The sequence below is a fragment of the Streptomyces sp. NBC_01506 genome (genome assembly GCF_045040295.1).
GTDB lineage: Bacteria > Actinomycetota > Actinomycetes > Streptomycetales > Streptomycetaceae > Streptomyces.
Genome location: NZ_CP109422.1, coordinates 7273287 through 7330957, shown reverse-complemented (window position 1 = coordinate 7330957; position 57671 = coordinate 7273287). Strand labels below are relative to the sequence as shown.

General features: G+C 71.0%; 48 protein-coding genes, 1 tRNA gene and 2 pseudogenes (2 of these 51 cut by a window edge). 18 read left to right on the top strand and 33 right to left on the bottom strand.

Annotation, left to right across the window (positions count from 1 at the left end; all coding sequences use genetic code 11):
• The 4 genes in view from OG329_RS32900 to OG329_RS32885 are tightly spaced (at most 5 nt apart) and all read left to right on the top strand, a layout consistent with a single transcriptional unit that may run on beyond the window.
• Window positions 1-142, top strand: partial view of a branched-chain amino acid ABC transporter permease gene (locus tag OG329_RS32900; protein ID WP_405800051.1) — the end only. 788 nt of this gene lie to the left of the window's left edge; only the last 142 of its 930 coding nucleotides appear in the window; the start codon falls outside the window, past its left edge; it ends in the stop codon at window positions 140-142.
• A 5-nt stretch (window positions 143-147) separates the two neighbouring features.
• On the top strand, window positions 148-1944 hold the full coding sequence (locus tag OG329_RS32895) for a branched-chain amino acid ABC transporter permease (protein ID WP_405800050.1): 1797 nt from the start codon (window positions 148-150) through the stop codon (window positions 1942-1944).
• Window positions 1945-1949: 5 nt separating this feature from the next.
• Window positions 1950-2852, top strand: coding sequence for an ABC transporter ATP-binding protein (locus tag OG329_RS32890; RefSeq protein ID WP_405800048.1), 903 nt, complete (start codon window positions 1950-1952; stop codon window positions 2850-2852).
• A complete protein-coding gene (locus OG329_RS32885) occupies window positions 2849-3565 on the top strand; it encodes an ABC transporter ATP-binding protein (protein WP_405800047.1) in 717 nt (238 codons plus the stop codon). Before OG329_RS32890 ends, OG329_RS32885 begins: the two co-directional genes overlap by 4 nt.
• 83 nt (window positions 3566-3648) lie before the next feature.
• On the opposite strand, the gene OG329_RS32880 is transcribed toward OG329_RS32885, so the two are convergent.
• The gene (locus OG329_RS32880) at window positions 3649-4302 is read right to left on the bottom strand and encodes an ANTAR domain-containing response regulator (protein ID WP_405800045.1); all 654 of its coding nucleotides are present in this window, start codon (window positions 4300-4302) and stop codon (window positions 3649-3651) included.
• A 94-nt stretch (window positions 4303-4396) separates the two neighbouring features.
• Here OG329_RS32880 and OG329_RS32875 point away from each other — a divergent pair.
• A tRNA-Leu gene (locus tag OG329_RS32875) sits at window positions 4397-4479 on the top strand.
• Between the two features lie 85 nt (window positions 4480-4564).
• Entirely contained in the window at window positions 4565-5353 is a 789-nt protein-coding gene (locus tag OG329_RS32870) for a helix-turn-helix domain-containing protein (protein WP_405800044.1), read from the top strand.
• 18 nt (window positions 5354-5371) lie between these two features.
• Here the strand turns inward: OG329_RS32870 and pyk are convergent, their stop codons facing one another.
• Window positions 5372-6805 (bottom strand): pyruvate kinase, encoded by a 1434-nt coding sequence (gene pyk, locus OG329_RS32865; RefSeq protein WP_405800043.1) that lies wholly within the window; start codon window positions 6803-6805, stop codon window positions 5372-5374.
• A gap of 158 nt (window positions 6806-6963) precedes the next feature.
• Window positions 6964-7677, bottom strand: coding sequence for an SIMPL domain-containing protein (locus tag OG329_RS32860; protein WP_405800041.1), 714 nt, complete (start codon window positions 7675-7677; stop codon window positions 6964-6966).
• Window positions 7678-7907: 230 nt separating this feature from the next.
• On the opposite strand from OG329_RS32860, the gene OG329_RS32855 reads away from it, so the two are divergent.
• Window positions 7908-9725, top strand: coding sequence for a bifunctional metallophosphatase/5'-nucleotidase (locus OG329_RS32855; RefSeq protein WP_405800039.1), 1818 nt, complete (start codon window positions 7908-7910; stop codon window positions 9723-9725).
• Between the two features lie 77 nt (window positions 9726-9802).
• Here the strand turns inward: OG329_RS32855 and OG329_RS32850 are convergent, their stop codons facing one another.
• From OG329_RS32850 to OG329_RS32835, 4 genes are all read right to left on the bottom strand, one after another.
• Complete coding sequence (locus tag OG329_RS32850; protein ID WP_405800037.1) at window positions 9803-11215, bottom strand: lysine N(6)-hydroxylase/L-ornithine N(5)-oxygenase family protein; 1413 nt, start codon at window positions 11213-11215, stop codon at window positions 9803-9805.
• Window positions 11216-11477: 262 nt separating this feature from the next.
• Window positions 11478-13973, bottom strand: a complete 2496-nt coding sequence (gene pepN / locus OG329_RS32845) for an aminopeptidase N (RefSeq protein WP_405800036.1) — start codon at window positions 13971-13973, stop codon at window positions 11478-11480.
• A gap of 132 nt (window positions 13974-14105) precedes the next feature.
• Window positions 14106-14468 (bottom strand): chorismate mutase, encoded by a 363-nt coding sequence (locus OG329_RS32840; protein WP_405800035.1) that lies wholly within the window; start codon window positions 14466-14468, stop codon window positions 14106-14108.
• Between the two features lie 44 nt (window positions 14469-14512).
• Window positions 14513-15400, bottom strand: coding sequence for a helix-turn-helix domain-containing protein (locus tag OG329_RS32835; protein ID WP_405802150.1), 888 nt, complete (start codon window positions 15398-15400; stop codon window positions 14513-14515).
• Between the two features lie 123 nt (window positions 15401-15523).
• Between OG329_RS32835 and OG329_RS32830 the strand changes: the two genes are divergently transcribed.
• Window positions 15524-17275: a glycoside hydrolase family 35 protein gene (locus OG329_RS32830; RefSeq protein WP_405800033.1), complete on the top strand. Its 1752-nt coding sequence runs from the start codon at window positions 15524-15526 to the stop codon at window positions 17273-17275.
• Between the two features lie 101 nt (window positions 17276-17376).
• Here OG329_RS32830 and OG329_RS32825 read toward each other — a convergent pair whose 3' ends face one another.
• From OG329_RS32825 to OG329_RS32815, 3 genes are all read right to left on the bottom strand, one after another.
• Window positions 17377-20484, bottom strand: coding sequence for an endo-alpha-N-acetylgalactosaminidase family protein (locus OG329_RS32825; protein ID WP_405800032.1), 3108 nt, complete (start codon window positions 20482-20484; stop codon window positions 17377-17379).
• A gap of 149 nt (window positions 20485-20633) precedes the next feature.
• On the bottom strand, window positions 20634-21401 hold the full coding sequence (locus OG329_RS32820) for a S1 family peptidase (protein ID WP_405802149.1): 768 nt from the start codon (window positions 21399-21401) through the stop codon (window positions 20634-20636).
• A gap of 458 nt (window positions 21402-21859) precedes the next feature.
• Window positions 21860-22642, bottom strand: coding sequence for a S1 family peptidase (locus OG329_RS32815; protein ID WP_405800031.1), 783 nt, complete (start codon window positions 22640-22642; stop codon window positions 21860-21862).
• Window positions 22643-22960: 318 nt separating this feature from the next.
• Here OG329_RS32815 and OG329_RS32810 point away from each other — a divergent pair, with 318 nt between their 5' ends.
• Window positions 22961-23914, top strand: a complete 954-nt coding sequence (locus OG329_RS32810; protein WP_405800029.1) for a hypothetical protein — start codon at window positions 22961-22963, stop codon at window positions 23912-23914.
• A gap of 95 nt (window positions 23915-24009) precedes the next feature.
• Window positions 24010-25569, top strand: coding sequence for an ankyrin repeat domain-containing protein (locus OG329_RS32805; protein WP_405800028.1), 1560 nt, complete (start codon window positions 24010-24012; stop codon window positions 25567-25569).
• An 18-nt stretch (window positions 25570-25587) separates the two neighbouring features.
• On the opposite strand, the gene OG329_RS32800 is transcribed toward OG329_RS32805, so the two are convergent.
• From OG329_RS32800 to OG329_RS32765, 8 genes are all read right to left on the bottom strand, one after another.
• Complete coding sequence (locus OG329_RS32800) at window positions 25588-25974, bottom strand: barstar family protein (protein ID WP_405800027.1); 387 nt, start codon at window positions 25972-25974, stop codon at window positions 25588-25590.
• Window positions 25975-26003: 29 nt separating this feature from the next.
• Window positions 26004-26402, bottom strand: coding sequence for a ribonuclease domain-containing protein (locus OG329_RS32795; RefSeq protein WP_405800026.1), 399 nt, complete (start codon window positions 26400-26402; stop codon window positions 26004-26006).
• 258 nt (window positions 26403-26660) lie between these two features.
• Window positions 26661-28217, bottom strand: a complete 1557-nt coding sequence (locus OG329_RS32790; protein ID WP_405800025.1) for a DEAD/DEAH box helicase — start codon at window positions 28215-28217, stop codon at window positions 26661-26663.
• A 94-nt stretch (window positions 28218-28311) separates the two neighbouring features.
• Window positions 28312-28515, bottom strand: a complete 204-nt coding sequence (locus tag OG329_RS32785; RefSeq protein WP_015607926.1) for a cold-shock protein — start codon at window positions 28513-28515, stop codon at window positions 28312-28314.
• A 213-nt stretch (window positions 28516-28728) separates the two neighbouring features.
• Complete coding sequence (locus OG329_RS32780; protein WP_405800024.1) at window positions 28729-29475, bottom strand: VWA domain-containing protein; 747 nt, start codon at window positions 29473-29475, stop codon at window positions 28729-28731.
• A gap of 188 nt (window positions 29476-29663) precedes the next feature.
• The gene (locus tag OG329_RS32775; protein WP_405800022.1) at window positions 29664-31124 is read right to left on the bottom strand and encodes a glutamate synthase subunit beta; all 1461 of its coding nucleotides are present in this window, start codon (window positions 31122-31124) and stop codon (window positions 29664-29666) included.
• Window positions 31117-35685 carry a glutamate synthase large subunit gene (gltB, locus tag OG329_RS32770; RefSeq protein WP_405800021.1) on the bottom strand — a complete coding sequence of 1523 codons (4569 nt, stop codon included), beginning with the start codon at window positions 35683-35685 and terminating at the stop codon, window positions 31117-31119. Before gltB ends, OG329_RS32775 begins: the two co-directional genes overlap by 8 nt.
• A gap of 663 nt (window positions 35686-36348) precedes the next feature.
• Entirely contained in the window at window positions 36349-37068 is a 720-nt protein-coding gene (locus OG329_RS32765; protein WP_405800019.1) for a VIT1/CCC1 transporter family protein, read from the bottom strand.
• A 235-nt stretch (window positions 37069-37303) separates the two neighbouring features.
• On the opposite strand from OG329_RS32765, the gene OG329_RS32760 reads away from it, so the two are divergent.
• The 7 genes and pseudogenes from OG329_RS32760 to OG329_RS32730 all read left to right on the top strand — a co-directional run bounded on the left by OG329_RS32760 (window position 37304) and on the right by OG329_RS32730 (window position 44829).
• On the top strand, window positions 37304-38467 hold the full coding sequence (locus OG329_RS32760; RefSeq protein WP_405800018.1) for an ADP-ribosylglycohydrolase family protein: 1164 nt from the start codon (window positions 37304-37306) through the stop codon (window positions 38465-38467).
• An 8-nt stretch (window positions 38468-38475) separates the two neighbouring features.
• Complete coding sequence (locus tag OG329_RS32755; RefSeq protein WP_405802148.1) at window positions 38476-39819, top strand: ADP-ribosylglycohydrolase family protein; 1344 nt, start codon at window positions 38476-38478, stop codon at window positions 39817-39819.
• Between the two features lie 56 nt (window positions 39820-39875).
• Window positions 39876-41048: an ADP-ribosylglycohydrolase family protein gene (locus OG329_RS32750; RefSeq protein ID WP_405800017.1), complete on the top strand. Its 1173-nt coding sequence runs from the start codon at window positions 39876-39878 to the stop codon at window positions 41046-41048.
• Between the two features lie 520 nt (window positions 41049-41568).
• Window positions 41569-41901, top strand: a pseudogene (locus OG329_RS32745) (ADP-ribosylglycohydrolase family protein); the annotation flags it as partial.
• Entirely contained in the window at window positions 41898-42788 is an 891-nt protein-coding gene (rbsK, locus tag OG329_RS32740) for a ribokinase (RefSeq protein ID WP_405800016.1), read from the top strand. The pseudogene OG329_RS32745 and the gene rbsK, both read left to right, overlap by 4 nt.
• The gene (locus tag OG329_RS32735; RefSeq protein ID WP_405800015.1) at window positions 42785-43987 is read left to right on the top strand and encodes a CaiB/BaiF CoA transferase family protein; all 1203 of its coding nucleotides are present in this window, start codon (window positions 42785-42787) and stop codon (window positions 43985-43987) included. Before rbsK ends, OG329_RS32735 begins: the two co-directional genes overlap by 4 nt.
• The gene (locus OG329_RS32730; protein ID WP_405800013.1) at window positions 43984-44829 is read left to right on the top strand and encodes an HpcH/HpaI aldolase/citrate lyase family protein; all 846 of its coding nucleotides are present in this window, start codon (window positions 43984-43986) and stop codon (window positions 44827-44829) included. The genes OG329_RS32735 and OG329_RS32730 overlap by 4 nt, the downstream gene beginning before the upstream one ends.
• Window positions 44830-44977: 148 nt before the next feature.
• On the opposite strand, the gene lgt is transcribed toward OG329_RS32730, so the two are convergent.
• The 11 genes and pseudogenes from lgt to hisI all read right to left on the bottom strand — a co-directional run bounded on the left by lgt (window position 44978) and on the right by hisI (window position 54103).
• Window positions 44978-45937, bottom strand: coding sequence for a prolipoprotein diacylglyceryl transferase (lgt, locus tag OG329_RS32725; RefSeq protein ID WP_405800012.1), 960 nt, complete (start codon window positions 45935-45937; stop codon window positions 44978-44980).
• Window positions 45938-46039: 102 nt separating this feature from the next.
• Window positions 46040-46885, bottom strand: coding sequence for a DsbA family protein (locus tag OG329_RS32720; RefSeq protein WP_405800010.1), 846 nt, complete (start codon window positions 46883-46885; stop codon window positions 46040-46042).
• Window positions 46886-46981: 96 nt separating this feature from the next.
• Complete coding sequence (trpA, locus tag OG329_RS32715; protein WP_405800009.1) at window positions 46982-47794, bottom strand: tryptophan synthase subunit alpha; 813 nt, start codon at window positions 47792-47794, stop codon at window positions 46982-46984.
• Window positions 47791-49065: a tryptophan synthase subunit beta gene (gene trpB / locus OG329_RS32710; RefSeq protein WP_405800007.1), complete on the bottom strand. Its 1275-nt coding sequence runs from the start codon at window positions 49063-49065 to the stop codon at window positions 47791-47793. Before trpB ends, trpA begins: the two co-directional genes overlap by 4 nt.
• A gap of 149 nt (window positions 49066-49214) precedes the next feature.
• Window positions 49215-49448 carry a tryptophan biosynthesis modulator TrpM gene (gene trpM, locus OG329_RS32705; protein ID WP_405800005.1) on the bottom strand — a complete coding sequence of 78 codons (234 nt, stop codon included), beginning with the start codon at window positions 49446-49448 and terminating at the stop codon, window positions 49215-49217.
• A 6-nt stretch (window positions 49449-49454) separates the two neighbouring features.
• Window positions 49455-50264, bottom strand: coding sequence for an indole-3-glycerol phosphate synthase TrpC (gene trpC, locus OG329_RS32700; RefSeq protein WP_405800004.1), 810 nt, complete (start codon window positions 50262-50264; stop codon window positions 49455-49457).
• A gap of 125 nt (window positions 50265-50389) precedes the next feature.
• Window positions 50390-50827, bottom strand: coding sequence for a DUF2752 domain-containing protein (locus OG329_RS32695; RefSeq protein ID WP_405802146.1), 438 nt, complete (start codon window positions 50825-50827; stop codon window positions 50390-50392).
• Between the two features lie 257 nt (window positions 50828-51084).
• Window positions 51085-51324 (bottom strand): annotated as a pseudogene (locus OG329_RS32690) (HGxxPAAW family protein); the annotation flags it as partial.
• Between the two features lie 135 nt (window positions 51325-51459).
• A complete protein-coding gene (locus OG329_RS32685) occupies window positions 51460-52152 on the bottom strand; it encodes a TIGR02234 family membrane protein (protein WP_405800002.1) in 693 nt (230 codons plus the stop codon).
• The gene (locus OG329_RS32680) at window positions 52152-53678 is read right to left on the bottom strand and encodes an anthranilate synthase component I (protein WP_405800001.1); all 1527 of its coding nucleotides are present in this window, start codon (window positions 53676-53678) and stop codon (window positions 52152-52154) included. The genes OG329_RS32685 and OG329_RS32680 overlap by 1 nt, the downstream gene beginning before the upstream one ends.
• An 11-nt stretch (window positions 53679-53689) precedes the next feature.
• Entirely contained in the window at window positions 53690-54103 is a 414-nt protein-coding gene (hisI, locus tag OG329_RS32675) for a phosphoribosyl-AMP cyclohydrolase (RefSeq protein ID WP_405799999.1), read from the bottom strand.
• A gap of 84 nt (window positions 54104-54187) precedes the next feature.
• Here hisI and OG329_RS32670 point away from each other — a divergent pair, with 84 nt between their 5' ends.
• Entirely contained in the window at window positions 54188-54820 is a 633-nt protein-coding gene (locus tag OG329_RS32670; protein WP_405799998.1) for a TIGR03085 family metal-binding protein, read from the top strand.
• A 45-nt stretch (window positions 54821-54865) separates the two neighbouring features.
• Here OG329_RS32670 and OG329_RS32665 read toward each other — a convergent pair whose 3' ends face one another.
• From OG329_RS32665 to hisF, 4 genes are all read right to left on the bottom strand, one after another.
• Window positions 54866-56137 carry an MFS transporter gene (locus tag OG329_RS32665; protein WP_405799997.1) on the bottom strand — a complete coding sequence of 424 codons (1272 nt, stop codon included), beginning with the start codon at window positions 56135-56137 and terminating at the stop codon, window positions 54866-54868.
• A 19-nt stretch (window positions 56138-56156) separates the two neighbouring features.
• Complete coding sequence (locus tag OG329_RS32660) at window positions 56157-56348, bottom strand: hypothetical protein (protein ID WP_405799996.1); 192 nt, start codon at window positions 56346-56348, stop codon at window positions 56157-56159.
• A gap of 48 nt (window positions 56349-56396) precedes the next feature.
• A complete protein-coding gene (locus OG329_RS32655) occupies window positions 56397-56984 on the bottom strand; it encodes an ArsR/SmtB family transcription factor (protein ID WP_405799995.1) in 588 nt (195 codons plus the stop codon).
• A gap of 142 nt (window positions 56985-57126) precedes the next feature.
• A protein-coding gene (hisF, locus tag OG329_RS32650; RefSeq protein WP_405799994.1) for an imidazole glycerol phosphate synthase subunit HisF crosses the window boundary here: on the bottom strand, window positions 57127-57671 show its 3' portion. Its footprint extends 211 nt past the window's final position; only the last 545 of its 756 coding nucleotides appear in the window; the start codon falls outside the window, past its right edge; its stop codon occupies window positions 57127-57129.

Sequence of the window (57671 nt, the reverse complement as noted above, 5' to 3'; positions counted from 1 at the left end):
CGCCTACATCGAAAACATCCCCGGCATGTCCCAGCTCGGCGGCGGCGCCTGGAAGGACGTGTGGGCGTTCGTCCTCCTCATCCTCGTACTGCTGCTGAGGCCACAAGGTCTACTCGGCGCACGCGTCTCGGATCGGGCGTGATACCGATGACCACCACCACTTCGAAACAGACCCCCGTGACACCCGACCCTCAGCAGACCCCCGCGGTGCTCGGCCTGCCCCCCGCGGCAGCCCGCCTCGGCGTCGTCATCGGCGCCGTCGCCACCTTCGCCAGCACCTTCCTCGCCTGGACCTGGACCTCCGAATTCCCCGGCGACCTCACCGTCACCGGCTACCCCGGCGGCCTCCAACTGCTCACCCTCACCGGTGCGCTGCTCACCTTCGCCTTCGTCATCGCGAGCTACGGAGTACGCGGCCTCAACTGGCTGACCCCCGGCGGCAAGAACGGCCCCGTCCTCCTCCTCACCCTCGGCACCTTCGCCACCACCTGGTACACGGTCATCGCGATCACCGTGAACCTCGGCGGACTCGCCAACCTCGAACCAGGCGCCTACGTCGCCGCCGGCGCCTCGCTCATCACCCTCGTCGCCGCCCTCGGGCTCCCCGGCGACGTCCCCGGCGACCATGACAGCCCCCACATCTGGCAGCGGCTCGTCCAGTCCTTCAAGGCCCCCACGCCCAAGGAAGCGGCACCGCTCCCGGGCTGGGCCGAAATCCTCATCATCGCCGCCGCCTTCGGACTCGGCCTGTTCATCTTCACCTACGGCATCGACACCGAGGACGCCGAACTCTTCATCGGCTACATCCTCCTCATCGGCTTCGGCGCCACCGCCGTCTCCCGCGCCGGCCTCAACCGCCGACTCGCGAACCTCACCGCCAAGCACAAGAACGTGACCGTGACCGCGGCGTTCGTCTCCGCGTTCGCCTTCCCGTTCACCCAGAGCAACGACACGTACGCCTCCATCGGTACGAACATCCTGATCTTCGCCACCGTCGCACTCGGCCTCAACGTCGTCGTCGGCCTCGCCGGCCTCCTCGACCTCGGATACGTCGCCTTCCTCGGCGTCGGCGCGTACACCGCCGCCCTCGTCTCGGGATCGCCGTCCTCCACCATCGGCCTCCAACTCCCCTTCTGGGCCGCCGTCCTGTGCGGCGCCGGAGCCTCGCTGATCTTCGGCGTCGTCATCGGCGCACCCACCCTGCGACTGCACGGCGACTACCTGGCCATCGTGACCCTCGGCTTCGGCGAGATCTTCCGCATCACCATGCAGAACCTCGACGGATCCTCGGGCCCCGACGTCACCAACGGCTCCAACGGCATCCCCAACATCCCCGACCTCGACCTCTTCGGATTCAACCTCGGGGAACCACACACGATCCTCGGCGTCGAACTCGGCAGATTCTCCAACTACTACCTGCTGATGCTGCTGTTCACCATCATCGTGGTGACCGTCTTCCGCCGCTCCGACCAGTCACGCATCGGCCGCGCCTGGGTCGCCATCCGCGAGGACGAGACCGCCGCCAGGGCCATGGGCATCAACGCCTTCCGGCTCAAGCTGCTCGCCTTCGCACTCGGCGCCACCCTCGCCGGCATGGCCGGCACCGTACAGGCCCACGTCACCTTCACGGTCACCCCCGGCCAGTACAAATTCGTCGAAGCCGTCCCGCCGAACTCGGCGTTCCTGCTCGCCGCCGTCATCCTCGGCGGCATGGGAACGGTCAGCGGACCTCTCATCGGCGCCTCGCTGCTCTACCTCATCCCGGCGAAGCTCCAGTTCATGGCCGACTACCAGTTGCTGCTGTTCGGCATCGCGCTGGTCCTGCTCATGCGATTCCGCCCCGAGGGCCTCATCGCCGACCGCAGGAAGCAGCTCGAATTCCACGAAACCGGTCAACTGGACGCCCCCAAGGGCGATATCGGCCTCAGCAAGGCGGGGGTGTGACCCGAATGACCACCGACATCGAACCCACCGACGCCGGATCCCCCAAGGCCGCCACCCAGGCCGGCACACCCGTGCTCCAAGCCACCGGCGTCACCAAGAAATTCGGCGGACTCACCGCCGTACAGAACGTCGACCTCCACGTCAACTCCGGCGAGATCGTCGGCCTCATCGGCCCCAACGGCGCGGGCAAGACCACCTTCTTCAACTGCCTCACCGGTCTGTACGTCCCCACCGACGGCACCGTCAGCTACAAAGGCACCGTCCTGCCGCACCAGTCCCATCTGGTCACCAAGGCCGGCATCGCGCGTACGTTCCAGAACATCCGCCTCTTCGCCAACATGACCGTCCTGGAGAACGTCCTCGTCGGACGCCACACCAGGACCAAGGAAGGACTCTGGTCCGCGCTGCTGCGCGGCCCCGGGTTCAAGAAGGCGGAGAAGGAGTCCGAGGCACGCGCCATGGAACTCCTGGAGTTCACCGGCCTCGCCGCCAAGCGCGACCACCTCGCCCGCAACCTCCCCTACGGAGAACAGCGGAAACTCGAGATCGCCCGCGCCCTCGCCAGCGACCCGGGCCTGCTCCTGCTGGACGAGCCCACCGCCGGCATGAACCCGCAGGAGACCCGCACCACCCAGGACCTGGTCTTCGCCATCCGCGACCAGGGCATCGCCGTACTCGTCATCGAGCACGACATGCGCTTCATCTTCAACCTGTGCGACCGCGTCGCCGTCCTCGTCCAGGGCGAGAAACTGGTCGAAGGCACCGCCGAGGTCGTCCAGGCCGACGAGCGCGTCGTCGCCGCCTATCTCGGCACCCCCTACGAGGGTGCCCCCGGCGCCGAGGAAGTCTCCGAGGTGGAGGCCGCGGAGGCACACAGCACGGCAGGCACAGAAGGAGACACCAAGTGACCGCACTACTGGAGGTGGAGGACCTCAAGGTCGCCTACGGCAAGATCGAAGCCGTCAAAGGCATCTCCTTCAGCGTCGAAGCCGGTCAGATCGTCACACTCATCGGCACCAACGGCGCCGGCAAGACGACCACCCTGCGCACCCTGTCCGGACTGCTCAAACCCTCCGGCGGCCGGATCATCTTCGACGGCAAACCGCTGCAAGGCGTCGGCGCGCACAAGATCGTCGCCATGGGCCTGGCGCACTCCCCCGAAGGCCGCAGGATCTTCCCGCGGCTGACGATCGCGGAGAACCTGAAGCTCGGCGCCTTCCTCCGCAAGGACACGGCAGGTATCGAGAAGGACATCAGGCGCGCCTACGAACTGTTCCCGATCCTCGGCGAACGCAGCAAGCAGGCGGCAGGCACCCTGTCCGGCGGCGAGCAGCAGATGCTCGCCATGGGCCGGGCCCTGATGTCACAGCCCAAACTCCTCATGCTGGACGAGCCGTCCATGGGACTCTCGCCCATCATGATGCAGAAGATCATGGCGACAATCGCCGAGCTCAAGTCACAGGGCACGACAATCCTGCTGGTCGAACAGAACGCCCAGGCGGCACTGTCACTGGCGGACCAGGGCCATGTGATGGAGGTCGGCAAGGTCGTGCTCTCCGGCACCGGGCAGGACCTGCTGGTGGACGAGTCGGTACGCAAGGCGTACCTCGGCGAGGACTGAGTCCCCGCGTACGTAGGTGAGTACGTGAGAAGGCCCGCGCCCCTCGGGGGGTGCGGGCCTTCTCACGTACGTACCGCCGCTCCCTACTGCCCCTTCGCGGCCTTCTTCTCCTCGTCGTCCTCGATGACGGCCTCGGCGACCTGCTGCATCGACATCCGCCGGTCCATCGACGTCTTCTGGATCCACCGGAAGGCGGCGGGCTCCGTGAGGCCGTACTGCGTCTGAAGGACGGACTTCGCGCGGTCCACGAGCTTGCGCGTCTCCAGCCGGATCGTCAGATCGGCGACCTCCTGCTCAAGCGCCTTGAGCTCGGTGAAGCGCGAGACGGCCATCTCGATGGCCGGTACGACGTCGCTCTTGCTGAACGGCTTCACGAGATACGCCATCGCACCGGCGTCCCGGGCGCGCTCCACGAGATCGCGCTGCGAGAAGGCGGTGAGCATCAGGACGGGCGCGATGGACTCCTGCGCGATCTTCTCGGCGGCGGAGATGCCGTCGAGGACGGGCATCTTCACATCGAGGATGACAAGATCGGGCCGATGCTCGCGGGCCAGCTCGACGGCACGCTGACCGTCACCGGCCTCGCCCACGACGGAGTAGCCCTCTTCTTCAAGCATCTCCTTGAGGTCGAGACGGATGAGCGCCTCGTCCTCGGCGATGACGACTCGCGTCGTCAGGGGCGGGACATGCGACTTGTCGTCGTCGGCGACGGGCTGGGGCGACTCGGGGGCGGTCACTGAGGCTCCTCGTAACTGGCAGATACTGCTGGGCAAGAGCCTACCTAGCTGCGACGCCCCGCGGTGAACCGGTAGACTTCTCGCGCAGCGGTGGGCCGGGTTGGTGGAACGGTATACACGGAGGTCTCAAACACCTCTGCCCGAGAGGGCTTGCGGGTTCGAGTCCCGCACCCGGTACATGTATGGAAAGTGGATGTTCACGTTCTCGTGAACATCCACTTTTCGTTGCACAGAGCCATGTGGTGTCACTCAAAGTAGTCTCATGAACTTCCACGGCACTGAAGTGCGGCAGAAGGCCCTGACACTGCTGCGTGATGGCATGAGCAACCGAGAAGTGGCCCGCCGGATGAAGATCCCGCCCGGCACCGTCAGCTACTGGCTGCACATGGACCGCGCCAAGCGCGGCGAATGCCCGGGGACCGGCTTCCGCCCGTGCCCGCGTTGCGACGGACGAGAACTCGACGAGGCGGCGTACGCGTATCTTCTGGGCCTCTACCTGGGTGACGGACACATCAGCCAGCACGCCGGCGTCCGGGTGCCGAGTCTCGCGATCACCTGCACCGAGAGCTGGCCTGGGCTGATGGACGAGTGCGAGGCGGCGATACGCGCGGTCTTCCCCGACAACTCCGTCTGCCGGGTTCGGAGAACTGGATGCAGCGACGTCAAGGTCTACTCGAAGCACCTTTACTGTCTGTTCCCGCAGCACGGCCCCGGCAGGAAGCACGAGCGGCCCATCGTGCTCGCCTCCTGGCAGCAGGAAATCGTGGCGGAACACCCCTGGGGGCTCATCCGGGGACTGATCCATTCCGACGGCTGCCGCAACATGAACTGGACCACCCGCGTCGTCAACGGCGAGCGGAAGCGGTACGAGTACCCCCGCTACTGGTTCACCAACGTCTCCGACGACATCCGGCAGCTCTACACCGACACGCTCGACCGTCTCGGCATCGAATGGAGGCACTGCACCCGGCACGGCGAGCCGTACAACATCTCCGTCGCCAAGAAGGCATCCGTCGCTCTCATGGACGCCCACGTCGGGCCGAAGTACTGAACTCCGGCCCGACACCCGCTACTTCGGGCTGTCGTCCTCGCCGATGTGGTGGACCCGGACCAGGTTCGTGGAGCCCGCGACTCCCGGCGGGGAGCCCGCCGTGATGACCACGACGTCGCCCTTCGCGCAGCGGCCGATCCGCAGTAGTTGTTCGTCCACCTGGTCGACCATCGCGTCCGTCGACTCCACGTGCGGGCCGAGGAACGCCTCCACGCCCCAGGTGAGGTTGAGCTGCGCCCGGGTCGCCGGGTCGGGGGTGAAGGCGAGCAGCGGGATCGGGGAGCGGTAGCGGGAGAGGCGTTTGACCGTGTCGCCGGACTGGGTGAACGCGACCAGGAACTTCGCGCCGAGGAAGTCGCCCATCTCGGCCGCCGCGCGGGCGACCGCGCCGCCCTGGGTGCGGGGTTTGTTGCGTTCGGTGAGCGGGGGGAGGCCCTTGGCCAGGACGTCTTCCTCTGCCGCCTCCACGATGCGGCTCATCGTCCGGACGGTTTCGACGGGGTATTTGCCGACGCTTGTCTCGCCGGAGAGCATGACCGCGTCGGTGCCGTCGATGACGGCGTTGGCGACGTCGGACGCTTCGGCGCGGGTGGGCCGGGAGTTGTCGATCATCGAGTCGAGCATCTGCGTGGCGACGATGACCGGCTTCGCGTTGCGCTTCGCGAGCTTGATCGCGCGTTTCTGCACGATCGGGACCTGCTCGAGCGGCATCTCGACGCCGAGGTCGCCGCGGGCGACCATGATGCCGTCGAACGCGGCGACGATATCGTCTATGTTCTCCACGGCCTGCGGCTTCTCGACCTTGGCGATGACGGGGACGCGCCGGCCTTCTTCGTCCATGATGCGGTGGACGTCCTCGATGTCGCGTCCGCTGCGTACGAAGGACAGGGCGACGACGTCGGCGCCGACGCGCAGTGCCCAGCGCAGGTCGTCGATGTCCTTCTCGGACAGTGCGGGGACGGATACGGCGACGCCGGGGAGGTTGAGTCCCTTGTTGTCGGAGACCATGCCGCCTTCGATCACCGTGGTGCGTACGCGGGGTCCGTCGACCCCGGTGACCTCAAGGGTCACCTTGCCGTCGTCGACGAGGATGAGTTCGCCGGTGGTCACGTCGTCGGCGAGTCCTTCGTAGGTGGTGCCGCAGGTGTGGCGGTCGCCTTCGAGGTGTTCGACGGTGATGGTGAATTCGTCGCCGCGTTCGAGGAGTACGGGGCCTTCGCGGAAGCGTCCGAGACGGATCTTCGGGCCTTGAAGGTCGGCGAGGATTCCCACGCTGCGGCCGGTTTCCTCGGCGGCCTTGCGTACGCGCTGGTAGCGCTCCTCGTGCTCGACGTAGGTGCCGTGGCTGAGGTTGAAGCGGGCGACGTCCATTCCGGCCTCGACCAGTGCTTTGATCTGGTCGTACGAGTCGGTGGCGGGCCCCAAAGTACAGACGATTTTTGCTCGGCGCATGATTCGAGACTAAACCTTACCGTCGGGTAGGTAATTGGTCTCACATGACTACTCAACAACCTTTGCGTGAAGGGTTGTTGACAAGTGTTGAAGTGCGCGCACGGGCGCTCTGATGAGCGATATTCGGAGGTTGTCGACGTCCGGGGTGGGACGGGTGGTCACAGGACCGGCGGGGTCATGGTGAAGCGGGCGTTCACCTGCGCGTAGACGGTCTGGCGCTGCGGTTCGAGATCGAGCGCGGGGGCCGCGGCGGCGGCCTCGGGGGCTCCGCCGTAACTCATCGCGTAGCGGGGGGTACGCGCCGCGTACGGTGTGGCGTTCTCGGCTCCGATGTCGGCCAGCTCGACGAGCGCCGCGAGGCTCGCGCCGAGGGCTCCGGCGTACTCGCGGGCGCGCTGGACCGCTTCGCGGACGGCTTGCCGGCGGGCTTCGCCGTGTGCGGGCGAGTCGGGGCGCAGGGCCCACCAGGGGCCGTCGACGGTGGTGAGTTCGAGGTCGGCGAAGCGGGTGGTGAGTTCGCCGAGTGCGGTGAAGTCGGCGAGTTCGGCGTTGATGTTGACCCGGCCGTGGTAGGCGCGGATGCGTTCGCCGCGGCCGTGCCGGGTGAGTTCGGGGTTGATGGAGAAGGAGCCGGTTTCCAGTTTTTCGACAGCGTCGCCGTACGACTTGATGAGGGTCAGGACTTCGTTGTTGCGGCGGGTGAGGTCTTCGAGCGCGGTGCGCCGGTCCGTGCCGCGCGCGCTGATCGAGACGCCGATCCTGGCGATCTCGGGGTCGAACTCCAGGCGTGCTTCGCCGCGGACGGCGACCCTGGGGGTTTCGGGGGTGCCGTAGGGCGCGGAGGGGGCGGGGACGGAGGCGTCGGTGGTCACGGGTGGTTCTCCTTCGTACGGTGGCGAGTTGGGCGGGTGGGGAGGGGGGAAGGGGGGGGCGTGGCGGCGTACGGGGCCACTCTCCCACCGGGCTGCCTCGGGGGCACGACACTCGGTGGTCATCGGATCGAAACCCTGCGGGGGTGTTCGATCCGGCGTTCCTGCGTCAGAATCTAGCCGCCCTATCTACGCGCGTTGTGCGTGTGGGTGACGAGATCGAGGGAGTAGCGATGCCGCTGAACAGAAGGACGTTCCTGGAACGGTCGGCCGCCGCCGGAGCCGGTGTGGCGATCGCCGGGGGCGTCGCCGTCCCGGCGGGCGCGCGGGAGTCGGGCGCCGTCGCCGGGCAGGGCCAGGGGCGTCCGCCGAAGCGGTATTCGTTCACCGTGATGGGCACGACCGACCTGCACGGGAATGTCTTCAACTGGGACTACTTCACGGACAAGGAGTTCGACGACAAGGCCCGTAACGATGTCGGTCTGGCGAAGATCTCCACGTTGGTGAATCGCATCCGTAAGGAGAAGGGCCGCGGCAACACGCTGCTCATCGACGCGGGTGACACCATCCAGGGCACTCAGCTCTCGTACTACTACGCCAAGATCGACCCGATCACGGCGAAGCACGGCCCGGTGCACCCGATGGCGCAGGCGATGAACGCGATCGGTTACGACGCGGCGGCGCTCGGCAATCACGAGTTCAATTACGGCATCCCGGTGCTGCGGAAGTTCGAGGAGCAGTGCCGTTTCCCGCTGCTGGGTGCCAACGCGCTGGACGCGAAGACGCTGCGGCCCGCGTTCCCGCCGTATGTGATCAAGAGGCTGCGTACGCCGCACGGGCGTGATGTGCGGGTGGCGGTGCTGGGGCTGACGAATCCGGGTATCGCGATCTGGGACAAGGCGAACGTGCAGGGGAAGATGACGTTCCCGGGCCTGGAGGAGCAGGCGGCGAAGTGGGTGCCGAAGCTGCGGTCGATGGGCGCCGATGTGGTGATCGTGTCCGCGCACTCGGGGTCGAGCGGTACGTCCTCCTACGGAGATCAGCTTCCGCATGTCGAGAACGCGGCGGGTCTGGTGGCCGAGCAGGTGGCGGGTATCGACGCGATTCTGGTCGGGCACGCGCACAGTGAGATTGCCGAGTACCGGGTGGCCAACAAGGAGACCGGCAAGGACGTGGTGTTGTCGGAGCCGTTGAAGTGGGGGCAGCGGCTGACGCTGTTCGACTTCGATCTGGTGTGGGAGCGGGGCCGCTGGTCGGTGGAGAAGGTGGGGGCCCAGGTCCTCAACTCGAACACGGTGGACGAGGATCCGAAGATCACGGGGCTGCTGGTGGACGAGCACCGCAAGGTGGTGAGTTATGTCAACCAGGTCATCGGGACGTCGACGGCGGCGATGACGACGGCCGACGCGCCGTGGCGGGACGAGCCGTTGATCGATCTGATCAACCATGTGCAGACGCGGACGGTGAAGGCGGGTCTGGCGGGCGGTGAGTGGGCGGCGCTGCCGTTGCTGTCGCAGGCGTCGTGCTTCTCGCGTACGGCGGGGATTCCGGCGGGTGAGGTGACCATCAAGGACGCGGCGGGGCTGTATCCGTTCGAGAACACCTTGGAGGCGCGGTTGCTGACGGGTGCTCAGCTCAAGGATTATCTGGAGTTCTCGGCCAAGTACTACGTACAGACGGCGGCGGGCGCGCCGGTGGACACGTCGAAGCTGACGAACGCGGACAACATCCCGGATTACAACTACGACGTGGTGTCGGGGCTGACGTACGAGATCGACATCGCGAAGCCGGCCGGTTCGCGGATCGTGAATCTGTCGTTCGAGGGCAAGGCGCTGGATCCGGCGGCGCAGTTCGTGCTGGCGGTGAACAACTATCGGGCGAGCGGTGGCGGGAACTTCCCGCATGTCGCGGGTGCCCGGCAGTTGTGGGCCGATCCGGACGAGATCCGCAACACGATCATCACGTGGGTGCAGGCGGAGAAGACCGTCGACCCGGCGTCGTTCGCCTCGGTGGACTGGAAACTCACGCGCGACGGCACCCCGGTCTTCTGACTCGTCGCGCGATGACGCGCCGGTGTGGTGCCGTCCCCTCGGCACCGCACCGGCGCAAACCTCGCGGAGGAAGTGGGTCAGCGCACTTCGGAGAGCGGCACGAGGCCCCTGGGCACCGGCACCTGCCGGTGCCTTTCCTGTCCGTCGAGGCCGAAGCTGGTGAACGCGGTGCGGTGGGGCAGTGGGTAGGGCTCGGTGCCGGTGTGCGAGTTGAGGATGGTGGCGCTGCGCCAGGCGGCGAGTCCGAGGTCGGGGGCGCCGACGCCGTGTGTGTGGCGTTCGGCGTTCTGTACGTAGACCGAGCCGGTGACCGAGGGGTCGAGGGCCAGTCGGTAGCGGTCGTCGACGCGCGGGCGCTGGGATTTGTCGAGCCGCATGTACGGGTCGAGTCCGGCCAGGAGCCGGCCGAGGGGGCGTTCGCGGTAGCCGGTGGCGAGGACGACGGCGTCGGTGGTGAGGCGGGAGCGGCCGGACTGCTGGGCGTGTTCCAGGTGGAGTTCGATCCTGGTGGCGCCGACGCGTCCCGCGGTGCGGACGAGGACGCCGGGGGTGAGGACGGCGTCGGGCCAGCCGCCGTGCGTGGTGCGGCGGTACAGCTCGTCGTGGATGGCGGCGATGGTGTCGGTGTCGATGCCTTTGTGGAGTTGCCACTGGCGCGGGACGAGTTCGTCGCGTGCCTGTTCGGGCAGTGCGTGGAAGTAGGCGGTGTAGTCGGGGGTGAAGTGTTCGAGGCCGAGCTTGGAGTACTCCATGGGGGAGAACGCGTCGGTGCGGGCGAGCCAGTGGAGCTTCTCGGCGCCGGCGGGGCGGGCGCGCAGCAGGTCGAGGAAGACCTCGGCGCCGGACTGTCCGGAGCCGACGACGGTGATGTGTTCGGCTTCGAGGATGCGCTCGCGGTGGTCGAGGTAGTCGGCCGAGTGGATCACGGGGACGGCGGGGGCCTCGGCGAGGAGTTTGAGCGGGTCGGGGATGTAGGGCTCGGTGCCGATGCCGAGGACGACGTCGCGAGTGTAGGCGCGGCCCAGTGCCTCGACTTCGCCGTCGCTGTCGAGTTGGGTGAAGTCGACTTCGAACAGGCCGCGTTCGCCGTTCCAGCGGACTGCGTCGACCTGGTGGCCGAAGTGGAGTCCGGGGAGTTGTTCGCTGACCCAGCGGCAGTAGGCGTCGTATTCGGCGCGCTGGATGTGGAAGCGCTCGGCGAAGTAGAAGGGGTAGAGCCGTTCGCGCGCCCTGAGGTAGCTGAGGAAGGACCAGGGGCTCGCCGGGTCGACGAGGGTCACGAGGTCCGCCAGGAAGGGCACCTGGAGCCTGGCGCCGTCGAGGAGCAGGCCGGGGTGCCAGTGGAAGGCGGGGCGCTGTTCGTAGAAGACCGCGTCGAGTCCTCCGTGGACGCCGTCGGCGAGCGCGGCGAGGGAGAGGTTGAACGGGCCGATGCCGATGCCGACCAGATCGTGCGGCCGGTCGTGGTCATCTGCTGACAGGTCGGTCATGGAGGGTCCTTCAGGGCGCGTGGGGCGGCTGCACCGGGGTGCCCGGGGTCGTTCGGGCGGTGCCCACGGTGCACAACGATCCGGACCCCGAAGGGGTATCGGCGTGCGCTGAAGGAGAGTGTGTGCGTATGCCTTCTTACGGAGGCGTGCTTACGGAGGCGGTCTTACGGAGGCGGTCTTACGGAGGCGGTGTCTTCCTTGTGAGGACGGGCCGGGTTCCCGCGCGGGTGCCGGGCCCGTCCTCGTGAAGAGGGCGGCGGGGTCAGCCTGTTCGGACCCGCAGCGCGCGGCGCAGGTCGTCCAGTTGGTCGACCAGCTTGCGGCGCAGGGCGGGCAGGAGGTCCGCTCCGGTCAGGCATTCCTCGCCCAGGCGCAGTGATTGCGGGTCCACGGCGTGGATGGGGAAGGCGTAGCGGCCGGCGAAGTCGGCGATGGCGGGGCCGCGGCGGTTGGCGAGTTCGACGGCGTCGGTGTAGAAGCGCGGGACGTATTCACGTACGAGGTCGGTCTGTTCGGGCTGCCAGAAGCCTTGGGCGGTGGCGGTGAAGAGGTGGTTGGACAGGTTGTCGGTGCGGAACAGCCGGTCCCAGGCGGCGGCTTTGGCGGCGGCGTCGGGGAGGGCGGCGCGGCAGCGGGCGGCGCCTTCCTGGCCGGTGGCGCTGGGGTCGCGGTCGAGTTCGGCGGTGATGGCGGTGTCGTCGACGGCGCCGAGGACGGCGAGGCGGTAGAGGATGCGCCAGCGCAGTTCGGGGTCGAGTTCGGGGCCGTCGGGGATGGAGCCGGAGCCGAGCCAGTCCTGGATGCCTTCGGGCTGGGTGGCGGCGGAGATGAAGTGGCGTACGGCGGTGAGGCGCAGGCCGGGCGCGTGGCCGTCCTCGGTGCGGCGGATGAGGGCGCGGCAGATGGCGGTGACGCCGGCGAGGGCGGTGGTCCGGTCGGCGGGGTCGAGGTAGCGGTCGGCGATGTGGGTGGTGGCGAAGGCGAGTACGCCTTGGACGATGGCCAGGTCGGACTCGTGCGGGAGGTGGGTGCGGGCGGCGTCCAGGTAGGCGGTGGGGGCGAGTTCGCCGTCGCGGACCATGTCGCGGGCCGCGATCCACAGGACGGTGCGGGTGAGCGGGTCGGGGATGCCGGCGAGGGAGTCGAGCGCGGTGGCCCAGGAGCGGTCGTCCAGGCGGATCTTGGCGTAGCTGCGGTCGCCGTCGTTGAGGACGACGAGGTCGGGGCGGCGGCCGGGGCGGACGGTGGGGCCGTCCTGCTGCGGGATGTCGATCTCGAAGCGGTCGCGTGGGGTGAGGTGGCCGGGGTCGACGAGGTCGCGGTCGTAGGTTCCGACGGAGATACGGTGCGGGCGGTCGCCCTGCTGGGCGACGTCGAGTGTCCAGTTGGCCTCGGAGCCGTTGCCGACGGTGGGGGTGAGGGTGTCGACGCCGGTGGTGCGCAGCCACTGCTCGGCCCACCGGTGCACGTCGCGGTCGGTGGAGGCGGCGAGGGAGTCGATGAAGTCGGCGAGGGTGGCGTTGGCGAACTTGTGCCGGGCGAAGTGGGTGTTGATGCCGGCGAGGAAGTCCTTCTCGCCGATCCAGGCGACGAGTTGGCGCAGCGCGGAGGCGCCCTTGGCGTAGGAGATGCCGTCGAAGTTGAGCATCGCGGAGGCGGTGTCGGGCACGGCGTCGGGGTCGGGCGCGACGGGGTGGGTGGAGGGGCGCTGGTCGGCGTCGTAGCCCCAGGACTTGCGGTCGATGCCGAAGGCGACCCAGGTGTCGGTGTAGTCGGTGGCCTCGGTGAGGGTCTGGTAGCCCATGTACTCGGCGAAGGACTCGTTCAGCCAGATGTCGTCCCACCAGGTGAGGGTGACGAGGTCGCCGAACCACATGTGGGCCATCTCGTGGGCGATGACCATGGCGCGGGTCTGCCGCTCGGTGTCGGTGACGGCGGAGCGGTAGACGAATTCGTCGCGGAAGGTGACGAGGCCCGGGTTCTCCATGGCGCCCGCGTTGAATTCGGGGACGAATGCCTGGTCGTAGGAGTCGAAGGGGTACGGCTCCTCGAACTTCTCGTGGTAGCGGTCGTAGCAGGCGCGGGTGATGGCGAAGATCTCGTCGGCGTCGATGTCGAGGTGGGGTGCCAGGGAGCGGCGGCAGTGGATGCCGAAGGGCAGGCCGGCGTGTTCGGTGCGTACGGAGTGCCAGGGGCCGGCGGCGACGGCGACCAGGTAGGTGGAGATGGGCGGGGTCGGGGCGAGGCTCCAGCGGCCGTCGCCCTCGTCGGTGGCGATGCTGTTGCCGAGGACGGTCCAGCCTTCGGGTGCGGTGACGGTGAGTTGGAAGACGGCCTTGAGGTCGGGCTGGTCGAAGACGGCGAAGACCCGCTGGACGTCTTCGAGGAACATCTGGGTGTAGGCGTAGGTCTCGCCGTCGGTGGGGTCGGTGAAGCGGTGCATGCCCTCGCCGGTGCGCGAGTAGCGCATGGTGGCGTCGACGAGCAGTTCGTGTTCGCCGGCGGCGAGTGAGGGGAGCGCGAGGCGGTTGCCGTTGAGCGCGCCGGGGTCCAGGGGCTGTCCGTCGAGGGTGACGGAGCGCAGCAGGTCGGGCTTCAGCTCGACAAAGGTGTCGCCGGCCGCGAGGGCGGTGAAGTGGATGGCGGCACGGGACTCGAAGGTCTCGTCGCCGGTGGTCAGGTCGAGGGCGACCGTGTACCGGTGGACGTCGATGAGCTGGGCACGGGTCTGCGCTTCGTCGCGCGTCAGTACGGACATGGAGTCATGCTGCCCGATGGGTCGGGGCCGCGCAGCAGGTGGGGGTTGCGCTGTCAGCGCACGGGAGGGGGTTGCGCGGGCGCGGTCGGGGGGTGTGGGGGTGGCTGGGTGACCGGCTCAGGAGCCCTCGGCTCAGGCGCGGTCCGCTCCGGGGAGGCGCCCCGAGCCGTCCGCGATCGTCTCGTGGTGGCGGATCACCTCGGCGATGATGAAGTTGAGCAGTTTCTCGGCGAAGGCGGGGTCGAGCCGCGCGCTCTCGGCGAGCTGCCGCAGCCGGATGATCTGGCGGGACTCGCGGGCCGGGTCGGCGGGCGGCAGATGGTGTGCGGCCTTGAGGAGGCCGACCTGTTGGGTGCATTTGAACCGTTCGGCCAGCATATGGACGACGGCCGCGTCGATGTTGTCGATGCTTCCGCGGAGCCGGTCCAGCTCGGCTTGGACGGACTGGTCGATGCCGCCGTTGTCGCCGTTGTCGCCGTTGTCACTCGTGGTCATGGTGGGGAAGCTTAGGGGTTGTCGCGCGCGGCGGCCGGGGCGTCTCAAGGAGAGGGCGTCGCGATCGTCGGTGGGTGGTCCGGGTCGGGGACGCGGTCGCTCCAGCCGCCGGGGACGGTGCGGCCCTGGCGCTCGCGGAAGCGGATCGGTGCGGTGCCCACGCGGCGGGTGAACAGCCGGGAGAAGTACGCCGGATCGTCGTAGCCGACGCGGCGCGCGACGGCGGCGACGGGCAGTTCGGTGGCGGCGAGGAGTTCTTTGGCGCGGCCGAGTCTGATGCCCAGCAGATAGTCCTTGGGGCTGCATCCGGCGCCCCTGCGTACGGCGTTGCGCAGTTCGGCGGCGCTCATGCCGTGCCGTGCGGCGTGTTCGGCGACGGACAGCGGAAGGAAGGCGTCGCGGGCGAGGGCCTGAAGGACCAGGTCGCCTTCGGCGTTGGTGTCGGCGCGGTCGCGGCGCAGCGCGACGAGGAGTTCGTGGACGGCGGCGCCGGTCTCGACGTCCAGGAGCGGGTTGCCGCGCCGCGCGGCGCGCACGATGCGGCCGACGGCGGCGCGCGCGCCGGCCGCGTCGGCGAGGGGGACGACGGGGCGGCCGGTCTCGATGTAGCCGAGTTCGGTGTATGTGGCGGTGGCGGGCCCGGTGAAGTCGACGAAGCTCTCGTCCCAGCCGGTCTCGGGGTCGGCGCCGTAGTGGTGCGCTACGCCGGGGACGAGCCAGAGGAGCGCGGGCGCGGTGACGGTGGTGCGGTGCCCTTCGGCGTCGCGGTACCAGCCGCCGCCCGCGCCGATGACGACGGCGACGTGGTGGTCGAGGACGCGGGGTCCGACGGTGGGCAGTTGGCCGTGCTGGAGGCCGACGCCGAGGCAGACGAGGCCGAGGCGGTGGTGGACGGGGCTGGGGGTGAAGTACCGCATCCACGTGTGGTACATCCGCTTCCGCGCCTCCCTGCCGGTTTCGTCTGCGTCCATGCACCGCCGATCTTTGTCCATGGACCGGCCCCTGACCAGGGGGCCAGGCTGGGCCCGGCACATGATCGATCGAAGGGCGGCGGCGTGGCCGAGTTCACTGTAGGTGACAAGGATTTCCTGGTGGACGGCCGCCCGGTACGGCTGCTTTCGGGGGCGCTGCACTACTTCCGGGTCCATGAGGAGCAGTGGCCGCACCGGCTGCGGATGCTGCGGGCGATGGGCCTGAACTGTGTGGAGACGTATGTCCCGTGGGATCTGCACGAGCCCGCGCCGGGCCGTTACGCGGACGTGGCGGCGCTGGGCCGGTTCCTGGACGCGGCCGAGGACGCGGGGTTGTGGGCGATCGTGCGGCCGGGCCCGTACATCTGCGCGGAGTGGGACAACGGCGGGCTGCCGTACTGGCTGACGGCGGCGGTGGGTGCGCGTGTACGGACCGGTGATCCGGCGTTTGTGGGCCCGGTGGAGCGGTGGTTCCGCCGTCTGATGCCGCAGGTCGTCTCGCGCCAGATCAGCCGCGGCGGCCCGGTGATCATGGTGCAGGTCGAGAACGAGTACGGGAGTTACGGCTCCGACCTGCCGTACCTCTCTTCTCTGGCCGCGCTGCTGCGTACCTGCGGCATCGATGTGCCGCTGTTCACCTCCGACGGCCCGGAGGACCACATGCTGACCGGCGGTTCGGTGCGCGGTGTGCTGGCGACGGTGAACTTCGGTTCGGGGGCCCGCGCGGCGTTCGCGACGCTGCGCGAGCACCGGGCCCGGGGTCCGTTGATGTGCATGGAGTTCTGGTGCGGCTGGTTCGACCACTGGGGCGCCGCGCATGTGGTGCGTGATCCGGCGGACGCGGCGGACGCGCTGCGGGAGATCCTTGAGTGCGGGGCGTCGGTGAACATCTATATGGCGCACGGCGGTACGAACTTCGCGGGCCGGGCGGGCGCCAATCGCGCGGGCGCGCTGCACGGGGGCGTGCTGGAGCCGGACGTGACGTCGTACGACTACGACGCGCCGGTGGACGAGGCGGGGCGGCCCACGGCGAAGTTCTGGCTGTTCCGGGAGGTCCTGGCGCGCTACCAGCAGGGGCCGCTGCCCGACGTACCGCCGGCGCCGCCCGTGCTGGGTGAGGGGCCGGTGCGCGTGGCGCTGGACGCGTGGGTGCCGCTGGACGAGGTGATCGATGCGCTGGGCGGGCCGGAGACGCGGACGCCGATGCCGCCGTCCTTCGAGGAGCTGGGCGTGGACCGGGGGCTGGTGCGCTACCGGGTGGCGGTGCCGGGGCCCCGGCGGCCGTATCCGCTCACGCTGGCCGGGCTGCGCGATCTGGCGGTCGTCCAGGTCGACGGGGTCCGGGCCGGGGTGCTGAGCGAACAGGACCCGGTACTGGCGGAGCCGGTGGCCGGGCCCGCGGTGGTCGAGGCGTGGGTGGAGTCCCTGGGGCGGGTCAACTACGGGCCGCGTACGGGCGAGCCGAAGGGGATCACGGGCGGTTTCCTGCACGAGCGGCAGTATCTGCACGGGGTACGGGCGCGGGGGCTGCGGCTGGACGCCTTGGACGACGCGGAGGCGGTCGCCGCGCTGGCATTCCGCGCCCCGGTGCGGCCGGGGGCGCGGGGCCTGTACCGGGGGTCGGTCGATATCGCGTCCCCCGGTGACGCCCGGCTCTGGCTGCCCGGCTGGACGCGGGGCTTCGTGTGGGTCAACGGCTGCTGTCTGGGGCGCTATTGGGCGGTGGGGCCGCAGGAGTCGCTGTATGTGCCGGGGCCGGTGCTGCGCGCGGGGCGCAACGAGGTGTGGGTGCTGGAGCTGGAGAGCGCGGGCGAGGGGCACGTACAACTGGCGTGAGGCTACGGGGGGTTGGCCGGGCGGGTCGCGTGCGCGCGGCCCGCCCGGCCTTCCTGCGTCTGCCTGTCTGTCTGTCTGTCTGCCGGCCGGCCGGCCCGCGTCTACGCCTCGCGGACCTCGAACGCGTCCAGCACGAACTCCGCCGTCCCGTCGTCCCCGACCTTGCGCAGCCCGACCCACGCCTGCCCGTCGTGCGGCGCGGTGAACTCGTAGCTCAGGACGGCCGGTTCGGTGGCCACGGGCAGTTGTGTACGGGACAGCTCCCGCTCCCCGGGCTCGTCCACCGCCGTGACCCAGGCGTACTGGCCGGCCTTCTCGTTCTCGTAACGGAAGGTGACGCGGTAGCGCGTGCCCGGCTCGAAGCGGACGGTGTGTTCCACCGTGCGGTACACCAGCCCGTCGTTCTCGCCGCGTGACTTGAGCGATTCGGTGCCGTCGATGACATCGTCGATCACCTTGCCGTTCCAGCCGCGCTGCGTGAACGGCGCGTGCCGCTGCGCGATATGGGTGCGGGGGTCGGTGGCGCCGCCCGCGTCGCCCTTCACGAAGGGGCCCCAGCCCTGTGGGACGTGCTGGAAGTCCTCGTACGCGAGCGCGTCGCGCTTCGTGGAGCGCACCGCGCGGACGACGCGGACGTTGTCGAAGCGCACCTGTGCCTCGCCCGCCGCCGCCTTCAGTAGGAGGTCGACGGGGCCGCCGCGCTCCGGGACGGTGAAGTAGGTGAACATCCTCTGGAAGCGGCTGCCGTGCTTGCGGTCGGCGGCGACGTAGTTGCCCGCCGTGGAGCTTTCGGTGAAGTTGACCGCCGTGACGCCGTCGGAGGTACGGACCTCCAGGGCCGCCCGGCGCCGCTCCCCCGCCGTCTTTCCGACCTCGACCTGTACCGACGCGGCGTAGGTGCCGGGTGCGAGCCGTTCGAGGCGCTGTCCTACAGAGGCGGCGCCGCCGGCGCCGATCACCAGGTCGTAGTCACCGAGCGCGCTCAGCTCGACGCGGGCCGGGCCGCTCACCCGCCACCCGGCCGTGGAGCCCGAGTTGAAGCCGGGGTCGGTCAGCGGTGTGGCCTGCCCCCAGTGCGGGTCGGGGGTGCCGGGGACCCTGGCGGGGTAGAGCACGTACGGCTGCCCGGCCTCGGCGTCGACGGTGACGTTGCCGCCCCGTACGGGCAGGTCGGCGACGTGTTCGCGGCCCTGGTCGGTGAGGCGGTACAGGGCCGTGCGGGGGCGCTCGCCCCAGCCGCGCGGCACCTGCCAGCGGGTGCTGCCGCCCTTGGGGTTGTAGTGGTAGAGCTTGGCCGGGTTCCTGGCCTCGCGCGGCTCCCAGGGCAGCAGGTAGGTACCGCCGTCGTAGACGAGCCGCCCGTCGGTGGTGATGCGCCGGATGCCGCCCTCGTCGCTCACGACGGTCCTGGTGGGTCCTTCGAAGCTGATCTCGTGCTCGGTCCAGCGCCGGATCGGGTACGCCTGGAGGTATTTGGCGGGCAGTGACTCGGTCCAGATCAGCTCGTAGAACACGTTCCAGTCGGTCTTGCCGACCCAGCCCTCGAAGTTGCCGGTGCGCGGGATGCCGAGCAGTGTGGGCCACTTGTCGGCGAAGACGTCCTTGTGGTGGTTGCGGATGAAGCGGATGAGCTGGGAGTTGATGCCGCGTGAGGTGTTGGGGCCGTAGTCGGTCTCGGTCGCCCAGTGCGCCCACAGCGCCGAGCGTTCCAGGCCGTGGCCCCATTCGGTGGTGATGTGCCAGCCCTGGTCGCGCAGCGCGCGCTGGAGCCGGTCGGAGTTCCAGCCGGATTCGCGGAAGACGTCGATGTAGAGGGTGTTGAGCGCGGGGTGGGTCTCGTCGCGCAGGTCTTTGAAGCGGGTGACGATGTCGCCGGAGACGAGGTCGCGGCGGGCGTCGATGCGGTAGCTCTGGTCGAGCCAGTCCCACTGTTCGTTTGTTTTGTCGACAAGTGTCTCGGAGAAGGCGTTCGCGACGGGGTAGGACTCGGTGGCGTTGACGTGGACGCCGAAGTCGCTGTGCCACTTCGCGCCCTCTTCAAGGAGGGTGTTGAGGTCGGCGAGGCCGCCGGCGCGCGTGTTGTGGTTCCCTGCGTAGTCGGGGTGAGCCGAGTCGTGGCCCTCGGACTGGTAGCCCTTGAGGAGGGTGTACTGGCGCAGCCCGTCGGTGGCCAGCGAGATCCGCTTGACCTGGTCGAGTGTGGCCAGGAACGGGTTGGTGGCCTGGCTGGCGAAGTTGAAGGGGATGTGCGGGACGACCCGCAGATGCTGCTCGTCGGCGCCGAGCGGGGTGACCATGATGTCGCGGAAGGCGATGGCGGCATCCTGCCAGTCGACGGTGCCGTCGCCGCCCCGGTCGCGGGTGATGATCACGGTGGCGTACGGCAGCGGTTCGGTGGCGTCGACGGGTGAGGTGTCGGCGCGGTGTGTCCACTGGCCGCAGCGCAGTTGGGCCTCGACGGCGCCGTCGCGCCGTTCGATACGGTGCCACAGCCGTCCGTTGTCCCAGGTGGTGCCGGCGGCGGGCCGGTCGTACACGGTGTTGGTCTCGATGGCGCCGCCCAGCCGGTCGTGCGCGACGACGGCGTACGCGCAGCCTGCCGCCGCTCTGGCGGGGGTGTCGGGTGTGAGCCGGACGAGGGTGTCGCCGCTCTTGGCCTTGTCGAGTTCGACGCGGGCGGCCAGCAGTGTCGCGCCGCTCTGGTCGCCGCGTACGCAGAGCAGGGCGAGCGCGGGCACCTCCAGTGTGCCGACGCGCAGGGTCTCGGTGTCCGCGACGCGGGTGATGCGCCAGTCGACGCGCCATCCTTCGACGGTGATCTCGGCGTCGATCTCGGTGCCGCCGTCGAAGGCGAGGGTGTACGAGATCCGGCCACGGGCGGCGGGCCGGGTGGTGACCTTCGGGGTGTGCGGCGCGCCGTTGATCAGGATGTCGGTGACCGGGGTGCTCTGCCCGTACAGGACGGCGCGGGTGGAACGGTCGGTGTACGACACGACGCGCGGAAAGCCGCTGTCGACGCGGACCTCCAGTTGGCGCGAGCGCAGGACGCTCTCGCGGGTGCCGGGGGCGGGCGCGGGTACGGGGCCCGGCCCCGTACCGGCCGCGAAGGCGCCGCCCGGAGCGGCGAGGGCGGCGCCGGCCCCGGCGAGTGCGGTGGCGGCCACGACGGTTCTGCGGCGGGGGCCTCGGTCACTTGCGTTGGCGTTCACGTCGCTCCTCTTCGTCCACGGTGTTCCGTGCACGTCAATTTGCGTCGTGGGGAGCGGGCGCGCCCATGGACAAAGGCGGGACAGGTCTTGGACTAACGCGCCGACGGCGTGTCCGCGACCTGTCCCGCCCCGCGGGTCACACGCTCGGGTCAGAGGGTGGCGGCGGCCGACGCGATCGCGGAGGCGAAGGTGGAGACCTCGGTGTAGACACCGGGGTAGTTGGGCCGGGCGCAGCCGTTGCCCCAGCTCACGATGCCGACCTGGATGAACGCGCCGGCGTTGTCCTTGCGGAACATCGGGCCGCCGGAGTCACCCTGGCAGGTGTCCGTGCCGCCGGCGGCGAATCCGGCGCAGATCTCCTCGCTCGCGATGATCTGGCCGCCGTAGTTCGAGTTGCAGGTGGCGTCGGAGACGAACGGGACGGTGGCCTTGAGGAGGTAGCGCTGCTGGGCGCCGCCCTCGGTGGCCGCGCCCCAGCCGGCGACGGTGAAGTTGCCGTTGTTGTACGCCGTGGTGGTGGCGATCTTCAGGGTCGGCAGGTTGATGGGCGTGGCGAGCTTGATGAGCGCCCAGTCCTTGCCCGCGCCGTTGTAGCCGGGGGCCTGGAGGACCTTGGTGGAGCGGACCTTGATGGCGCTGGTGCTCTGGAGGTCCACGACACCGGCGGTGGCGGTGATGCTGGTGTTGTTGCCCGATCCGCTCACACAGTGCGCGGCGGTGAGCACGACGGTGGGCGAGTACAGCGAGCCGCCACAGCCCATGGAGAGGCGGACCATGAAGGGGAACTCGCCCTGGGCGGCACGGGTGCCGCCGACGACGGGCGGGGCGAGGGGGGCCGCGGCCTGCGTCGTCCGGGGCGCGTCCGGCACGGGCGCGGCGGAGGAGGACGCGGTCTGGAGGCTGATGGCGGCGAGCATGACTGCGCCGACGGTGACGCATCTCTTGAGAACACCCTGAATGCTCAACGGTCTGCCTTTCGTGGGGGCTTGAGGGATATGTCCCTGCAGGGCACACGGGTCGACGCGCGTCGCACGTCATTGGCATGAGCCCGACAGGAACGCGATCCGGATTATCCGGAGGGCGGGAGCGGCCCCACAAGATACGAATCTCGGCCAACCGAACGGTCGGCCTCCGGTCGCCGTCCGGCCACCGAACACCGGAACACGCCCACTCCCCCGGCCGCCGCGCGAGCGAGGCCGGACACAGCGCCCACACGGACGAAAAAGAGGGAGGGGTGGCACCCGGACCACCCGGTCCGGGTGCCACCCCTCCGCCGTCATTTCAGGCCGTGATTCAGGCCGTCATTCAGGCCGTCATTCGGGCCGTCATTCGGGCGGTCATTCAGGCCGTCGTTCCAGACCGTCGTTCCAGACCGTCAAAGACCCGCCGCCGCCGACCGGATGTCCGCGGCGAAGGTGGACACCTCGGTGTAGACGCCCGGGTAGCCGGGCTGCGCGCAGCCCTGGCCCCAGCTCACGATGCCGACCTGGATCCAGCCGCCCGCGCCGTTGTCACGGAACATCGGGCCGCCGGAGTCGCCCTGGCAGGTGTCGACCCCGCCCTCGTCGATGAACCCGGCGCAGATCTCCTCGGACGGGACGAGACTGCTGCCGTACGCGCCCTCGCAGTCCGCGTCGGAGACGAACGGCACGTTGGCCTTGAGCATGTACCGCTCCTGCGGACCGCCCTCGGTCGCCGCGCCCCAGCCGGCGACGGTGAACTCGCCGTTGTTGAGCGCGTCGTCCGTGGCTATGTCCAGCGTGGGCAGGTCGATCGGCTCGGCGAGCTTGATCAGCGCCCAGTCCTTGCCGGTGCCGTTGTAGCCCGGAGCCTGAAGGATCTCGGTCGAGTTGACCTCGATGGCGTCCGGGCTCTGGAGGTCCACGACGCCCGCCGTGGCGGTGATGCTCGTGTCGGGGCCGGAGCCGTCCACGCAGTGGGCGGCGGTCAGGACGATGTCCTGCTCGTAGAGCGCGCCGCCGCAGCCCATGGAGAGGCGGACCATGAAGGGGAACTCACCCTGCTCGGCGGGGGTACCGCCGACGACCGGCGGGGCCGGGGTGGGGGCGGCCGACGCGGTGGTGGGCTGGAGACTGACACCGGCGAGGACGACCGCGCCGACGACGGCACATCTTTTGAGGACACGCAGAAAGCTCAACTGACTGCCTTTCGTGGGGGGAAACAGTGCGTTTGATCGTCTTGCGTGGGGCTGTCGTGCGTAAAGCTGTGTACGGATGTACGGATGACGCTCAGCACGTGGGGGTGCCGTACGCATGGCGAGGCCGACCGACGAACGGGTGAAACGTGGAACGCCGGTATGCGCCCGCCACAGCGTGATCCGGATTATGGGGAGGAAATCAGCCGTGGCACAAGAAGCGGGTTTCGGCCAACCGAACGGTCGGGCTCCGTCCGCCGCACGTCGGGCGGCCCCCCGTACAGTTGACAGCGGTCGACCGTCCTACGAAGGGGTAGTGGCGTGACGGACAGAGGCGCGACGAACGGCGGCAGCCCCGTCGTACACGGCTATCCGCATCTCGACACCGCGCGGGCCGCCATCACGGCGCTCTACCGGCGTATGTCCGGTGACGGCATCCGCCAGTACGACACGAGTGTCGCGCCCGCCGACGTCGCCTTCGCCGATCACGACGATCTCCACCTCGGGGTGCAGCGGGTGGCCCGCGCGCTGGTCCAGCAGTTGCATCTGCCGGACGCCCGGATGATCGTCAGCTTCCGCGAGATGGAGCACGCGGCGAGCGTCGAGCTGACGGCGGGGCCGGAGTACTTCATCGAGCTGAACGACCGTTTCCGCACGCACCGCAGGGACATCGGCGCCGCCCTCGCGCACGAGATCACCCATGTCCTGCTGCACCGGCTCGGGCTGAGCTTCCCCGGCACGCGCGACAACGAGATCCTGACCGACACCGTGACGACCTATCTGGGCGCGGGCTGGCTGCTGCTCGACGCGTTCCGGGAGGACCGGGACTCCAGCCAGAAGCTCGGCTATCTGACGCCGGAGGAGTTCGGCTATGTGCTGGCCAAGCGCGCCATCGTCTTCAACGAGGACCCCGGCATCTGGTTCACCAGCCCGCAGGGCTACACCGCGTACACGAAGGGCAAGGCGCAGGCCGTACGGGACGAGCAGCAGCCGCCGCTGACCACGGCGGGCTGGTCGGGCCGCCACCGGTACGCCAAGGACCGGCGTTACGCGCTCGACCACCCCGGCGAGTCCGCGCCCCCGTCCGGCTTCGGGTCCGGCCTCGGATCCGGGTCCGGGGACGCGGGACGCCCGTACGCCTTCGAGACGCTTGCCGACGGACTGCGGGTGTCGTTCCCCTGCCCCACCTGCCATCAGCGCGTCCGGGTGCCGGTCAGGGGCCGGGTGCGGGCGCGCTGCCAGCTCTGTCACACCGTGCTCGACTGCGACACCTGAACTACCCCTGGCCGCAGGGGACTTCGCCACAGGTGACGGATGGTCATCGATTTATCGATTTGGCCTGAATGACCTTCCCGAGCGAAGGTCGAAGTATGACGAATGAGCGGACAGCGGGCTCCGACCGGGCGCGGGACGAGCTGTTCTCGGCCGTGTACGACGGCCGGGACGACGCCGTCGTCGCCCTGCTGCGCTCCGGCGTCCCCGCCGAGGCCACCGACCAGGACGGCCAGAGCGCGCTCTACGCCGCCGCGGTCAGCGACGAACCCGGCGCGGTCCGGGTGCTGCTGGCGGCGGGCGCCGACCCCGAGCGCGCGAGCGGGGCGGACGGCGGCGACCTGCCGCTGTGCGGGGCCGCGTGCGGCGGTCATACGGAGGTGGTGCTGGCCCTGCTCGCGGCGGGCGCGCGCACCGACCGGCGCGAGGCGTACGGCTTCACGGCGCTGGCCTGGGCCGTCGGACAGGGGCACGCGGACACGGTCGAGGCCCTGCTGGCGCACGGCGCCGACCCCGACCTGCCAGGGCCGGGCGGCGGCGCCCCGGACGGTGAGCCGCCCCTGGTGACGGCCGCCCGGCGCGGCTCACCGTCGACCGTACGGGCCCTGCTGCGGCACGGCGCGGGCGCGCGACAGGAGGCGCTGGCCGAGGCCCGGCGGTGGACCGCGCCCGAGGCGGTGGAGCACGAACTGCACGCCGAACTGCTGCCGTTGGCCGGCGAGGGCGACGAGACGGTGGTGCGCCGGATCGAGGAGGACGGCGGGGTGACGGTCGTCGTCGAGACGCTGAAGGACGGCGCGCCGGTGGCGAGCCTGGAGCGGCAGACCGGGCACGCGGCGATCACCACGCTGCTTGAGGAGTCCCTGGGCGTCCGGACGCCGTTCGAGGAACTGGCGGGGCGGGCACTGCGGTGCGGGGTGCCGGGCCGGGACGACTGGCTGGAGCCGGTGGCCACGCTGTGGCGGCGCGGCGACGAGGAGTCGTGCCAGGCGGCGCTCGCCTGGTGCGCGAGCGACGATCCCCTGCGTCGCGCGTTCGCGGCGGACGTGCTCGGCGGGCTGGGCCCGCTGTTCGCGGGCCAGGCGCTGCCGCCGCTACGGGAGTTGTGCGCGGGCGCCCAGACCCCGGAGCTGATCGGCGCGAGCGTGACGGCGCTCGGAAAGCTGGGCAAGCTCGGAAAGCTCGGAAAACTGGAAAAGCCGGGAAGGCGCGGCGAGTTGGACGGCCTGCCGCAGGTCCTGCGGCACAGCGGTCATCCGGACGCAGCGATACGCCGCCGGGTCGCCCTCGCGCTGGCCGGGCTCGTGCCGGGCGACCACGAGGACGGCCTGGCGGCGCTGACGGCGCTGAGCGCGGACGCCGACGACTCGGTACGGCGGCGGGCGACGACGGCCCTGGCGGGGGCCGACGCCGACACGACCGCGATCCGCACGGCGCTGGCGGCGCGCCTGGCGGACCCGGTCGCGGTCACGGCGGCCGAGGCGGCGCGGGGGCTGGCGGTGCGCCAGGATCCGCGCGCGGTGGACGCCCTGGCCAGGATGCTCGCCGACGGGTCGGTGACCGGTCACGCGCGCGAGACGGCGGCCGACGCGGTGCGCCGACTGCCGGACGCGGCGGTACGGCGCAGACTGGCGGGCCTGCTGCCGCGCCGCCGGTGAGGCGCGGGCGTCATCGGGTCACAGCAGCCGCAGCGCGCCGGGCGCCCGCTCGTCGATGATGTCGGTGAGCCAGTCGAAGACCGTGCTGCCACGGCCGGCTTCCGCCTCGTCCAACTGCCCTTGCACATATGCCCTGTTGACCTCGGGCACCCGCGCCAGCCGGAGCCGGAGCCGGCGCGCCGTCTCCTGGTGGCCGAGGGCGCGGCGGGAGAGTTCGTGGTCGCGCCATTCGATGACGAAGTCCCGGTCGTCCGGGGTCCCGTAGCCGCCGCCGAGGCAGTCGGCGAAGGCGTCGAGGTTACGGCCGAAGTAGCCGTCCGGTCCGTTCACGGCCTCGCCCATCACCTGCCAGAAACGCTCCAGGTCGGTGACCTCCGCCCCGGGAATCACATACGTCACAGTCATGAGGCGGAGGCTACCTGCGCTGTCGGGGATCAGCAGCCGTGGTCGACCAGGTCGAAGGACGCGTAGTGGTCGGCGGTGTAGTAGTCCTGCTGCGAGTTACCGGTCACGATGCGGCGCGCGCCGCGGTCGGGAGAGCCCGGCGTCTTGACGGTGTACTCGTGGTAGTAGCCGGTGGACTGCTGCGGCAGGATGCCTTCGCGGTTCTGGAAGACCCCGCCGTCCTGCGGGTACGGGTAGGGCCCGCCCGCGTCGATCAGGTCGAGGGTGTCGTGGGCCTGGGACGGGAGGTCGGAGTAGCAGATCTCGCCGACCGCGAGCGGGGCGGCGGTGGCGGCGGTGGCCGTGGTCGCGACCGTACCGCCGACGAGAAGGGTGGACAGGAGGGCGGCTGCGCCGCCTATGAGGGCGATTCGTGGGGGGATTCGCATGTCCACCATGATGACGCGCGTAGACGTGAGCACGTCAATGCCAAGTCCGTGGAGTTTTCGGGAAGTTAACCGACCGGCACGGGCACGACACCCGCCGGACGGGCTTTCAAAGCCCGTCCGGCGATCGAGGACACAACACGCGGCCCGTCCGGCGATCGAGGACACAACACGCGGCCCGTCCGGCGATCGAGGACAAGCGCGGCTACGAGCCGCGCGCCCAGCCGCCCCGGGCCGATCCACGAAGACCCGCCGGAGGCGCTACGCGGCGGTGCGCCGACCGCCCTCGGTACCGCGCTCCGGCGGGCGGCCACGACGGCCGCCCCTGCTGCCACGCCCGGCGCCGCCGGCCGCGACCGGCCGGGCCCCGCCGCCGCCACCCGAACCCGAAGCGCCCGAGCCGTTGCTCCGCCGCGCCGGCCGCGACGCACGCGCCTTCTGCGGCTTCTGCACGACCGCCTGCGGCACCTCGATGGTGATCGCGACCCCGGACGGCTCCCGCGCCCCGGTGAGCCGCGCCAGTTCCTCGTCGGTCGACTTGACGCTGGCGGACCGGGGCGCGATGCCCGCGTCCGACATCAGCCGCGTCATGTCCCGCTTCTGCTCGGGCAGGACGAGCGTGACGACGCTGCCGGACTCACCGGCACGCGCGGTGCGCCCGCCCCGGTGCAGATAGTCCTTGTGATCGACGGGCGGGTCGACGTTGACGACCAGGTCGAGGTCGTCGACGTGGATGCCGCGGGCCGCGACGTTCGTCGCGACGAGCACGGTCACCAGCCCGGTCTTGAACTGGTCCAGCGTGCGGTTGCGCTGCGGCTGGGAGCGCCCGCCGTGCAGGCCCGAGGCCCGTACGCCGCTCGCCAGCAGCCGCTTGACCAGCCGGTCCACCGCCCGCTTGGTGTCCAGGAACAGCAGCACCCGGCCCTCGCGGGCCGCGATGCGCATCGTGACGGCCTTCTTGTCGGTCTCGTCCATGACGTACAGGACGTGGTGCTCCATCGTGGTGACCGCGCCCTGCGAGGGGTCGACGGAGTGCACGACGGGGTCGGTCAGATACTGCCGTACGAGCCGGTCGATGTTCTTGTCGAGCGTCGCGGAGAACAGCATCCGCTGCCCGTCCGGCCGCACCTGCTTGAGCAGCGCGGTGACCTGCGGCATGAAGCCCATGTCGGCCATCTGGTCGGCCTCGTCGAGGACGGTGATGGTGACCTGGTCCAGCCGGCAGTCGCCGCGCTCGATGAGGTCCTTGAGCCGTCCCGGCGTCGCCACGAGCACTTCGGCGCCGCGCCTGAGCTGTGCGGCCTGCTTGCTGATCGACAGGCCGCCGACGACGGTGGCCATCCGCAGGTTCACGGCGGTGGCGTACGGGGTGAGCGCGTCGGTGACCTGCTGGGCCAGCTCGCGCGTGGGCACCAGCACCATCGCGTACGGCGCGCGCGGCTCGGCGCGGCGCCCGGCGAGGCGCGCCAGCAGCGCGAGGCCGAAGGCGAGGGTCTTGCCGGATCCGGTACGGCCCCGGCCGAGGATGTCGCGGCCCGCGAGGGAGTTCGGGAGGGTGGCGCCCTGGATCGGGAAGGGCTCGGTCACACCCAGTGAGGTGAGGGTCTTGAGCAGGGCCGCGGGCATGTCGAGCTCGTCGAACGCCTCGACGGCGGGCAGCGCGGGGGTGATGGATTCCGGCAGCGTGAACTCCTGCGGGCGCGCCACACGGCGGGCCGGCGCCTTCGCCGAGCCTTTAGCGGGGCCCCTGGTACGGGAGTTGACCGGGCGCTTGCCGGCCGGGCGGGGTGCGCGGGCCGGGCGTTCGGGGCGAGTCATTCGGTAAAGAAACCTTCCTGGGCCTGGGGACAGCACAAGCCGGGACCCGCACCGTGCAGGTGCGGGCCCCGGCTGCGAGGTACGCGTCCGGAAATTAGGCCGGGACGATGTTCTCCGCCTGCGGGCCCTTCTGGCCCTGCGTGACGTCGAACGAGACCTTCTGGCCCTCCTGGAGCTCACGGAAGCCCTGGGTGGCGATGTTCGAGTAGTGGGCGAAGACGTCGGCGCCGCCGCCGTCCTGCTCGATGAAGCCGAAGCCCTTTTCCGAGTTGAACCACTTCACGGTTCCAGTAGCCATGTCATTCTCCTAAAACAGGTGCAGAGACGAATCCGCACTTCACGGATTCCTCGTCGCCGCATTGAGCCCCATCCGGAGAAGCCGGCGAAAACAATAAAATGCGCCTGAGGAACATTCCCGTCAGGCGCACATAAAGTTCATGGGTACCAAAACTGCAACGCAGTCAGCCTAGCACGCTCCCGGGGCTTACGCGGATCCGACACGCGGGGCAGGTCAGCCGCGCAGGATGCCCCGCGCGCGGGCCGCGCCGAGCCACTGCGGGAATTCCGCGACGAGCCGGTCGTACAGCACGTCGTCCGGCACCTCGCGCGGGTCGAGTCCGGCGTGGAAGAAGCCCGCGTTGTCGACGGGCCGCTTCTGCGGGACGGCCAACTCATCAAGTTTTTGAAGGAAGTTGAACTGCGAGCTGCGCTTGTTGCCGAAGCCCACGAACTGCCAGAACAGCGGGAGTTCGGCCGCTTTGCACAGATAACGCTCGGCGGCGAGTTTGTTGATGGGCCCGCCGTCGGTCTGGAAGACCACCAGGGCGGGCGCCGTGGACCCGCTGTCCAGATAGTGGTCGATCACCGCGTCCATGCCGAGGTGGTAGCTGGTCTTGCCCATGTGCCCGAGCCCGGCCACGATCCGGTCGATACTGCCCCGGTGGTCGGCGAGTGCGATGTCCGTCTCGGCGTCGACGTCGGTGGAGAAGAACACGACGGGGACGACACCGTCGTCGTCAAGGTTGGCCGACAGACCGAGCACCCGGTCGGCGAACGCCTGGACGCTGCCGTCCTGGTAGTACTCACGCATCGATCCCGAGTAGTCCAGGACCAGATACACGGCGGCGCGCTGACCGCTCATGCCGTGCTTGCGCAGTGATATGCCCGCCGCCCGGTAGTGCTCGACGAGCGCGGGCGCGGTCTCCTCGACCTTACGGAGGCTGATCGCCGGGACTCCCGCGGAGGGCGCTGTGGTCATCGGTGGTGCCGTTCACTCGACAAGGCGCGGGGGGTCCGTCGAGATTACACACCCTCAGAAACACATGTCACGGCGCCCGCCGTTGTCCGGTCGGGGACTGGCGGGCGCCGTGTCCTGCGGAGGGTCCGGGGGACATCCCCCGGGCCGTCACCGCCCGTACGCCGTTGTACGGGACGTCAATTCGGCCGTCAGACCGTCAGCGAGCGGTCCGTCGGGCGGATCGGGGCGTGCAGATCGCTCGCCCCGGTCAGATAGCGGTCGACGCCGCGCGCCGCCGAGCGGCCCTCGGCGATCGCCCACACGATCAGGGACTGACCGCGGCCCGCGTCACCGGCAACGTACACGCCGTCGACGTTGGTCGCGTACTCGGCGTCGCGTGCGATGTTCCCGCGCGCGTCCAGTTCCAGGCCGAACTGGTCGACCAGGCCGTTCGACCGGTCGGTGCCGGTGAAGCCCATGGCCAGGGTGACGAGCTGGGCGGGGATGGTGCGCTCGGTGCCCGGCTTCGGCACCGGACGGCCGTCCTTGAACTCGACCTCGGTCAGGTGCAGCGACTGGACGTTGCCGTCCTCGTCGCCCTCGAAGTGGGTGGTGGAGACGGAGTAGATCCGCTCGCCGCCCTCCTCGTGCGCGGAGGTGACCTTGTAGAGCAGCGGGAAGGTCGGCCAGGGCTGGTTCGGGGCCCGGTCCTCGCCCGGCCGGGGCATGATCTCCAGTTGGGTGACGGAGGCCGCGCCCTGGCGGTGCGCCGTACCGACGCAGTCCGCGCCGGTGTCGCCGCCGCCGATGACCACGACGTGCTTGCCCTCGGCGGTGATCGGGGAGACGGTCAGATCGCCCTCCCGCACCTTGTTGGCGAGCGGCAGGTACTCCATGGCGAAGTGGATGCCGTTCAGCTCCCGGCCGGGGACGGGCAGGTCGCGCGAGACGGTGGCGCCGGCGGCGATGACCACCGCGTCGTAGCGCCTGCGGAGCTTCGCCGCGTCGATGTCGCGGCCGATCTCCGTCTCCGTACGGAACTTGGTGCCCTCCGCGCGCATCTGCTCGATACGGCGGTTGATGTGGGACTTCTCCATCTTGAACTCGGGGATGCCGTAGCGCAGCAGGCCGCCGATGCGGTCGGCGCGCTCGTACACGGCGACCGTGTGGCCGGCCCGGGTGAGCTGCTGGGCCGCGGCCAGTCCGGCGGGGCCCGAGCCGATGACGGCGACGGTCTTGCCGGACAGCCGCTCCGGGGGGCGCGGGACGACGTCGCCGTTGTCCCACGCCTTGTCGATGATGGAGACCTCGACGTTCTTGATCGTGACGGCGGGCTGGTTGATGGCCAGCACGCACGCGGACTCGCACGGCGCGGGGCAGAGCCGGCCGGTGAACTCCGGGAAGTTGTTGGTGGCGTGCAGGCGCTCGCTCGCCGCCGTCCAGTCCTCGCGGTAGGCGTAGTCGTTCCACTCGGGGATGAGATTGCCGAGCGGACAGCCCTGGTGACAGAAGGGGATGCCGCAGTCCATGCAGCGCCCGGCCTGCTTGCTGATGATCGGGAGCAGCGAGCCCGGAACGTAGACCTCGTTCCAGTCCTTCGTGCGCTCCTCGACGGGGCGGGTCTCGGCGGTCTCACGCCCGGTGGTCAAAAAGCCCTTGGGGTCAGCCATTGGTCGCCGCCTCCATCATCTTCTCGGTGGTCTCCTGCTCGGAGAGACCGGCGAGCTCAGCGGCGTCCTTGGCGGCGAGCACTGCCTTGTAGGTGGACGGGATGATCTTGCTGAAGCGGGCCACGGAGGTGTCCCAGTCGGTCAGCAGCTTCTCGGCGACGGTCGAGCCGGTCTCCTCGTGGTGGCGGCGCACGACGTCGTGCAGCCACTGCTTGTCGGTGTCGGCGAGGTCGGTCTCGACGGCGCCGAGGTTGCCGGCGTTGACGTTGTCCGGGTCGAGGTCGATGACGTACGCGATACCGCCGGACATACCGGCCGCGAAGTTGCGTCCCGTCTCGCCCAGTACGACGGCGTGGCCGCCGGTCATGTATTCGCAGCCGTGGTCGCCGACGCCCTCGGAGACCACGGTGGCACCGGAGTTGCGTACGCAGAAGCGTTCGCCGGTGCGACCGCGCAGGAACAGCTCGCCGCCGGTCGCGCCGTACGCGATGGTGTTGCCCGCGATGGTCGAGTACTCGGCGAGGTGGTCGGCGCCCCGGTCGGGGCGCACGACGACCCGGCCGCCGGACAGGCCCTTGCCGACGTAGTCATTGGCGTCGCCCTCCAGGCGCAGCGTGACGCCGCTGGGCAGGAAGGCGCCGAAGGACTGGCCGGCCGAGCCGGTGAAGGTGATGTCGATGGTGTCGTCGGGCAGGCCCGCGCCGCCGAACTTCTTCGTCACCTCGTGGCCGAGCATCGTGCCGACGGTGCGGTTGATGTTGCGGATCGCGATCTGCGCGCGGACCGGCTGGGCGGCCTCGGCGCTCTCGGCGCCCAGCGCGTCGGCGGCGAGCTTGATCAACTGGTTGTCGAGCGCCTTGCCCAGACCGTGGTCCTGCTCGACGGTGCGGTGCCGTACGGCGCCGGCCCCCAGGATCGGTACGTGGAACAGCGGCTTGAGGTCCAGGCCCTGTGCCTTCCAGTGGTTCACGGCCCGCTCGGTGTCCAGGAACTCGGCGTGGCCGACGGCCTCTTCGAGCGTACGGAAGCCCAGCTCGGCCAGGATCTCGCGGACCTCCTCGGCGATGAACTCGAAGAAGTTGACGACGTACTCGGCCTTGCCGGAGAAGCGCTCGCGCAGCACCGGGTTCTGGGTGGCGATGCCCACCGGGCAGGTGTCGAGGTGGCAGACGCGCATCATGACGCAGCCGGAGACGACGAGCGGTGCGGTGGCGAAGCCGAACTCCTCGGCGCCCAGCAGCGCGGCGACGACGACGTCGCGGCCGGTCTTGAGCTGGCCGTCGGTCTGTACGACGATGCGGTCGCGCAACCCGTTGAGCAGCAGCGTCTGCTGGGTCTCGGCGAGGCCCAGCTCCCAGGGGCCGCCCGCGTGCTTGAGCGAGGTGAGCGGGGACGCGCCCGTACCGCCGTCGTGTCCCGAGATCAGGACGACGTCGGCGTGGGCCTTGGAGACACCGGCGGCGACCGTGCCGACGCCGACCTCGGAGACCAGCTTCACGTGGATGCGGGCGGCCGGGTTGGCGTTCTTCAGGTCGTGGATCAGTTGGGCGAGGTCTTCGATGGAGTAGATGTCGTGGTGCGGCGGCGGCGAGATGAGGCCGACGCCGGGCGTGGAGTGCCGGGTCCTGGCGACCCACGGGTAGACCTTGTGGCCGGGGAGCTGGCCGCCCTCGCCGGGCTTGGCGCCCTGCGCCATCTTGATCTGGATGTCGTCGGCGTTGACGAGGTATTCGCTGGTGACGCCGAAGCGGCCGGAGGCGACCTGCTTGATGGCGGAGCGGCGGGCCGGGTCGTACAGCCGGTCGGCGTCCTCGCCGCCCTCGCCGGTGTTGGACTTGCCGCCGAGCTGGTTCATCGCGACGGCGAGGGTTTCGTGCGCCTCCTTGGAGATGGAGCCGTACGACATGGCGCCGGTGGAGAAGCGCTTGACGATCTCGGAGGCGGGCTCGACCTCGTCCAGGGCGACGGGCTCGCGGCCGGAGTCGAAGTTGAAGAGTCCGCGCAGCGTCATCAGCCGCTCGGACTGCTCGTTCACCCGGTCGGTGTACTGCTTGAAGATGTCGTAGCGGCGGTTGCGGGTGGCGTGCTGGAGACGGAAGACCGTGTCCGGGTCGAAGAGGTGCGGCTCGCCCTCGCGGCGCCACTGGTACTCGCCGCCGATGTCCAGCGCGCGGTGCGACGCGGAGATGCCGGAGGCCGGGTACGCCTTGGCGTGCCGGGCGGCGACCTCCTGGGCGACGATGTCGAGCCCGGCGCCGCCGATCTTGGTCGCCGTACCGCTGAAGTACTTCTCCACGAACGCCTCGTCGAGACCGACGGCCTCGAAGACCTGCGCTCCTCGGTAGGAGGCGACGGTGGAGATGCCCATCTTGGACATGACCTTCAGGACGCCCTTGCCGAGCGCGTGGATCAGGTTGCGGATGGCCTGCTCGGGCTCCAGGCCCTCGATGAACGTGCCCGCGCGGACCAGGTCCTCGACGGACTCCATCGCCAGGTAGGGGTTGACGGCGGCGGCGCCGTAGCCGATGAGCAGGGCGACGTGGTGCACCTCGCGTACGTCACCGGCCTCGACCAGCAGCCCCACCTGGGTGCGCTGCTTGGTGCGGATGAGGTGGTGGTGCACGGCGGCGGTGAGCAGCAGCGACGGGATGGGCGCGTGCTCGGCGTCGGAGTGCCGGTCGGAGAGCACGATGATCCGCGCGCCGCCTTCGATGGCGGCGTCGGTCTCGGCGCGGATCTCCTCGATACGGGCGGCCAGGGCCTCGCCGCCGCCACCGACCCGGTAGAGGCCGGAGAGCGTGGCGGCGGTCATGCCCGGCATGTCGCCGTCGGCGTTGACGTGTATGAGCTTGGCCAGCTCGTCGTTGTCGATCACCGGGAAGGGCAGCGTCACGCTGCGGCAGGCGGCGGCGGTCGGCTTCAGCAGATTGCCCGCGGGGCCGAGGGTGGAGCGCAGCGAGGTGACCAGCTCCTCGCGGATGGCGTCCAGCGGCGGGTTGGTGACCTGCGCGAACAGTTGGGTGAAGTAGTCGAACAGCAGCCGGGGGCGGGCGGAGAGCGCGGCGATGGGGCTGTCGGTGCCCATGGAGCCGAGCGGTTCCCCGCTGGTGCGGGCCATCGGGGCGAGGATGATCCGCAGCTCTTCCTCGGTGTAGCCGAAGGTCTGCTGGCGACGGGTGACGGAGGCGTGCGTGTGCACGATGTGCTCGCGCTCGGGCAGGTCCTCCAGCTCGATCTCGCCGGCTTCCAGCCATTCCTGGTACGGGTTCTCGGCGGCGAGTGTCGCCTTGATCTCGTCGTCCTCGATGACGCGGTGCTCGGCGGTGTCGACGAGGAACATCCGGCCGGGCTGGAGGCGGCCCTTGCGGACGACCTTCGCGGGGTCGATGTCGAGGACGCCGACCTCGGAGGACAGGACGACGAGGCCGTCGTCGGTGACCCAGTAGCGGCCGGGGCGCAGTCCGTTGCGGTCGAGGACCGCGCCGACCTGGACGCCGTCGGTGAAGGTGACGCAGGCGGGGCCGTCCCAGGGCTCCATCATCGTGGAGTGGTACTGGTAGAAGGCCCGCCGGGCGGGGTCCATCGAGTCGTGGTTCTCCCACGCCTCGGGGACCATCATCAGTACGGAGTGCGGCAGGGACCGGCCGCCGAGGTGGAGCAGTTCCAGGACCTCGTCGAAGGACGCCGAGTCGGAGGCGTCGGGGGTGCAGACCGGGAAGGTCCGCTCCAGGGTCCGGGGGTCGTCACCGAACACGTCGGAGGCCAACTGGGACTCGCGGGCCTTCATCCAGTTGCGGTTGCCCTGGACCGTGTTGATCTCGCCGTTGTGCGCGACGAAGCGGTACGGGTGGGCGAGCGGCCAGCTCGGGAAGGTGTTGGTGGAGAAGCGCGAGTGCACGACGGCGACGGCGGTGGCGAAGCGGCGGTCGGAGAGGTCGGGGAAGAACGGCTCGAGCTGGCCGGTGGTGAGCATGCCCTTGTAGACGATCGTGCGGGCGGAGAGCGAGGGGAAGTAGATCCCGGCCTCGCGCTCGACGCGCTTGCGCAGGACGAACGTCTTGCGGTCGAGGTCGATGCCCGTACGCGTACCGGCGGACACGAAAAGCTGGCGGAAGACCGGCATCGTGGCGCGCGCGATGGCACCGAGCATCTGCGGGGCGACCGGCACCTCGCGCCAGCCGAGGATGTCGATGCCTTCGTCGGCGGCGATCGTCTCGATCCGTGAGACGTATTCGTCCGGGTTCTCGGCAGGCAGGAAGGCGATCCCGACGGCGTACGCGCCGGCCTCGGGCAGGGAGAAGCCGGTGACCTCGCGCAGGAAGGCGTCCGGGATCTGGAGCAGTATGCCCGCGCCGTCACCCGAGTCGGGCTCGGAGCCGGTGGCGCCGCGGTGTTCGAGATTGCGCAGTACGGTCAGCGCCTGCTCGACCATCTCGTGGCCGGGCACACCGGTCAGGGTGGCCACGAACCCGACACCACAGGCGTCGTGCTCGTTACGGGGGTCATACATACCCTGCGCGGCAGGGCGGCCATCCATGGGCGACCAGGCGTCGAAACGCATCGGCTCTCCCGTCGTCGTCGTGGCATTTGCGATAAACCGAGGGACGACGTTGGCCCTGGGCAAAATTTCGTGCAGGTTACATGATGGGTCGGCTGCTCAGGAAGCGGAAAGCTGATTCCAGCATGTGGACGCCGTGCGTGACAGCGAAGGTGGGTCAGAGGTGATCAGAGGTGAACGGACCGCCGGTCACCGGACCACGGCGGAGCGAGCTTCATTGCCCGCGGCGCCTACAGCTCATGCCCGGAGTTCAAGCGTTCGAAACAACCGGGTAACGGCTGGGGGCTCTCGTTTGGATCAGGCCGGATCAGGGAGCGGGGTGTGGTGCGTGCGATCGCAAGGCGGAGGAGGGAGACAACGCGGAGCGTCGGCGACCGACGACAACGGAGGGGGTACCTCCCGTGCCCCCTCGGGGGCTACGGGGGAGAGCGTGCGTGCCAGGGACCGCGAGCCCGGCCTGATCCAAACGAGAGCCCCCAGGTATGTAGCGCCTTGCATAGTGTCGCACCCGGGTGGGTGAGGCGCCGAAGGATGGTCGGGGGACGTTCGTCACCACAGAGTGACGGCAGGGCCCCGACCGCGCAATATGTCGCCCACATCCAGCCCGTCCGGCGATTGAGGACGAACCGGCCCACCGGCCGGAGCCGGTGCACCCCGGTCGCCGCGCTAGACGGCCGCGCCGAACAGCGTGCCGAGGCCGTACGTGAGCGCCGCCGCCGTACCGCCGAGAAGCAACTGGCGCAGACCGCTGTACCACCAGCTCCGCGCCGTCACCCGCGCCACCAGCGCCCCGCAGGCGAAGAGACCGGCCAGCGCCACCAGCACCGCCGGCCACAGGACCGTGGCACCGATCAGATACGGCAGGACGGGCAGCAGCGCGCCCAGGGCGAACGAGCCGAACGACGACACCGCGGCGACCGTCGGCGACGGCAGATCGTCCGGGTCGACACCCAGCTCCTCGCGTGCGTGTATCTCCAGGGCCTGCTCCGGGTCCTTCGAAAGCTGCTCCGCGACCTCGCGCGCCAGCTCCGGCTCGACACCGCGCGACACGTACAGATCGGCCAGCTCCGCCAGCTCGTCCTTGGGGAACGTGCGCAGCTCGCGCCGCTCCACCTCCAGCTCGGCCTCGACCAGCTCGCGCTGGGACGCCACGGAGGTGTACTCCCCCGCCGCCATCGAGAAGGCACCGGCCGCCAGGCCCGCGAGTCCGGTGATGACGATGGTGTTCCGGTCGACGGCGCCGCCCGCCACGCCGGTCATCAGAGACAGGTTCGAGACGAGTCCGTCCATCGCGCCGAACACCGCGGGACGCAGCCAACCGCCGTTCACATCACGGTGCGTGTGATTGTCCCGGTGCGCTCCGTGGAGCGACGCCTCTTTGTCCATGACGGACACCCTGTCCCCTTCCCCGCCGGTCCTGCTGTCATTCCGTGCCGGGACACCCCGGCACGGCTCCGAAAGTACGCACGAATCAAGGCCCCCGCCAGCAAGCCAGGCCATGCTTACCGGGACACCAGCCGGGTGACAGCGGCGCTTGCCGGACTCCTCCGGGGCGCGGCGTGGCACGTATGGGAGGAACCAAGGGCCTCTCTGGGGCCCGATGCGTGCGAAAGGCCCCGCGATGGAGTTGACTGCCTGCGGTCCCGGCGTTGGTCCAGGCCCCGGCCCGGATCCCGACCTCGATTCGGACCCTGGTTCGGGCCTTGAGTCGGGTCCTGAGTCGGGTCCTGGTTCGACCTCCGGCCCGGACCCTGATCCGAACCCCCGCTCGGGCCCCGCTCGGGAAGCCGACGTCGCCGCGCTGCGGGGACGGGCGCGCGGCGCGCTCCTCGGTCTGGCCGTCGGCGACGCGCTCGGCGCCCCCGCCGAGAACATGCGCCCCTCGGAGATCCGCCGCCGCTGGGGCCGTATCGAAGGCTTCGTCACCGACAACCCGGCCGGTACCGACGACACCGAGTACGCGATCTTCTCCGGTCTCCTGCTGGCCAGGCACGGCTCCGCCCTGACCGTCACCCACGTCGAGAACGCCTGGCACCACTGGCTGGCCGACCTCGACGAGGGCCCGTTCCGGGGAGCCGGGTTCAGCGAGCGCGGCACCCTGGAGAATCTGCGCCGGGGCCTCGCCGCCCCCATCACCGCCCAGCACCGCCACGCCTGGAGCGACGGCCTCGCGATGCGGGCGGCCCCGTTCGGCGTCTTCGCCGCAGGCCACCCGGCCGAGGCGGCGCGGCTCGTCGCGGTCGACGGCACCGTCAGCCATGACGGCGAGGGGATCTACGGCGGCCAGGCGGTCGCGGCCGGAGTCGCCGCCGCGATGACGGGCGCGGGCCCCGCCTCCGTGGTGGCCGCCGCGCTCTCCGTGATCCCGATGGACTCCTGGACGGCGCGCTCGCTGCGCCGCGCGGTGGTCGCGGCGGGACGCGAGTACCCCGACACGCTGACCATGGAACGCGCGGTCCGGTCGGCCGTCGTCATCGGCGGCTACCCGTGGACCGATCTGGCACCGGAGGCGGTGGGCCTGGCGTTCGGCGCGTTCGGGGCGGCCCGCGGAGACTTCCGTACGTCGGTGCTGACGGCCGTCAACATGGGCCGCGACGCCGACACCACGGCGGCGGTCGCGGGCGCGCTGGCGGGAGCGGTGTCCGGGGCCGGAGCCGTACCGCAGGAGTGGGCCTCGGCGATCGGGCCGGTGCGGGGAAGCTGTCTGCCGTCGATGCGGGGCTATCACGTACTGGACATCGCGGATCTGCTGACACCGGACGACGAGGGCCGGGTGACGTCGTGAGCGGCCTCATGAGCGGCCCGCCGCCGATGCCGGGCGGTCCGTGTCCGCAATCGCCGGACGGGCCGAAGGGGGCCGGCCCGACGCTTCAGGACGAACCGGCCACCTCGCGCGCCCCGGTCACCACCACCGTCACCACCACCGTCGCCACCACCCCCCGCTGCGAACACCTCGCCGCCACCACCCGCCGAGCGCCCGGCAGAGCCCCGGAACCGCGCCCCGCTCCGCGTCACCGCGTCGAAGGGCTTCTCCTCGGGCTCGCCTCCGGTGACGCCGCCGGATGGCCCGCCGCCCGCCACCGCGCCGCGCGGATGCCCGAGTGGACCCGCCGTCTCACCCGCGAGCTGGACACCTTCGCCGAGCAGAACGCCACCACCACCCTCCCCGTCCCCATCGCCCTCAACCAGCCCCCCGAGCCGCTGCGCCTCGGCCCGTCCGACGACGCCGAGTGGGCGGCGTTCGCCGCCGAGACCGTGCTGACCGCCTTCGGTGATCTCTTCCTCGGCCTCCCCGCCGACCGCAGGATGCGCGCCGCCGTCGACCTGGCCTGGAACACCCTCGCCAGCGAGGTCGCCGCGGCGGCGGACCGGGCGCCCGAGGTCGAGTCCGCCGTCCTGCCGCTGCGCGCCCGGATCTCCGTACGCGCCGGGCTGGGCAATCTCGCCACGGGCCTGCGCCCGCCCGCGACCGGCCACGACAATCCGCACTACTTCGACGACGCGGCGTGCGTACGGGCCGTGGTGCTGGCGGTCGTCCATCCGGGGCGGCCGGCCGCCGCGGCCGAACTCGCCGAGTTCGACGCGCGCTACACGCAGGACGGCGACGGTGTGCACGGCGCCCGCGCGATGGCCGCCGCCGTCGCCGCGGCGCTCGGCGGCGCCGACACCGGGGCGGCGGTGGCCGCCGCGCTCGAACAGCTCCCGGACAGTACGGAGATCGGCCGCAACGCGCGCCACGCGGTCAAGCTGGCACGGGACTTCGCGAACGAGCCTGCCGGGTCGTTCGCGCTCGTACCGCTGCTGGAGCATCAGATCGTGGACCATGTCTACAGCTACGGCATCGCGGCGGCCGAGACGGTGCCGGTCGCCCTCGCGCTGACGGTCGCGTCCGGCGCGAACGTCTCCGCCGCCGTACCCGCCGCCGCGTGCCTCTCGCGGGTCGCGGACTCCGCGCCGGCGCTCGCCGGGGCGCTGACCGGGGCGCTCGGCGGGAGCGCGTCCGTGCCGACGACCTGGCGCGACGCCTGCCGCACCCTGGCCGGCTGCGCGCTGCCCCGCCTCGCGGGTACGGACCTGGTGGAACTCGCCGGGCTGTTGACGCGCACGCTCACGGCGGCGGACCACAACTCCCCGTAGCGCCACGGGCGGCGAGCTTCACCCCGACGGGACGCACCGGGGTGGACAATTCCGGCATGACGACACCCACACCATCCGCCGGGCCCTCGCCCACACTCGAAGACCGGATCACCGGCGGTCTCGTCGGCGCGGCCGTCGGCGACGCGCTCGGCGGCCCCGTCGAGGGCTACACCCCCGAGCAGATCACGGACCGGCACGGCGGCCGGGTGTCCGGCATCGTCGGCCCGTGGAGCGAGGACTGGCGTACGGCGCGCCCCATCGCCCCGTACCACAAGGGCGACGGCCACGTCACCGACGACACCTTGCTGACGCACGCGCTGGTCCGGGTGTACGACACGGTCCGCGACCACCTCGACGCGTACGCCGTCGCCGACCATCTCGTCCCCGACCTGATCTCCACGCCCCGCTGGATCCCCGAGCTGGAGGCCGAGGCGCTGCCGCTCCAGCGGATCTTCCTGGCCGAGAAGTGGCTCGTCGCGCGGATCCACTACGGGCATGTGGACCCGCGCGAGGCGGGCTCCGGAAACATCGTCAACTGCGGTGCGGCGATGTACATGGCGCCGGTGGGCCTGGTCAACGCGGCGAATCCGGCGGCGGCGTACGCGGAGGCCGTCGACGTCGCGGGCGCGCACCAGTCCTCGTACGGCAGGGAGGCGGCCGGGGTCCTCGCGGCGGCGGTCGCGGCGGGGTGTGTGCCGGGCGCGACGGCGACGAGCGTGGTCGACGCGTGCCTCGCGCTCGCCAAGGACGGGACGCGCGCCGCGATCGAGGCGGTGTGCGAAGTGGCCGCCGCGTACCAGGACTTCGAGCCCGCGCTGCGCCCGCTGCGCGAGGCCGTCGCCCCCTTCGACACGGTGGGCCCCGACTACCGCGCCCCGTCCCTCGGCGCGCGCCGGCCCTCGCGGCTGCACTCGATCGAGGAGCTGCCCGTCGCCCTGGGCATGCTGCTGATCGGCGACGGCGACTACCGCCGTACGGTGCTCGGCTCGGTCAACTACGGCCGTGACTGCGACTCGATCGCCACGATGAGCGGGGCGGTGGCCGGGGCGCTGTCCGGCGGGGCGACGATCCCGCCGGACTGGTCGAAGCGGGTCGCGGAGGCGAGCCGCCTCGACCTGCGCGGGCCGGGGCGGACGCTGACGGAGGTCGCGTACGAGGTCTTCGCCCGCGACACGGCACGGCGCCGCGCCCACGAGTCGGCCTTCGCCGCGCTGACCGGCCCGCGATGACGGAGCCGCTGCGGGTGACCTGGGTCCAGCCGGAGGACCTGCTGGGCCATGAGCTGCGTCAGGCGTCCGAGGACGGCCTCGACGCGACGGCGCAGGCCACGACGTGGCACACGTCGGGCGGCCGACCGTCCCCGCCCCACGCCGGCGCGTCGACCCCACCGGCGCCCCCGGCACTGCGCGCGCTCGCGCTGCGGCTGCTGGACGAACTGGCGCAACTGCCAACGCCGTTGACGGATGAGGAACCGACACCCCTGTCCCGGATCATGCGAACCCAAGCCATGGACCCTCGGGGACCGGGCGGCCCACCCACGCCGGCCACAGGCCCGATCGCCTCCCCGGAGCCCGGCGGCCCGCCCACATCCCGCGCAGCCGCGATGACCACCCCCTGGGGGGCCGGGAACTCGCGCCCCGGCGACACCACCACCCTCCGGGGGTCCGGGGGCCCGCCCCCGGTTTCGGGAAGGGGCGGGTCAGGGGAACAAACGCCCCTCACCACGAACACGCCCACGAGCACAGCGATTTCGACACCGTCGTCGATCACCTCCACACCGCCCACGGCCACTACCACCGGGTCCACGCCATCCCCAACGCGGCGCTCCTCGCCGCCGCCCTCACCCACGCCGACGGTGACTTCACCGGCTCCATCTGCCGCGCCGTGTCGGGCGGTTGGGACACCGACTCCAACGGCGCGACGGCCGGCTCCGTCGCCGGACTGCTCGCCGGACACCCGGACCGGCTGCCCGAGCGGTGGACGGCGCCGCTCAAGAACCGTCTCGCCACCTCCGTCGCCGGATTCGACGGCATCGGATTCGACGAACTCGCCCGGCTCACCCAGGAGGCACTTCGCCCATGACCGGCATCGTGGTGCTCGGCAGCACCAACATGGACCTCGTCGCGTACGTCGCACGCGCCCCGAAGCACGGGGAGACCGTCACGGGCCGTGATTTCCGTACGATCCCCGGCGGCAAGGGCGCCAACCAGGCCGTCGCCGCCGCCCGCGCCGGTGGCGACGTGGCGATGATCGGCGCGGTCGGCGACGACGAGTTCGGCGTACGGCTGCGGCACACGCTCGCCTCCTCCGGCGTGGACACCGACCTCCTGCACACCGCCGAGGGCCCCTCCGGCACCGCGCACATCGTCGTGGACGACGAGGGTGGCAACGCGATCATCGTCATCCCCGGCGCGAACGGCACCGTCACCGCGCTCGGCCCCGGCGAGGAAGCCCTCATCACCGACGCCGGCGCCCTGCTCCTCCAGCTCGAACTCCCGCTGAGCGCCGTGCTCGACGGGGCGCGGGTGGCGCGGCGGCACGGCGTGCGCACGATCCTCACCCCCGCCCCCGTCCAGCCCCTGCCGCCCGAACTCCTCGCCGCCACCGACCTGTTGGTTCCCAACGAGCACGAGGCCGCCGCGCTCGCGGGCGTCGCCGATCCGTACGCCGCGGCCGAGGAACTGCTCAGGCAGGTCCCCGAGGTCGTGATCACCCTGGGCGCGGCGGGCTGTCTGTACGCGGCGCGCGGCGCCGAGCCCGTCGCCGTCCCCGCGCCGAGGGTCACCGCCGTGGACACGACGGCCGCCGGCGACACGTTCGTGGGCGCGCTCGCCGTGGCGATCGGCGAGGGCCGTCCGATGGCCGGGGCGACGCGCTGGGCGTCGGCCGCCGCCGCGCTGTGCGTCCAGCGGCCCGGGGCATCGACCTCCATGCCGTACCGCTCCGAGATCGACGAGGCCGCCTCATGACCACTTCCACAGCCCCCCTCCCTCTGCACGGACTGCGCGTGCTCGACCTCGCCACGCTGTTCGCCGGTCCGCTCGCCGCGACGATGCTCGGCGACTTCGGCGCCGAGGTCATCAAGGTCGAGCACCCCACGCGCCCCGACCCGTCGCGCGGGCACGGCCCCGCGAAGGACGGCGTCGGCCTGTGGTGGAAGATCCTGGGCCGCAACAAGCGCACCATCACACTCGATCTCGGCACCCCGCCCGGCCGGGACGTCCTGCTGCGGCTCGCCGCCGACGCGGACGTGGTCGTGGAGAACTTCCGCCCCGGCACGCTGGAGAGATGGGGCCTCGGCTGGGCCGAACTCTCCGCCGCCAACCCCCGGTTGGTCCTCGCCAGGGTCACCGGCTTCGGGCAGTTCGGCCCGTACTCGCACCGTCCGGGATTCGGCACGCTCGCCGAGGCGATGAGCGGCTTCGCCGCCATGACCGGGGAACCCGACGGGCCGCCGACGCTGCCCCCGTTCGGTCTCGCCGACTCGATCGCCGCGCTGGCCACCGCGTACGCCGTGATGACCGCGCTCAACGGCCGGGCGGCGACGGGCCGGGGCCAGGTGGTCGACCTGGCGATCATCGAACCGATCCTGACGGTGCTGGGGCCGCAGCCCCTCTGGTACGACCAGCTCGGCTACGTACAGCCCCGTACCGGCAACCGCTCCCGTAACAACGCCCCCCGCAACACCTACCGCACCGCCGACGGCTCCTGGCTCGCGGTCTCCACCTCCGCCCAGTCGGTCGCCGAGCGGGTGATGCGGCTGGTGGGCAGGGAGGAGCTGGTCGACGAGCCGTGGTTCGGCACCGGCAGCGGGCGGGCCGACCACGCCGATGTGCTGGACGAGGCGGTGGGCGGCTGGATCGCCCGGCGTTCGCGTGACGACGCGATGGCCGCGTTCGAGAAGGCGGAGGCGGCGATCGCGCCCGTCTACGACATCCGCGACGTCATGAGCGACCCGCAGTACCGGGCGCTGGACAGCGTCACGCAGGTGCCGGATCCCGAGCTGGGCCCGATCCGTATGCAGAACGTCCTCTTCCGGCTCTCCGAGACGCCCGGCTCCATCCGCTGGACCGGCCGCCCGCACGGCGCCGACACGGACGCGGTCCTCACCGAACTGGGCCTGTCGGCACCCGAGATCGCTGCCCTCCGTAAGGAGGGCGCGCTGTGACGGGCAGTACGGTACGCGGCCCGCACCCTCCGCTCACCTGGCTGTACGTCCCCGGGGACCGGCCCGACGTCGTACAGAAGGCGCTCGCCTGCGGCGCCGACGCGGTGATCGTGGACCTGGAGGACGCGGTGGCCGTCGACCGCAGGGAGTACGCGCGCGCCGCGACGGCCGAACTGCTGGCCTCGCCCCGGTCCACCCCGGTCCATGTCCGTATCGCGGGCGAGGGCGACATCCCCTCGCTGGCCGGGCTCCCCGGCCTGGCCGGACTGCGGCTGCCGAAGGTCACGCACGCGTCGGACATCCACCGGGTCGCCGCCACCGCCCCGCACACACCGCTGTACGCGCTGCTCGAATCCGCCCTCGGTATCGAGAACGCCCACGCCATCGCCACGGCCCATCCCGCCGTAGGCGGTATCGCGCTCGGCGAGGCCGACCTCCGCGCGGACCTGGGCGTGGGGAACGACGCCGGGCTCGACTGGCCGCGCAGCCGCGTCGTGGTCGCGGCGCGGGCCGCCGGTCTGCCGGCCCCCGTCCAGTCCGTCTACCCCGACGTACGGGACCTGGAAGGGCTGGCCGCGTCCTGCGCGCACGGGCGCTCGCTCGGCTTCTTCGGGCGCTCGGCGATCCATCCGCGCCAGCTCCCGGTGATCGAGCGGGCGTATCTGCCGACCGCGCGGGAGGTCGAGTCGGCGGCGGAGATCGTGGCGGCGGCGGAGAAGGACGCGGGGGCGCTGGCTCTGGCGGACGGGCGTTTCGTGGACGCGGCGATCGTGGCGGCGGCCCACCGCACGCTGTTCCTGGCGGATCGCCGGACGGGCTCATTGAGCCCGTCCGGCGATTGAGGACACAGCACGCAGCCCGTCCGGCGATTGAGGACAGGCGCGGCCCACGAGCCGCGCAACCCGGCCAACGCTCCCCGGACACCGCGAGGGCCGCCGGGCCTCATCAGAGGCCCGGCGGCCCTTTCACGTACTGGCGCGGCGCGCGCCGTCAGGCGTTCTTGGCCGCTGCGGCGTCCGCGCTGCCTTCGGGTTCCGGGGCGGCGTCCGCGTCCGCGTCAGGAGCGGCATCGGCGGCGTCGGCGGCGTCGGCGGAAACCTCGTCGCCCTTGTCGGCCTTGGCCTTCGCGAGCGTCTCCCGGTCCGGCTCGACGATCTCCTCGCGCCCCGGCCTGATCCGCGCCGAGACCACGATGTACACCACGGCCAGCACGAAGACGACGATCGCGGTCCATACGTTCAGACGCAGCCCCAGCACCTCGTGCGCCTCGTCGACGCGCATGTACTCGATCCAGGCGCGGCCTACACAGTAGGCGGCGACGTAGAGCGCGAAGGCGCGTCCGTGGCCGAGCTTGAAGCGGCGGTCGGCCCAGACCACCAGCAGCGCGACGCCGACGCACCACAGCGACTCGTAGAGGAACGTCGGGTGGTAGAGGCCGCTGTCGCGGTTGGTGCCGTCGCTGATCTCCAGCGCCCACGGCACGTCCGTGGCCTTGCCGTACAGCTCCTGGTTGAACCAGTTGCCCCAGCGTCCGATGGCCTGGGCGAGCACGATCGCGGGTGCGATGGCGTCCGCGTACGCCGGCAGCGGGATGCCCCGGCGGCGGGCGCCGATCCACGCGCCGACGGCGCCGAAGGCGATCGCGCCCCAGATCCCGAGGCCGCCCTCCCAGATCTTGAAGGCGTCGACCCAGTTCTTACCGTCGCTGAAATACAACTGGTAATCGGTGATCACGTGGTAGAGCCGGCCGCCGACGAGTCCGAAGGGCACGGCCCAGACGGAGATGTCCGCCACGGTCCCGGCCTTGCCGCCGCGGGCGACCCAGCGCTTGTTGCCGTACCAGACGGCGACGAAGACACCGAGAATGATGCAGAACGCGTAGCCGCGCAGCGGGAGTGGTCCGAGATGGATCACTCCGCTCGACGGACTGGGGATGTAGGCAATGTCCATGGCGGTTCCGACGCTACCGTGCCGGGCGGGGCCTGCGGCAACCCGCCCGGCAACGTCTGGATAACGAGCCCGCGCGAAAAGCGCGCCGCGCGGGCTCCTGACTCAGGAGGGCGAAGCCCCCGTATCGGGCGGTGTCGCCGGTGCGGTGCCCGGCTGCTTGCCCTTGTTGGCCTCCGTGACCCACCTCTTGAAATTGGCCGGAGTGATGTCCTCGCCGCCCTTCTTGGGGAAGACGGATTCACCGTTGAGCAGAACGGTCGGCGTGCCGCTGAAGCCGCCCTTCTGGAAGGCGGTGTTCGAGTTCATCACCCACTTGTCATGCTTGCCGTCCTGCACGCACTGACGGAAGCCGGGGGCCGACTCCAGGCCGTCGACCTTGCCCGCCAGCTCCAGCAGCTTGGCGTTGTCGGCGAAGGCGTCGTCCGGCTCCGGCGGCTGATTCTGGAACAGGGTGTCGTGGTACGGCGCGAACTTCCCGACGTCCTGGGCGCACGCCGCCGCGTTGGCCGCGCGCAGCGAGCCGCTGCCGCCCATGTTGCCGTCGATGATCGTGGCGAGGTGGTAGTCGACCTTGAGCTGGCCGGCGCTCTCCAGCTCCTTGATCGTGTCCCTGAACGCGTTCTCGAACTGGCCGCAGGCCGGGCAGCGGAAGTCCTCCCACACGGTGAGGGTCGACGGCGCGTCGGCCATGCCCACGGGGATCGACAGCTCGTCCTTGCCCTGCGCGCCCGACGGGGCCAGCACGGGGCCCGCGGCGGCGCTGCCGCCCTTGTCCTTGTTCGCGTTGGTGGCGACGAGTCCGATCGCCGCCGCCACGCCCAGCACGCCCACCACCGCCGCCGAGACGATCAGGGTGCGCCTGCGCCGCTCTCGCCTCTTCTCCTGCTCACGCTGCTCCTGGAGCCGCTCTCTGGCGCTCCTCTTTGCCTCACGGTTCTTCTCGCTCACGCCTCAGCAACGAACCGGGGAGGCGCGTACGCACCTCCCCGGTCCCATGTCCACCCGTACGAGGGACCTCGGGGTCCCTGTACGAACCGCGCCCCGTCAGCGCTTGCGAACGCCTTCGGCCAGCTCGGCGGCCAGGCCGCGGACCGCCGCCACTCCCGCCTCGTCGTCGGGCGCGTCCAGCATCAGCTTGACGAAGGCGGAGCCGACGATGACCCCGTCGGCGAACGAGGCGACCTCGGCGGCCTGTGTGGCGTTGGACACCCCGAGCCCGACGCACACCGGCAGATCGGTGCTGACACGGGTCCGCCGCACCAGGTCCTCGGCCTGCGCGCCCACCGACTGACGGGTGCCGGTGACTCCCATCAGGGAGGCGGCGTAGACGAATCCGGAGCCCACGGCCGTGATCTTCGCGAGTCGGTCGTCCTTGCTGCTCGGCGCGACCACGAACACGGTGGCGAGGCCGTGTTCGCCGGCGTGCCGCCGCCATTCGTCGGACTCCTGTACGGGCAGGTCGGGCAGGATGCACCCGGCGCCGCCCGCCTCGGCCAGCTCCGCGGTGAAGCGCTCGACGCCGTAGCGGTCGACCGGGTTCCAGTACGTCATGACCAGCACGGGCTTTCCGGTGGCCTCGTACGCCTCGCGGACCGTGCGCATCACGTCCGCGATCTTCACGCCGCCCTTGAGGGCGATGTCGTCGGCGGTCTGGATGACGGGGCCGTCGAGCACCGGGTCGCTGTGCGGCAGCCCGACCTCGACCACGTCGGCGCCGCCGTCGAAGACGGCCTTCACGGCGTCGATGCCGCCGTCGACCGTCGGGAATCCGGCGGGCAGATAGGCGATGAGCGCGGCGCGCCCCTCGCGCTTCGCGCCGGCGAGGGTGTCGCTCAACAACTGGATGTTCCCGCTCACTTGGCGCTCTCCCCGTCGTACAGCCCGAAGTAGCGGGCAGCGGTGTCCATGTCCTTGTCGCCGCGCCCCGAGAGGTTGACGACGATCAGGGCATCCTTCCCCAGCTCACGCCCGACCTCCAAGGCCCCGGCGAGCGCGTGCGCGCTCTCGATGGCCGGAATGATGCCCTCGGTGCGGGACAGCAGAAGCAGCGCCTTCATCGCGTCGTCGTCGGTCACGGCCCGGTACTCGCCGCGCCCGCTGTCCTTGAGATAGGCGTGCTCGGGGCCGATGCCCGGGTAGTCGAGTCCGGCGGAGATCGAGTACGGCTCGGTGATCTGGCCCTCCTCGTCCTGAAGGACGTAGGAGCGCGAGCCGTGCAGGATGCCCGGCTCGCCCGCGCTCAGCGTCGCCGCGTGCTCACCGGACTCGATGCCGTGGCCCGCGGGCTCGCAGCCCACCAGCCGTACGGCCGCGTCGGCGAGGAAGGCGTGGAAGAGACCGATCGCGTTGGACCCGCCTCCTACACAGGCGACGGCCGCGTCGGGCAACCGGCCCGTCCTCTCCAGGAGTTGGCGCCGCGCTTCGACCCCGATGACGCGGTGGAAGTCCCGCACCATGGCGGGGAAGGGGTGCGGTCCGGCGACGGTGCCGAACAGATAGTGCGTACGGTCCACATTGGCGACCCAGTCGCGGAACGCCTCGTTGATGGCGTCCTTCAGGGTGCGGCTGCCGGACTTCACCGGTACGACCTCGGCGCCGAGCATCCGCATCCGGGCGACGTTGAGCGCCTGGCGCTCGGTGTCGATCTCGCCCATGTAGATGGTGCATTCGAGTCCGAACAGCGCGCAGGCGGTCGCGGTGGCGACACCGTGCTGGCCGGCGCCGGTCTCGGCGATGACGCGGGTCTTGCCCATGCGCTTGGTGAGCAGCGCCTGGCCGAGCACGTTGTTGATCTTGTGGGACCCGGTGTGGTTCAGGTCCTCCCGCTTGAGGAACACCGTGGCGCCGCCGGCCTCGGCGGCGAAGCGTGGGACCTCGGTGAGCGCGCTGGGGCGGCCGGTGTAGTTGACGAGGAGGTCGTTCAGCTCGGCGGCGAAGGCGGGGTCGCTCTTGGCCTTCTCGTACTCGACGGCGACCTCGTCCACGGCGGCGACCAGCGCCTCGGGGATGAACTTGCCGCCGAACGCGCCGAAGTAACCCTCGGCGTTCGGGCTCAGGCCCGTGGGATCGGGAATGAAGAACTCACTGGACGCGGCAGACGGAGATGACGCGGATGGCGCGGAAGACACGGATGATCTCCTCGTGAAGCAACGGGTGGTATGCACCGTATGTGCCACGGGCGAGTCGGTCCCCGAAGGGGACGGGTCGTGGTGACCGCGCTTCCGGACGTGCGCGAATCGCGCCGCCCGCCTGACGCCGAGGTCAGGCGGTCAGACGGTCAGACGGCTGCGCGGTGGTCGCGGTGGTCGCGGTCGGAAGGGCCTCGCCGGGGCGTGGCCCGGCGCCATCGCATGCCGTTGACCTGACCGGGTTCGTCACCGATCACGTACCGCACCCGCCGCCCGTGGACGCGCCGGGCCGGGGCCCGGCAGCCCCGCGGCCGGCACCCGCGCGCCAGCGGCGCGTGAGGCGCGCGCACGGCTACGACGGCTCCGGAGGCGGGCAGGGGCATCGGGGGTCAGCTCCGCCCGTGCCGCAGCGCCGGGTGGGCCCCCGCGGCGACCAGATCGGCCACGGCCGACTTCGGGTCGCGGCCGGTGACCAGGGACTCGCCGACGAGCACCGAGTCGGCGCCCGCGTTGGCGTACGCGATGAGGTCGTGCGGTCCGCGCACACCGGACTCCGCGATCTTGACGATGCCGTCCGGGATCTCGGGGGCGACCCGCTCGAACGTGCCGCGGTCGACCTTCAGCGTCTTCAGGTCACGCGCGTTGACCCCGATGATCTTCGCCCCGGCGTCGACCGCGCGCTCCACCTCGTCCTCGTCGTGGACCTCGACGATCGGGGTGAGTCCGATGGACTCGGCGCGCTCGATGAGCGAGACGAGCGCGGGCTGCTCCAGGGCGGCGACGATCAGCAGGACGAGGTCGGCGCCGTACGCGCGGGCCTCCCAGAGCTGGTACGCCGTGACCATGAAGTCCTTGCGCAGGACGGGGACGTCGACCTTGGCCCGGACGGCTTCGAGGTCGGCCAGCGAGCCGCCGAAGCGGCGCTGCTCGGTCAGTACGGAGATGGCGGCGGCGCCGCCCGCCTCGTAGTCGGCGGCCAGTCCGGCGGGGTCGGCGATCGCGGCCAGCGCGCCCTTGGAGGGGCTGGAGCGCTTGACCTCGCAGATGACCGTGACGCCCTCGCCGCGCAGTGCGGCGACGCCGTCCTTGGCCGGCCGCGCCTTGGCCGCGCGCTCCTTGAGCTCGTCGAGGCCGACGCGCGCCTGCCGCTCCGCGAGGTCGGCGCGTACGCCTTCGATGATCTCGTCGAGCACACTCACGCGAGCGGCCCCCTTCCGGGAACGGTGTCGGATTCAGCCATGGATAAGGATCAGCCATGTCGATGGTATCCGCAGGAGGGCCGAGCGCCCGCATCCGGCGGTCGGGCCGCCTGCCACCTGGGACTTCACGGGGCGAGCGATGAGCCGAAAGGGAGGTTCCGTACCACTGTGAAGACCAGGATCACGGCCCCGACGGCCCATCCCAAGAAGGGTGGCACCGAGACGCGCGGGCGGGTTCCGCGAACGACGTGAATCAGCCACACCAGCCATACCGCGGCGAAGATCGCATAGCCGACGACCGCGAGCGCGTTGGCACCGAGGGCGGCGGCGAGGTCACCGTGCGCGACGGCGTGGGCGCTGCGCAGACCGCCGCAGCCGGGGCAGTAGAGCCCGGTCATGCTGAGCAGCGGGCAGACGGGGTAGTGGCCGCTCTCGTTGGGATCGACCAGGCCGACGTAGGTGAAGGCGCCGACGACGCCGGTGAGCGTGGCCAGCGGGGCGAGGAGCCGCCGGGCGCGGGGCGCCGGAACGGGGGCCGGGGGCGGCGCGGCGGGTGCAGGCATGGCGTCCACGCGGTGATTGTCCCCCGCGGGGACACGAATGCGCAGCCAGGCCCCGGCGAGCGCGTCGGGACCGCGACCGGAACCGGGAGCCGGACACGACACGAAAGCGCGGCCCGGCATGGCCGGACCGCGCCTGGGTGTCGCGCGGACGTGTCGCGCGGACGCGACTACGCCGTCTGCTTCGCCGGCTCCGCCGTGGCGGCGGCCTGCGGCCGGCGCGCGCCACGCTCGATCGCCTGGCGCCGCAGGCGCTCCACGGACGCCTGCGCGGCCTCCACCCGGGCCTGCTTCGTCGCGTCGGACTCCTTGACCGCGCCGAGGCCCGCGGCCTTCATGGCGAGGCCGACGATGCCGCCCAGGACGACGACCGCCAGGCCCGCGATCAGCCCGAGGGGATCGGCCGCCACCATGAAGACGCCTGCGATGCAGAAGCCGATGATGGAGATGGTGACACCGGTCCAGCCGGCCGGGGTGTGTCCGTGGCTGCTGCCCGCCATGAATTCGCTCCTCGTTGCTGATGCGGCGCGGTGATCGCGCGCGGGATGAGCCGAACGCTCATGCTTCATTGTCCCGCACCCGTCGGCGTTCCCCTTCGAGGGGGTCGGGACCGCGCGCGCGGTCCGTCGGACGCCCTATCGCGTCGGGTCCTCGCCCCGGTCCAGGGCCTTCCAGATGTCCTCGGGCCGGTCGGGGTCCACGGCGGGCCCGGCGGCCTTGGCGGGCCGCCCGGCCGCTCCGCCGGAGCGGGCGGCGCGCGGGGTGCCGTCGCGCTCGTAGCGGCCCGACATGGTGGGCCAGTGTGATCCGTACCTCAGTGCCAGCAGCCCGGCGAGCAGGATCAGTACGCCGCCGGCCGCCGTCACGTACGGCCAGGCGGTGTGGGTGAGGGCCGCGACGGTCGCGGCGGTGTCGCCCGTCGCGCGCGCGGCCTTGTCGTCCAGCGCGGCGCTGTCGGCCGCGCCGACGAGCGCGGCGACGGTCGCGCCCGCACCGCTGAGCGCGAGCAGCGCGGAGACCAGCAGCCGGCCTGCCGTACGGACGGCGAAGACGGCGACCAGGGCGGCGAGGCCGACGACGGCGAGCGCGGCGGGGACGCCGGTGACGTCACGGCCTCCGGCGTCGAGCGACACACTGCCGCCGGCCACGGCGGCACTGCCCTCGGCCCAGGTCTGGCCGGAGGCGATCAGCACCACGGCGGAGCCGGCCGCGCCGAGGAGCAGTGCGATGCCGAGGCTTCGGCCGGCCCGCCTTCTCGTGGCGGCGGCCGGAGTCTCGGCGCGAGGCTCGCGGGGCTGGGGAATGGGTACGGCAGTCACCCGACCCACTATCCCCTACGGCCCCCGCTCGCCTCCGACGGGCCTGTCAGCCGGTTCGCGGTGTGCACCGCGCGCAGCACCGCGGCGGCCTTGTTACGGCACTCCATGTCCTCAGCGACCGGGTCGGAGTCGGCGACGACACCCGCGCCCGCCTGGACGTAGGCGGTGCCGTCCCGGAGCAGGGCCGTACGGATGGCGATGGCGGTGTCGGAGTCGCCGGCGAAGTCGAGATAGCCGACGCAGCCTCCGTACAGACCACGGCGCGAGGGCTCCAGTTCGTCGATGATCTCCAGGGCTCGCGGCTTCGGGGCGCCGGAGAGCGTGCCGGCGGGGAAGCAGGCGGTCAGGACGTCGAAGGCGGTACGGCCTTCGGCGACCCGGCCGGTGACGGTCGACACGATGTGCATGACGTGCGAGTAGCGCTCGACGGACATGAAGTCGACCACCTCGACGGTGCCGGGTTCGCAGACCCGCCCCAGATCGTTGCGGCCCAGGTCGACCAGCATCAGGTGCTCGGCGCGCTCCTTGGGGTCGGCGAGCAGTTCGTCGGCGAGGGCCTGGTCGTCGTGGGGTGTCGCGCCGCGCGGGCGGGTGCCGGCGATGGGGTGGACCATCGCGTTCCCGTCCTCGACCTTGACCAGCGCCTCGGGGCTGGAGCCGACGACGTCGAAGCCGTCGAAGCGGAAGAGGTACATGTACGGGCTGGGGTTGGTGGCCCGCAGCACCCGGTAGACGTCGAGCGCGCTCGCCTCGCAGGGGGTCTCGAACCGCTGCGAGGGCACGACCTGGAACGCCTCGCCCGCCCTGATGCGCTCCTTGATGTCCTCGACGGCCTCCTGATAGGCCACGCCGCCCCACAGAGCGGTGTACGGCGGCAGCTCCGAAGGCGGCAGCGCGGTGGGCACGCTGTCCAGGGGGCGTGCCAGATCGCGCTCCATGGCGTCGAGCCGGTCGACGGCGTCCGCGTACGCCTCGTCCACACCCGTGTCGAGGTCGTTGTGGTTGATCGCGTTGGCGATGAGCAGGACGGTGCCGGAGCGGTGGTCCAGGACGGCGAGGTCGGAGGTGAGGAGCATCGTCAGCTCGGGCAGGCGCAGATCGTCGCGCGCGTGGTCGCCGATCTTCTTCTCCAGCCGGCGCACGACGTCGAAGCCGAGGTAGCCGACCATGCCGCCGGTGAAGGGCGGCAGGTCGTTCTCGTCGTCGTGGAGCGTGCGGGGGGTGTGCAGGGCCTCCACGGTGGCGCGCAGGGCGGCCAGCGGGTCGCCGTCGACGGGGACGCCGACCGGCGGGGTGCCGAGCCAGTGGGTGCGCCCGTCGCGCTCGGTGAGGGTGGCGGCGGACCGTACGCCGATGAAGGAGTAGCGCGACCAGGAGCGGCCGTTCTCGGCGGATTCGAGGAGGAAGGTCCCCGGGCGTTCGGCGGCGAGTTTGCGGTAGAGGCCGACCGGGGTGTCGCCGTCCGCGAGGAGCCTGCGGCCGACCGGGATGACACGGCGGTCGACCGCCAGCTTGCGGAAGGTGTCGAGATCCATGGCAGCGGAGCCTAGTGGGCGGCGGGGCCGGCGGCTGTCGGCCCCGGCGTCGGCGTCGGTAGGAGGACGTCGGCGTCGAAGCAGGTCCGGTCGCCGGTGTGGCAGGCGGCGCCCACCTGGTCGACCTTGAGAAGGACCGTGTCCGCGTCGCAGTCGAGCGCGACGGACCTGACGTGCTGGACATGGCCGGAGGTGTCGCCCTTGACCCAGTACTCGCGGCGGCTGCGCGACCAGTAGGTGCCGCGTCCTGTGGTGAGGGTGCGGTGCAGGGCCTCGTCGTCCATCCAGCCCAGCATCAGCACCTCGCCGGTGTCGTACTGCTGGACGACGGCCGGAATCAGCCCGTCCGCGCCGCGCTTGAGCCGGGCGGCGATGGCGGGGTCGAGGCCGCTGGTGGGGGCTGAGCCCTCGGTCACGCTGGTCATAGGGCCATTGTGCCGCGCGCGTGCTGTCCACAGGCCCCGGCGTCCACTGGGCGGACGGCGCGTGGCAGTCGTACGCTTGTCAGCATGTCGACCCATGCGAAGCGTGAACGACTTCTGCTCGCCGACCTGTTGGAGTCGGCGGGACCCGACGCCCCGACCTTGTGCGAAGGCTGGAACGCCCGGGATCTCGCGGCGCACGTGGTGGTGCGCGAGCGACGCCCGGACGCGGCCGGGGGACAGCTCATCGGCCCGCTGAGGAACCGGCTGGAGCGGGTGCAGGGTGAGTACGTGGCGAAGCCGTACGAGGAGCTGATCCAGCTCATCCGTACGGGACCGCCCCGGATGTCGCCCTTCGGGATCAAGCAGCTCGACGAGGCGGCGAACACCGTCGAGTACTACGTCCACGCCGAGGACGTACGGCGGGCGCAGCCCGACTGGACGCCGCGCGAGGTGGACAAGGTCTTCTCGAACGTCCTGTGGGCGCGGCTGGAGAAGGGCGCCCGGATGATGGGCCGCAAGGCGCCGGTCGGTCTGGTGCTGCGCCGTCCGGACGGGCAGACGGCGGTGGCGCACCGGGGCTCGCCGGTGGTGACGGTCACCGGGGAGCCGAGTGAGCTGCTGCTCTATGTCTTCGGCCGGCAGGACGCGGCCCGCGTGGACGTGGAGGGCGACAAGGAGGCGGTCGACCAGGTCCAGCGGGCGAAGCTCGGCATGTAGGACCCGCCAGGACCTGTGAGGCCCTGTCAGGACCCGTCGCCGGCATCAGCCGCCGGGCAGCTCCGCGCGGCGCAGGGCGGTGAACGCCAGGCCCAGCGCGCCGCCCGCCCCGCAGACCGCGGCGCTCACGACGAAGACCGGGCCGGTGCCCCAGAGCCCTACGGCGGCGCCGGTCACCGGGTAGCTCAGCGGCGCGATGCCGAGGGTGAACAGGGTGGAGACCGAAGTGACCCGGCCGAGGTAGCCGGGCTCGGAGGCTGTCTGGGTCAGCGCCCCGCAGAGCCCGCCGCCGAGCCCGGCCAGCAGCCCGACGAACAGGCCCGCCACGGCGGCGAGGACGACGGTCGGTACGAAGGCGACGGCGCCGATCGCGAGGGAGCCGCCGACGACGGACAGGCACAGGACGAGGCCCGCGCGCGGGAGGCGCCCGCGTACCGCCAGCAGCAGCGAGGCCGCGCCGGCGCCGATACCGAAGGCCCCGACGACCCAGCCCATACCGCCGGCGCCCCAGCCGCGCTCCTGGGCGAGCAGGACGAGTCCGAGGTTGAGCGGGCCGACGAAGCCCAGCTCGCTGAGCGCGATGACGAGCATCAGCGGGCCCAGGACGCGGTGGTGGCGGATGTAGCGCACCCCGTCGGTGAGTTCGCGCCATGGACCGGCTTCGGCGGCTTCGGCGGGGGCTTCGGTGGTGGTGCGGACCGGCAGGGGCGCGATCCGTACGGCGACGAGGAGCGCGAGCGAGCCGGCGAAGAGGGCGCCCGCCACGGCGAACGCCGCCGCCGGCCCGCCGAACGCGACCAGGAGCCCGCCGAGCGGTCCCCCGGTCACATTCGCCACACGCGCCGCCAGGCCCCGCAGCCCCTGCACCCGGGCGAGTTGTCCGGGAGCGGTGATCCGTGGCGGCAGGGCGCCGACAGCGGGCAGGAACAGGGCGTCCACGACGCCGAAGACCAGGGCCACGGCGATCAGCAGCCCCGGACCGGGCGCGGTGACGAGCAGGGCGGCGGCGACGGTGAGGATCACCAGGCAGCGCGCGGCGTCGCTGCCGATGACGACACGGCGCGGGCCCCACCGGTCGGCGAGCACTCCCCCGCCGAGCATCAGCAGGGCCCGGGGCACGGCCCCCACGGCCAGCACCACGCCGACCTGGGTGGGGCTGCCGGAGCGGGTGGCGGCCCAGGCCAGCGCCATGAAGTACACGCTGTCGCCGACCATCGACATGGTGTAGGCGGCGATCCAGCGCAGGACGTTGGCGTCGCGATGGGCGGGCCGCTCGGGGGCGGATTCGCCGACCGGGGGTATGACCGTCGCGCGCATGTCGGCGTACGTCCTTCCGTCAGGCGATACGCGCGACGTGTACCGGCGGACGGTGTACGAGGCGCAGCCCCAGTCCGACCAGGAACCAGCCCAGTCGGCCGCGCAGACCACCGGGGGTCCGCGCCTCCCGGGCCAGCCGGAAGCGGTCCACCTCCGTACGGAGGTCGGCGGCGCGCAGGGCGTGCAGTTCACGATGTATGTCGCTGTGCATGACGGTGGCTCCTCTCGACTACTGCTGGGGCTACGGCAGTTGCTACTGCTACTGCCGGAACGGGAATCCGTAGATGTGCAGCGCGACGTTCTCGCGGCCCTCGGTGTCGCCCGCGTCCTGCTCGGCCCGCGCGGCGTCCGTGTGCCGCTTGATCAGCTCGTGCATCTCCTTGCTCAGCAAGGCCAGTTCCTCGGGTTTGAACGGGCCGAGGAATTCGCTGCTGAAGGCGGCGCTGCGCCACTCGGGCGCCCAGGCCGACTGGCTGTCCATGTAGGCGCGGTACAGCTCCCCGCGCTGCTCGAACGACATCCGCCCGATGGCGGCGTGCGTGGCGACCTTCTCGGGCGCGTCGCGGAAGTCCTCGTCGCGGAAGGAGAGCCCTTCGGACGTGGTCCGCCACCAGCGCTCACGACCGTCCTGCCCCTGCTGGGGCGCTTCCTCGATCAGCCCGTGGTCGGCGAGCCTGCGCAGGTGGTAGCTGACGAGCGAGACGGCTCCGTCCACCTGCTCGGCGAGCTGGGAGGCGGTGGCCGTACGGGAGATGAACAGGGCGCGGTAGAGCTTCATCCGCAGGGGGTGACCGAACGCCTTGAGGGTGTCCAGGTCGTCGATTCTGCGGGGGTCCTTGGCTGCCATACCCCCACCGTAGATACAAAAGAAAAGTTGCGCAATATTAGTTGCGCAATAAATCCTGTGGATTCACCGGAGTGCCGAACAGCGAACTGCCCCGGAACGGATCGTTCCGGGGCAGCGGTCGTACCTACGACAGGGACAGGGTCTAGCGCACCGGGTGACCCGCGTCCCGCAGCGCCCGCTTCACCTGGGAGATCCGCAGATCACCGAAGTGGAAGACGGAGGCGGCCAGCACCGCGTCCGCGCCCGCCTCGACGGCCGGCGGGAAGTCCGCGAGGGCGCCCGCGCCGCCCGAGGCGATGACGGGAACGGTGACCCGCGCGCGTACGGCCGCGATCATCTCCGTGTCGTAGCCGTCCTTCGTGCCGTCCGCGTCCATCGAGTTGAGCAGGATCTCGCCGGCGCCCAGCTCGGCCGCGCGGTGCGCCCACTCCACGGCGTCGATGCCCGTGCCCCGGCGCCCGCCGTGGGTGGTGACCTCGAACGTGCCCTCGGGCGTGCGCCGCGCGTCGACCGACAGGACCAGCACCTGGCGGCCGAAGCGCTCGGCGATCTCCCGGATGAGGTCGGGGCGTTCGATGGCCGCCGTGTTGACGCCGACCTTGTCGGCGCCCGCCCGCAGCAGCTTGTCGACGTCCTCGGGGGTACGGACGCCGCCGCCGACCGTGAGCGGGATGAAGACCTGCTCGG

Coding starts and splice junctions, on each gene's coding strand:
- rbsK (WP_405800016.1), top strand. CDS start 41,898: ATGACCGGCATCGTGGTGCTCGGCAGCACCAACATGGACCTCGTCGCG.
- OG329_RS32835 (WP_405802150.1), bottom strand. CDS start 15,400: ATGTACCACACGTGGATGCGGTACTTCACCCCCAGCCCCGTCCACCAC.
- OG329_RS32695 (WP_405802146.1), bottom strand. CDS start 50,827: ATGCCTGCACCCGCCGCGCCGCCCCCGGCCCCCGTTCCGGCGCCCCGC.
- OG329_RS32855 (WP_405800039.1), top strand. CDS start 7,908: ATGCCGCTGAACAGAAGGACGTTCCTGGAACGGTCGGCCGCCGCCGGA.
- OG329_RS32895 (WP_405800050.1), top strand. CDS start 148: ATGACCACCACCACTTCGAAACAGACCCCCGTGACACCCGACCCTCAG.
- OG329_RS32790 (WP_405800025.1), bottom strand. CDS start 28,217: ATGACTCGCCCCGAACGCCCGGCCCGCGCACCCCGCCCGGCCGGCAAG.
- OG329_RS32890 (WP_405800048.1), top strand. CDS start 1,950: ATGACCACCGACATCGAACCCACCGACGCCGGATCCCCCAAGGCCGCC.
- OG329_RS32785 (WP_015607926.1), bottom strand. CDS start 28,515: ATGGCTACTGGAACCGTGAAGTGGTTCAACTCGGAAAAGGGCTTCGGC.
- OG329_RS32665 (WP_405799997.1), bottom strand. CDS start 56,137: ATGCGCGCGACGGTCATACCCCCGGTCGGCGAATCCGCCCCCGAGCGG.
- OG329_RS32775 (WP_405800022.1), bottom strand. CDS start 31,124: ATGGCTGACCCCAAGGGCTTTTTGACCACCGGGCGTGAGACCGCCGAG.
- hisI (WP_405799999.1), bottom strand. CDS start 54,103: ATGACCAGCGTGACCGAGGGCTCAGCCCCCACCAGCGGCCTCGACCCC.
- OG329_RS32765 (WP_405800019.1), bottom strand. CDS start 37,068: ATGGACAAAGAGGCGTCGCTCCACGGAGCGCACCGGGACAATCACACG.
- OG329_RS32655 (WP_405799995.1), bottom strand. CDS start 56,984: ATGGCAGCCAAGGACCCCCGCAGAATCGACGACCTGGACACCCTCAAG.
- OG329_RS32850 (WP_405800037.1), bottom strand. CDS start 11,215: ATGACCGACCTGTCAGCAGATGACCACGACCGGCCGCACGATCTGGTC.
- pyk (WP_405800043.1), bottom strand. CDS start 6,805: ATGCGCCGAGCAAAAATCGTCTGTACTTTGGGGCCCGCCACCGACTCG.
- OG329_RS32660 (WP_405799996.1), bottom strand. CDS start 56,348: ATGCACAGCGACATACATCGTGAACTGCACGCCCTGCGCGCCGCCGAC.
- OG329_RS32780 (WP_405800024.1), bottom strand. CDS start 29,475: ATGACCACAGCGCCCTCCGCGGGAGTCCCGGCGATCAGCCTCCGTAAG.
- OG329_RS32840 (WP_405800035.1), bottom strand. CDS start 14,468: ATGACCACGAGTGACAACGGCGACAACGGCGACAACGGCGGCATCGAC.
- lgt (WP_405800012.1), bottom strand. CDS start 45,937: ATGGACATTGCCTACATCCCCAGTCCGTCGAGCGGAGTGATCCATCTC.
- OG329_RS32870 (WP_405800044.1), top strand. CDS start 4,565: ATGAACTTCCACGGCACTGAAGTGCGGCAGAAGGCCCTGACACTGCTG.
- OG329_RS32750 (WP_405800017.1), top strand. CDS start 39,876: ATGACGACACCCACACCATCCGCCGGGCCCTCGCCCACACTCGAAGAC.
- OG329_RS32760 (WP_405800018.1), top strand. CDS start 37,304: ATGGAGTTGACTGCCTGCGGTCCCGGCGTTGGTCCAGGCCCCGGCCCG.
- OG329_RS32805 (WP_405800028.1), top strand. CDS start 24,010: ATGACGAATGAGCGGACAGCGGGCTCCGACCGGGCGCGGGACGAGCTG.
- OG329_RS32680 (WP_405800001.1), bottom strand. CDS start 53,678: ATGGATCTCGACACCTTCCGCAAGCTGGCGGTCGACCGCCGTGTCATC.
- trpM (WP_405800005.1), bottom strand. CDS start 49,448: ATGCCCCTGCCCGCCTCCGGAGCCGTCGTAGCCGTGCGCGCGCCTCAC.
- OG329_RS32795 (WP_405800026.1), bottom strand. CDS start 26,402: ATGCGAATCCCCCCACGAATCGCCCTCATAGGCGGCGCAGCCGCCCTC.
- gltB (WP_405800021.1), bottom strand. CDS start 35,685: ATGCGTTTCGACGCCTGGTCGCCCATGGATGGCCGCCCTGCCGCGCAG.
- OG329_RS32820 (WP_405802149.1), bottom strand. CDS start 21,401: ATGCTCGCCGCCATCAGCCTCCAGACCGCGTCCTCCTCCGCCGCGCCC.
- OG329_RS32670 (WP_405799998.1), top strand. CDS start 54,188: ATGTCGACCCATGCGAAGCGTGAACGACTTCTGCTCGCCGACCTGTTG.
- OG329_RS32735 (WP_405800015.1), top strand. CDS start 42,785: ATGACCACTTCCACAGCCCCCCTCCCTCTGCACGGACTGCGCGTGCTC.
- pepN (WP_405800036.1), bottom strand. CDS start 13,973: ATGTCCGTACTGACGCGCGACGAAGCGCAGACCCGTGCCCAGCTCATC.
- OG329_RS32755 (WP_405802148.1), top strand. CDS start 38,476: ATGAGCGGCCCGCCGCCGATGCCGGGCGGTCCGTGTCCGCAATCGCCG.
- OG329_RS32800 (WP_405800027.1), bottom strand. CDS start 25,974: ATGACTGTGACGTATGTGATTCCCGGGGCGGAGGTCACCGACCTGGAG.